At 66.9% G+C, this 53,680-nt stretch carries 60 protein-coding genes, 2 tRNA genes and 1 pseudogene (2 of these 63 cut by a window edge); 16 read left to right on the top strand and 47 right to left on the bottom strand.

Annotated elements, in window-relative coordinates:
- On the bottom strand, positions 1 to 841 hold the 5' portion of the coding sequence (gene amaB / locus EV667_RS11125) for an L-piperidine-6-carboxylate dehydrogenase (protein WP_131835413.1). Its footprint begins 701 nt before the window's first position; the window shows 841 of its 1,542 coding nt (coding positions 1-841); its start codon is at positions 839 to 841; its stop codon lies beyond the left edge, outside the window.
- Between the two features lie 390 nt (positions 842 to 1,231).
- Between amaB and EV667_RS11120 the strand changes: the two genes are divergently transcribed.
- The gene (locus EV667_RS11120; RefSeq protein WP_131835412.1) at positions 1,232 to 1,606 is read left to right on the top strand and encodes a septal ring lytic transglycosylase RlpA family protein; all 375 of its coding nucleotides are present in this window, start codon (positions 1,232 to 1,234) and stop codon (positions 1,604 to 1,606) included.
- Between the two features lie 803 nt (positions 1,607 to 2,409).
- On the opposite strand, the pseudogene EV667_RS22890 reads toward EV667_RS11120, so the two are convergent.
- The 6 genes and pseudogenes from EV667_RS22890 to EV667_RS11090 all read right to left on the bottom strand — a co-directional run.
- Positions 2,410 to 2,697 (bottom strand): annotated as a pseudogene (locus EV667_RS22890) (MerR family transcriptional regulator); the annotation flags it as partial.
- Positions 2,694 to 2,999 (bottom strand): integration host factor subunit alpha, encoded by a 306-nt coding sequence (locus tag EV667_RS11110; RefSeq protein WP_018390992.1) that lies wholly within the window; start codon positions 2,997 to 2,999, stop codon positions 2,694 to 2,696. The gene EV667_RS11110 and the pseudogene EV667_RS22890, both read right to left, overlap by 4 nt.
- A 98-nt stretch (positions 3,000 to 3,097) precedes the next feature.
- Positions 3,098 to 4,069, bottom strand: coding sequence for a beta-ketoacyl-ACP synthase III (locus tag EV667_RS11105; RefSeq protein ID WP_131835410.1), 972 nt, complete (start codon positions 4,067 to 4,069; stop codon positions 3,098 to 3,100).
- Complete coding sequence (plsX, locus tag EV667_RS11100) at positions 4,066 to 5,145, bottom strand: phosphate acyltransferase PlsX (protein ID WP_131835409.1); 1,080 nt, start codon at positions 5,143 to 5,145, stop codon at positions 4,066 to 4,068. Before plsX ends, EV667_RS11105 begins: the two co-directional genes overlap by 4 nt.
- Before the next feature lie 121 nt (positions 5,146 to 5,266).
- Positions 5,267 to 5,806 carry a YceD family protein gene (locus EV667_RS11095; RefSeq protein WP_131835408.1) on the bottom strand — a complete coding sequence of 180 codons (540 nt, stop codon included), beginning with the start codon at positions 5,804 to 5,806 and terminating at the stop codon, positions 5,267 to 5,269.
- Complete coding sequence (locus EV667_RS11090; protein WP_131835407.1) at positions 5,803 to 6,366, bottom strand: ubiquinol-cytochrome C chaperone family protein; 564 nt, start codon at positions 6,364 to 6,366, stop codon at positions 5,803 to 5,805. Before EV667_RS11090 ends, EV667_RS11095 begins: the two co-directional genes overlap by 4 nt.
- A 219-nt stretch (positions 6,367 to 6,585) precedes the next feature.
- Between EV667_RS11090 and EV667_RS11085 the strand changes: the two genes are divergently transcribed.
- Entirely contained in the window at positions 6,586 to 7,122 is a 537-nt protein-coding gene (locus EV667_RS11085; protein ID WP_131835406.1) for an outer membrane protein assembly factor BamE, read from the top strand.
- Between the two features lie 18 nt (positions 7,123 to 7,140).
- On the opposite strand, the gene EV667_RS11080 is transcribed toward EV667_RS11085, so the two are convergent.
- The 9 genes from EV667_RS11080 to glyA form a co-directional block, all read right to left on the bottom strand.
- A complete protein-coding gene (locus EV667_RS11080) occupies positions 7,141 to 8,382 on the bottom strand; it encodes an NAD(P)/FAD-dependent oxidoreductase (RefSeq protein ID WP_131835405.1) in 1,242 nt (413 codons plus the stop codon).
- 93 nt (positions 8,383 to 8,475) lie between these two features.
- The gene (locus tag EV667_RS11075; RefSeq protein WP_131835404.1) at positions 8,476 to 9,240 is read right to left on the bottom strand and encodes an ABC transporter substrate-binding protein; all 765 of its coding nucleotides are present in this window, start codon (positions 9,238 to 9,240) and stop codon (positions 8,476 to 8,478) included.
- Positions 9,241 to 9,349: 109 nt separating this feature from the next.
- Positions 9,350 to 10,360 (bottom strand): thiamine-phosphate kinase, encoded by a 1,011-nt coding sequence (gene thiL, locus EV667_RS11070; protein WP_131835403.1) that lies wholly within the window; start codon positions 10,358 to 10,360, stop codon positions 9,350 to 9,352.
- Positions 10,361 to 10,373: 13 nt separating this feature from the next.
- On the bottom strand, positions 10,374 to 10,868 hold the full coding sequence (gene nusB / locus EV667_RS11065) for a transcription antitermination factor NusB (protein WP_131835402.1): 495 nt from the start codon (positions 10,866 to 10,868) through the stop codon (positions 10,374 to 10,376).
- Positions 10,869 to 10,873: 5 nt separating this feature from the next.
- Positions 10,874 to 11,368, bottom strand: a complete 495-nt coding sequence (gene ribH / locus EV667_RS11060; RefSeq protein WP_131835401.1) for a 6,7-dimethyl-8-ribityllumazine synthase — start codon at positions 11,366 to 11,368, stop codon at positions 10,874 to 10,876.
- Between the two features lie 42 nt (positions 11,369 to 11,410).
- Positions 11,411 to 12,001, bottom strand: coding sequence for a riboflavin synthase (locus EV667_RS11055; protein WP_131835400.1), 591 nt, complete (start codon positions 11,999 to 12,001; stop codon positions 11,411 to 11,413).
- Between the two features lies 1 nt (position 12,002).
- On the bottom strand, positions 12,003 to 13,115 hold the full coding sequence (gene ribD / locus EV667_RS11050) for a bifunctional diaminohydroxyphosphoribosylaminopyrimidine deaminase/5-amino-6-(5-phosphoribosylamino)uracil reductase RibD (RefSeq protein ID WP_131835399.1): 1,113 nt from the start codon (positions 13,113 to 13,115) through the stop codon (positions 12,003 to 12,005).
- Positions 13,116 to 13,146: 31 nt separating this feature from the next.
- A complete protein-coding gene (gene nrdR / locus EV667_RS11045; RefSeq protein ID WP_131835398.1) occupies positions 13,147 to 13,665 on the bottom strand; it encodes a transcriptional regulator NrdR in 519 nt (172 codons plus the stop codon).
- Positions 13,666 to 13,674: 9 nt separating this feature from the next.
- Complete coding sequence (gene glyA / locus EV667_RS11040; RefSeq protein ID WP_131835397.1) at positions 13,675 to 14,982, bottom strand: serine hydroxymethyltransferase; 1,308 nt, start codon at positions 14,980 to 14,982, stop codon at positions 13,675 to 13,677.
- 243 nt (positions 14,983 to 15,225) lie between these two features.
- Between glyA and EV667_RS11035 the strand changes: the two genes are divergently transcribed.
- Positions 15,226 to 16,257 carry a histone deacetylase family protein gene (locus EV667_RS11035; RefSeq protein WP_131835396.1) on the top strand — a complete coding sequence of 344 codons (1,032 nt, stop codon included), beginning with the start codon at positions 15,226 to 15,228 and terminating at the stop codon, positions 16,255 to 16,257.
- Positions 16,258 to 16,271: 14 nt separating this feature from the next.
- On the opposite strand, the gene ldtR is transcribed toward EV667_RS11035, so the two are convergent.
- From ldtR to EV667_RS11020, 3 genes are all read right to left on the bottom strand, one after another.
- The gene (ldtR, locus tag EV667_RS11030) at positions 16,272 to 16,793 is read right to left on the bottom strand and encodes a transcriptional regulator LdtR (RefSeq protein WP_131835395.1); all 522 of its coding nucleotides are present in this window, start codon (positions 16,791 to 16,793) and stop codon (positions 16,272 to 16,274) included.
- A gap of 137 nt (positions 16,794 to 16,930) precedes the next feature.
- A complete protein-coding gene (locus EV667_RS11025) occupies positions 16,931 to 17,362 on the bottom strand; it encodes a DUF6163 family protein (RefSeq protein WP_131835394.1) in 432 nt (143 codons plus the stop codon).
- Between the two features lie 25 nt (positions 17,363 to 17,387).
- Entirely contained in the window at positions 17,388 to 18,458 is a 1,071-nt protein-coding gene (locus tag EV667_RS11020; protein ID WP_131835393.1) for an enoyl-CoA hydratase/isomerase family protein, read from the bottom strand.
- Between the two features lie 253 nt (positions 18,459 to 18,711).
- Between EV667_RS11020 and hemB the strand changes: the two genes are divergently transcribed.
- The 6 genes from hemB to EV667_RS10990 all read left to right on the top strand — a co-directional run bounded on the left by hemB (position 18,712) and on the right by EV667_RS10990 (position 25,975).
- Positions 18,712 to 19,773, top strand: coding sequence for a porphobilinogen synthase (gene hemB / locus EV667_RS11015; protein WP_131835392.1), 1,062 nt, complete (start codon positions 18,712 to 18,714; stop codon positions 19,771 to 19,773).
- An 8-nt stretch (positions 19,774 to 19,781) separates the two neighbouring features.
- Positions 19,782 to 21,125 (top strand): branched-chain amino acid ABC transporter permease, encoded by a 1,344-nt coding sequence (locus EV667_RS11010; RefSeq protein WP_131835391.1) that lies wholly within the window; start codon positions 19,782 to 19,784, stop codon positions 21,123 to 21,125.
- Positions 21,126 to 21,133: 8 nt separating this feature from the next.
- Positions 21,134 to 22,360, top strand: a complete 1,227-nt coding sequence (locus EV667_RS11005) for a threonine ammonia-lyase (RefSeq protein WP_131835390.1) — start codon at positions 21,134 to 21,136, stop codon at positions 22,358 to 22,360.
- A gap of 125 nt (positions 22,361 to 22,485) precedes the next feature.
- The gene (locus EV667_RS11000) at positions 22,486 to 23,001 is read left to right on the top strand and encodes an RDD family protein (RefSeq protein ID WP_131835389.1); all 516 of its coding nucleotides are present in this window, start codon (positions 22,486 to 22,488) and stop codon (positions 22,999 to 23,001) included.
- Between the two features lie 100 nt (positions 23,002 to 23,101).
- Positions 23,102 to 23,851: an arginyltransferase gene (locus EV667_RS10995; protein WP_131835388.1), complete on the top strand. Its 750-nt coding sequence runs from the start codon at positions 23,102 to 23,104 to the stop codon at positions 23,849 to 23,851.
- A gap of 105 nt (positions 23,852 to 23,956) precedes the next feature.
- Positions 23,957 to 25,975, top strand: coding sequence for a PhoX family protein (locus EV667_RS10990; RefSeq protein WP_131835387.1), 2,019 nt, complete (start codon positions 23,957 to 23,959; stop codon positions 25,973 to 25,975).
- A 99-nt stretch (positions 25,976 to 26,074) separates the two neighbouring features.
- Here the strand turns inward: EV667_RS10990 and parC are convergent, their stop codons facing one another.
- The 11 genes from parC to rpoZ form a co-directional block, all read right to left on the bottom strand.
- Complete coding sequence (gene parC, locus EV667_RS10985) at positions 26,075 to 28,309, bottom strand: DNA topoisomerase IV subunit A (RefSeq protein WP_131835386.1); 2,235 nt, start codon at positions 28,307 to 28,309, stop codon at positions 26,075 to 26,077.
- A gap of 57 nt (positions 28,310 to 28,366) precedes the next feature.
- Complete coding sequence (gene recO / locus EV667_RS10980) at positions 28,367 to 29,095, bottom strand: DNA repair protein RecO (protein WP_131835385.1); 729 nt, start codon at positions 29,093 to 29,095, stop codon at positions 28,367 to 28,369.
- Between the two features lie 9 nt (positions 29,096 to 29,104).
- A complete protein-coding gene (gene era, locus EV667_RS10975) occupies positions 29,105 to 30,064 on the bottom strand; it encodes a GTPase Era (protein WP_131835384.1) in 960 nt (319 codons plus the stop codon).
- Complete coding sequence (gene rnc / locus EV667_RS10970; RefSeq protein WP_131836314.1) at positions 30,061 to 30,780, bottom strand: ribonuclease III; 720 nt, start codon at positions 30,778 to 30,780, stop codon at positions 30,061 to 30,063. Before rnc ends, era begins: the two co-directional genes overlap by 4 nt.
- Positions 30,777 to 31,532 carry a signal peptidase I gene (gene lepB, locus EV667_RS10965; protein ID WP_131835383.1) on the bottom strand — a complete coding sequence of 252 codons (756 nt, stop codon included), beginning with the start codon at positions 31,530 to 31,532 and terminating at the stop codon, positions 30,777 to 30,779. Before lepB ends, rnc begins: the two co-directional genes overlap by 4 nt.
- A gap of 130 nt (positions 31,533 to 31,662) precedes the next feature.
- Positions 31,663 to 32,073 carry a holo-ACP synthase gene (acpS, locus tag EV667_RS10960; RefSeq protein WP_131835382.1) on the bottom strand — a complete coding sequence of 137 codons (411 nt, stop codon included), beginning with the start codon at positions 32,071 to 32,073 and terminating at the stop codon, positions 31,663 to 31,665.
- A 13-nt stretch (positions 32,074 to 32,086) separates the two neighbouring features.
- The gene (locus EV667_RS10955; protein ID WP_131835381.1) at positions 32,087 to 32,863 is read right to left on the bottom strand and encodes a pyridoxine 5'-phosphate synthase; all 777 of its coding nucleotides are present in this window, start codon (positions 32,861 to 32,863) and stop codon (positions 32,087 to 32,089) included.
- Entirely contained in the window at positions 32,860 to 33,453 is a 594-nt protein-coding gene (pyrE, locus tag EV667_RS10950) for an orotate phosphoribosyltransferase (RefSeq protein WP_091437163.1), read from the bottom strand. The genes EV667_RS10955 and pyrE overlap by 4 nt, the downstream gene beginning before the upstream one ends.
- Positions 33,454 to 33,547: 94 nt before the next feature.
- Complete coding sequence (locus tag EV667_RS10945) at positions 33,548 to 33,739, bottom strand: CsbD family protein (RefSeq protein WP_131835380.1); 192 nt, start codon at positions 33,737 to 33,739, stop codon at positions 33,548 to 33,550.
- A gap of 60 nt (positions 33,740 to 33,799) precedes the next feature.
- Positions 33,800 to 36,001, bottom strand: a complete 2,202-nt coding sequence (locus EV667_RS10940; protein WP_131835379.1) for a RelA/SpoT family protein — start codon at positions 35,999 to 36,001, stop codon at positions 33,800 to 33,802.
- A 171-nt stretch (positions 36,002 to 36,172) separates the two neighbouring features.
- Entirely contained in the window at positions 36,173 to 36,559 is a 387-nt protein-coding gene (rpoZ, locus tag EV667_RS10935) for a DNA-directed RNA polymerase subunit omega (protein ID WP_131835378.1), read from the bottom strand.
- Positions 36,560 to 36,803: 244 nt separating this feature from the next.
- On the opposite strand from rpoZ, the gene EV667_RS10930 reads away from it, so the two are divergent.
- Together EV667_RS10930 and EV667_RS10925 are read left to right on the top strand one after the other, a co-directional pair.
- Positions 36,804 to 37,421, top strand: a complete 618-nt coding sequence (locus EV667_RS10930; protein ID WP_131835377.1) for a LabA-like NYN domain-containing protein — start codon at positions 36,804 to 36,806, stop codon at positions 37,419 to 37,421.
- Between the two features lie 5 nt (positions 37,422 to 37,426).
- Complete coding sequence (locus EV667_RS10925) at positions 37,427 to 38,098, top strand: uracil-DNA glycosylase (RefSeq protein WP_131835376.1); 672 nt, start codon at positions 37,427 to 37,429, stop codon at positions 38,096 to 38,098.
- A gap of 6 nt (positions 38,099 to 38,104) precedes the next feature.
- Here the strand turns inward: EV667_RS10925 and epmA are convergent, their stop codons facing one another.
- Positions 38,105 to 39,148 carry an EF-P lysine aminoacylase EpmA gene (gene epmA, locus EV667_RS10920; RefSeq protein ID WP_131835375.1) on the bottom strand — a complete coding sequence of 348 codons (1,044 nt, stop codon included), beginning with the start codon at positions 39,146 to 39,148 and terminating at the stop codon, positions 38,105 to 38,107.
- Positions 39,149 to 39,282: 134 nt separating this feature from the next.
- On the opposite strand from epmA, the gene efp reads away from it, so the two are divergent.
- The gene (gene efp / locus EV667_RS10915; RefSeq protein WP_131835374.1) at positions 39,283 to 39,852 is read left to right on the top strand and encodes an elongation factor P; all 570 of its coding nucleotides are present in this window, start codon (positions 39,283 to 39,285) and stop codon (positions 39,850 to 39,852) included.
- A gap of 245 nt (positions 39,853 to 40,097) precedes the next feature.
- On the opposite strand, the gene smpB is transcribed toward efp, so the two are convergent.
- Complete coding sequence (smpB, locus tag EV667_RS10910) at positions 40,098 to 40,571, bottom strand: SsrA-binding protein SmpB (RefSeq protein WP_131835373.1); 474 nt, start codon at positions 40,569 to 40,571, stop codon at positions 40,098 to 40,100.
- A 38-nt stretch (positions 40,572 to 40,609) separates the two neighbouring features.
- Positions 40,610 to 41,500, bottom strand: coding sequence for a 4-hydroxy-tetrahydrodipicolinate synthase (gene dapA / locus EV667_RS10905; protein ID WP_131835372.1), 891 nt, complete (start codon positions 41,498 to 41,500; stop codon positions 40,610 to 40,612).
- A 362-nt stretch (positions 41,501 to 41,862) separates the two neighbouring features.
- Here dapA and EV667_RS10900 point away from each other — a divergent pair, with 362 nt between their 5' ends.
- Positions 41,863 to 44,103 (top strand): lytic transglycosylase domain-containing protein, encoded by a 2,241-nt coding sequence (locus tag EV667_RS10900; RefSeq protein WP_131835371.1) that lies wholly within the window; start codon positions 41,863 to 41,865, stop codon positions 44,101 to 44,103.
- Positions 44,104 to 44,249: 146 nt separating this feature from the next.
- On the opposite strand, the gene EV667_RS22575 is transcribed toward EV667_RS10900, so the two are convergent.
- From EV667_RS22575 to EV667_RS10870, 7 genes are all read right to left on the bottom strand, one after another.
- Entirely contained in the window at positions 44,250 to 44,387 is a 138-nt protein-coding gene (locus EV667_RS22575; RefSeq protein ID WP_165901597.1) for a hypothetical protein, read from the bottom strand.
- A gap of 3 nt (positions 44,388 to 44,390) precedes the next feature.
- The gene (locus EV667_RS10895) at positions 44,391 to 46,502 is read right to left on the bottom strand and encodes an OmpA family protein (protein ID WP_245516110.1); all 2,112 of its coding nucleotides are present in this window, start codon (positions 46,500 to 46,502) and stop codon (positions 44,391 to 44,393) included.
- A 133-nt stretch (positions 46,503 to 46,635) separates the two neighbouring features.
- Positions 46,636 to 47,895, bottom strand: a complete 1,260-nt coding sequence (locus EV667_RS10890) for an aminopeptidase (RefSeq protein WP_131835370.1) — start codon at positions 47,893 to 47,895, stop codon at positions 46,636 to 46,638.
- 135 nt (positions 47,896 to 48,030) lie between these two features.
- On the bottom strand, positions 48,031 to 48,315 hold the full coding sequence (locus EV667_RS10885) for a hypothetical protein (protein ID WP_131835369.1): 285 nt from the start codon (positions 48,313 to 48,315) through the stop codon (positions 48,031 to 48,033).
- 164 nt (positions 48,316 to 48,479) lie between these two features.
- Positions 48,480 to 49,064, bottom strand: a complete 585-nt coding sequence (locus EV667_RS10880; RefSeq protein ID WP_131835368.1) for a nucleoside 2-deoxyribosyltransferase — start codon at positions 49,062 to 49,064, stop codon at positions 48,480 to 48,482.
- 203 nt (positions 49,065 to 49,267) lie between these two features.
- Positions 49,268 to 49,344 (bottom strand) — tRNA-Arg (locus tag EV667_RS10875).
- A gap of 24 nt (positions 49,345 to 49,368) precedes the next feature.
- A complete protein-coding gene (locus tag EV667_RS10870; RefSeq protein ID WP_131835367.1) occupies positions 49,369 to 49,674 on the bottom strand; it encodes an ETC complex I subunit in 306 nt (101 codons plus the stop codon).
- Between the two features lie 416 nt (positions 49,675 to 50,090).
- Between EV667_RS10870 and rpsU the strand changes: the two genes are divergently transcribed.
- From rpsU to EV667_RS10855, 3 genes are all read left to right on the top strand, one after another.
- Entirely contained in the window at positions 50,091 to 50,372 is a 282-nt protein-coding gene (gene rpsU / locus EV667_RS10865) for a 30S ribosomal protein S21 (protein WP_131835366.1), read from the top strand.
- A 62-nt stretch (positions 50,373 to 50,434) separates the two neighbouring features.
- Entirely contained in the window at positions 50,435 to 50,677 is a 243-nt protein-coding gene (locus tag EV667_RS10860; RefSeq protein WP_131835365.1) for a hypothetical protein, read from the top strand.
- Positions 50,678 to 50,826: 149 nt separating this feature from the next.
- Positions 50,827 to 50,903 (top strand) — tRNA-Pro (locus tag EV667_RS10855).
- A 123-nt stretch (positions 50,904 to 51,026) separates the two neighbouring features.
- Here EV667_RS10855 and EV667_RS10850 read toward each other — a convergent pair.
- From EV667_RS10850 to EV667_RS10820, 7 genes are all read right to left on the bottom strand, one after another.
- Positions 51,027 to 51,272: a hypothetical protein gene (locus tag EV667_RS10850; RefSeq protein WP_131835364.1), complete on the bottom strand. Its 246-nt coding sequence runs from the start codon at positions 51,270 to 51,272 to the stop codon at positions 51,027 to 51,029.
- Between the two features lie 16 nt (positions 51,273 to 51,288).
- On the bottom strand, positions 51,289 to 51,507 hold the full coding sequence (locus EV667_RS10845; RefSeq protein WP_131835363.1) for a hypothetical protein: 219 nt from the start codon (positions 51,505 to 51,507) through the stop codon (positions 51,289 to 51,291).
- A gap of 71 nt (positions 51,508 to 51,578) precedes the next feature.
- Positions 51,579 to 51,860 (bottom strand): DUF982 domain-containing protein, encoded by a 282-nt coding sequence (locus EV667_RS10840; RefSeq protein ID WP_131835362.1) that lies wholly within the window; start codon positions 51,858 to 51,860, stop codon positions 51,579 to 51,581.
- Positions 51,861 to 52,040: 180 nt separating this feature from the next.
- Entirely contained in the window at positions 52,041 to 52,463 is a 423-nt protein-coding gene (locus EV667_RS10835) for a hypothetical protein (RefSeq protein ID WP_131835361.1), read from the bottom strand.
- Complete coding sequence (locus EV667_RS10830; protein WP_131835360.1) at positions 52,460 to 52,705, bottom strand: hypothetical protein; 246 nt, start codon at positions 52,703 to 52,705, stop codon at positions 52,460 to 52,462. Before EV667_RS10830 ends, EV667_RS10835 begins: the two co-directional genes overlap by 4 nt.
- Positions 52,705 to 53,124 carry a hypothetical protein gene (locus EV667_RS10825; RefSeq protein ID WP_131835359.1) on the bottom strand — a complete coding sequence of 140 codons (420 nt, stop codon included), beginning with the start codon at positions 53,122 to 53,124 and terminating at the stop codon, positions 52,705 to 52,707. Before EV667_RS10825 ends, EV667_RS10830 begins: the two co-directional genes overlap by 1 nt.
- 3 nt (positions 53,125 to 53,127) lie before the next feature.
- Positions 53,128 to 53,680, bottom strand: partial view of an N-acetylmuramidase domain-containing protein gene (locus tag EV667_RS10820; RefSeq protein WP_131835358.1) — the end only. 698 nt of this gene lie beyond the right edge of the window; the window shows 553 of its 1,251 coding nt (coding positions 699-1,251); its start codon lies off the right edge, out of view; its stop codon occupies positions 53,128 to 53,130.

The following is a 53,680-nucleotide window of genomic DNA, read 5'->3' as shown; positions in this document are numbered from 1 at the left end:
GATCGGCCGAGGGGCAGACGATAGCGGCATTATTGCCACCGAGTTCCAGGATCGAGCGACCGAAACGCCGTGCTACCCGCTCGCCGACGATCCGGCCCATGCGGGTCGAGCCGGTGGCCGAGACGATGGGTACCCTCGAATCGTCGGTCAACGCCGCGCCGACCTCCGCGCCGCCGATCAGCAACTGCGAGAGACCTTCCGGCGCACTGCCGAAGGCCTGGGCCGCGCGCTCGAACAGGGCCTGCACTGCCAGCGCGGTCAGCGGCGTCTTCTCGGACGGCTTCCACAGCACGCTGTTGCCGCAAACCAGCGCCAGGGCGGCGTTCCAGGACCACACGGCGACCGGGAAGTTGAAGGCGGTGATGATTCCCACCGGGCCTACCGGGTGCCACGTCTCCATCATGCGATGGCCGGGGCGCTCAGAGGCGATGGTGAGGCCATAGAGCTGCCGCGACAGGCCGACGGCGAAGTCGCAAATGTCGATCATCTCCTGAACCTCGCCGAGGCCCTCCGAAACGATCTTGCCGGCCTCCAGCGTCACCAGCCGGCCGAGCTCGGCCTTGTGGGCGCGCAGTTCCTCGCCAAGAAGGCGGATGAGTTCGCCGCGCCGGGGCGGAGGCACGGCGCGCCAGTCCTCGTAGGCCGCGACCGAGAGCTCGACCGCCTGGGCCACGTCGGAGGCGTCCGCCTCGGGTACATGGGCGATCACCTCGCCGCTGATCGGCGAGCGAACCGGCCTCGTGCCGTTGCGCCAGCTGGAGTCCGGCACGCCGAGGCCCTGCAGGAGGGTGAGGACCTCGTCCTCGACCGACGTGAGTGCCCGGGTTTCGTTCGTCGCCATCCTCAATGCTCCTCGACAAATGGCCGCAGCTGGTCGCGCTCAATAGCACCCGGACGCCGGACAAATCCATCGGGGCTTTCGACGGACGACGCGGTTGCCGCACCGTGCCAGATGAGCGGAGCGACTGCTGTGCAGCTCGGGAATGCGCCTGACTTCAATGCGTTGTGTGCGAGGCTACAGCTGGCCCGACCACCTACGTGTCTCGCTTTTCATCTGGGATAAGTTGAAGTCGAGCGTGACTATTCTGGTCATGTTTATTATGATGCAAACGACGACATGCTTCGCGTTTGCGCGTTATAGCCACAATGTCGTGATGTCCCTGCCACATTTCCTTCCCATGCATCGCGCCTCGCCAACAGGAGAAGGACGAAGGTATTGACGGCTTGGGGAATGGGACGGGTTGCCGGGGCGGCATTCGCAACGGGGATCATCTTTATCGCCGGCGGCAATGCTGCCCTTGCAAGTTCAAAGAAGACCAATGTGGCCGCGACGTCCGGCATGGCGTCCTATTACGGCTATGGCGGTCGCACCGCCAACGGGGAGCGGCATAGTGCGCAGGCCATGACGGCGGCGCATCGCAGCCTGCCCTTCAACACCCGGGTTCGCGTCACCAACAAGGCCAATGGCCGTTCGGTCGTGGTGCGGATCAACGATCGCGGGCCCTTTGTGCGGGGCCGTATCATCGACGTGTCGACGGCCGTTGCCGATCAACTGGGCTTCCGCAAACGCGGCGTGGCCAAGGTCGATATCGCCGTCGTCGACTGACGTCACGGCCGATCGCTGACCGGGACGTGCGTTCAGCCGTCCCGGTCCCGCGCGGTGTCGAGAAGCCGTTGGCAGTCCTGCAGTTCATACAGTGCCGCCTGCAGCCGCAGCACATCCTCGCGGCTTAGCGTCGTCGGGGCGGGGGTCTCGTCAGCTTGTACCCCGCCCGCGCGTAGCGCCGAAGCCGCCGGTAGGACGGGTCGCACTGCAGATACCGCCGCCTGATAAGGCGCTTCTGTCGGCATAGCCGCGCGTGCCCGCTCCGGCACGAAACTCACCTCGTCATCGGGCGCTTCCGACACCGGCCCTGGCCCGATCGGGCGGAACGGGAAGGATGCCCGCAGTTCCGGCGGGCGCGGTTCCTGCGCCGGTCGGGGCTCGGTCGAGGGCGTGGCGGGCTGCGGCTCCGGCGCCCCCCTGTCCAAGGGCGGCAGAGGCTCGAAGCGCATCAGCGAATCCGTGGCCAGCGGCGGCGGCTCGCTGCGAGAGGGCCGCACCGGCGGCTCCAGATCGGCGAGAAGCGGCAGGTCGAGATGATCCGGCTCGCTGTCCGGACGGCGGCGGGCACGGCGGGCCGGGTTCTCCTCGGCGGGCTCTCGCTGGCGACCGGGCAAAAGATTGAGAATGCCACCCAGGGGCCCACCTGCCGTGCCGCTGGCGGGCGGAGCGCGCGCGGGCACGTCATCGGGTGCCGGGGTGGATGCGACGTCAATCGGGGGCAGCGGTGCCGGCGCATATGTGCTGTGCCCGTCCCGATCGTCCCGCTCGGCGATGGCCTGATCGTCCGCTTCGATATCGCGCCAGATGGCCTGCACGTAGCGCGGGCCCTCTTCCTTCAGAATGCGCTGGACACCGCGGATCGTGTAGCCTTCCCCGTAGAGCAGGTGGCGGATGCCACGGAGCAGTTCCACATCGTCCGGCCGATAGTAGCGCCGGCCACCGCCGCGCTTGAGCGGGCGAATCTGCGGGAAGCGGGTCTCCCAGAAGCGCAGGACATGCTGGGGGAGGTCGAGGTCTTCGGCGACCTCGCTGATCGTGCGGAAGGCGTCAGGCCCCTTCTCTCCCCCCGGCTGTTCCTGTCGCGCGTTCACGACTCGGGCGAGGCCCCGTTGATCTGCTGCTTGAGGATGTTGGAGGGCTTGAACACCATGACCCGGCGCGGGGCGATGGGCACCTCTTCGCCGGTCTTCGGGTTGCGCCCCACGCGCTCGCCCTTCTGCCGCACGACGAAGGACCCGAAGGACGAGAGCTTCACCGTCTCGCCCCGTGCGACGCAGTCGGCGATCTCGGAGAGAACCGTCTCGACGAGTGCCGCCGATTCCGTGCGTGACAGCCCAACCCGCTGATAAACCGCTTCGCACAGATCGGCGCGCGTGATGGTGCGACCTGCCATTGCCGTGTTCCCTATCCCATCGGTACCGTTGTTTATAAACGCCAAACTAGGCGCCGTGGCCGTCGCCGGTCAACGGCACATCGCGTCCGGGGTGCGGATTACCAGCGTATGAGCGCCGAAGCCCAGGTAAAGCCGCCACCCATGGCTTCCAGCAGCACGAGATCGCCGCGCTTGATCCGCCCGTCCGCGTGCGCGGCAGCCAGAGCGAGCGGGATAGAGGCGGCCGAGGTGTTGCCGTGCTTGTCGACGGTGATGACCACTTTCTCGGGCGCGATGCCGAGCTTGACGGCGCTGGCGTCGATGATGCGCCGGTTCGCCTGGTGCGGCACGAACCAGTCGATGGTGTCGGCCGACTCGCCCGTCGCCTCGAAAGCGTCAACGATCACATCGGTGATCATGCCGACGGCGTGGCGAAACACCTCGCGGCCTTCCATGCGCAGAAAGCCGACGCTGCGGGTCGAGGAGACGCCGCCATCGACATAGAGCTTGTTCTTGTGCCGCCCGTCGGATCGCAGATGCGAGGTCAGAACCCCGCGCCCCTCTTCCTCGTCGCGCACCGCTTCCAGCACCAATGCGCCGGCGCCGTCGCCAAACAGCACGCAGGTGGTGCGGTCCGACCAGTCGAGAATGCGCGAGAAGGTCTCCGCCCCGATGACGAGGCAGCGGCGGTAGGTGCCCGATTTGAGGAAATTGTCGGCCGTGGCCAGGGCAAAGACAAAGCCCGAGCAGACGGCCTGAAGATCGAAGGCGGCGCCATGCGTAATGCCGAGGCCGGCCTGCACGCTGACCGCCGTGGCCGGAAACGTATTGTCTGGCGTCGAGGTGGCGACGACGATCAGGTCGATGTCGCCGGGCTCCAGCCCGGCATCTGTCAACGCCGCCCGCGCCGCATGGATGGCGAGATCGGACGTCACCTCGCCCTCGGCCGCGATGTGCCGCGTGCGGATGCCGGTGCGCTGGACGATCCATTCGTCGGAAGTGTCGACCATCTGCGCGAGGTCGGCATTGGTCAGACAGCGGGCCGGCAGATAGGAGCCGACGCCACGTACCACGGAACGGATTGCACTCACGATGGAACCTGTAACTCGTCAGAGACGGAGACATCCGCGACGGCAGCACGGCCGACCTGCGGACGGTCATTCATCCCTGCTTCAATGCGGGAGAGAAGCTGGTAGCGAACCATGTCGTAGCCGATATCGACCGCCGACGCGAAGCCTTCGGCATCGGTTCCGCCATGACTCTTGATGACGACGCCATTAAGGCCGAGGAACACGCCGCCATTCGACTTGCGCGGATCGAGCTTGTCGCGCAGCGCCCGGAAGGCGCCGCGCGCCAGCAGATAGCCGATCTTCGCCACGAAGCTGCGATTGATCGCGCCTCGCAGGAAGTCCGCCACCTGCTTGGCGGTGCCTTCGGCGGCCTTGAGCGCGATATTGCCGGAAAACCCTTCGGTAACGACGACGTCGACAACGCCTTGGCCGATGTCGTCGCCCTCGACGAATCCGTAATAGGCGAGGCCCGGATGGTCCGCCGAGCGCAGGGCGGCGGCGGCGTCCTTGACTTCTTCGACGCCCTTGATCTCTTCGACACCGATATTGAGCAGACCGACCGTCGGCCGTTCGATATCGAAGACGATGCGGGCCATGGCCGCGCCCATGACTGCCATGTCGACCAGATGCTGGGCCGTCGCACCGATGGAGGCGCCGACATCGAGCACCACGCTTTCGCCGCGCATCGTCGGCCACAGGCAGGCAATGGCGGGACGGTTGATGCCTGACATCATGCGCAGATTGACCTTGGCCATCGCCATCAGCGCACCGGTATTGCCGGCGGAGACGGCACAATCGGCCTCCTTCATCCGCACCGCGTCGATTGCGCGCCACATGGAGGAGACGCGCCGGCCCTTGCGCAGGGCCTGGCTCGGCTTGTCGTCCATCCGCACGACGACGTCGGTGTGGATCACGGTGCTCGCCGCCGCCAGACGCGGGCGATCCTTGAGCAGCGCGTTGATGCGGGCGGAGTCGCCATACAGCAGGAAGGCGATGTCCGGATGGCGGGTGAGCGCGATCTCGGCACCGGGAAGGACCACGTCGGGTCCATGGTCGCCGCCCATGACGTCGAGCGAAATTCTGACGGGCGAGGACATCTAGCGGCGAAGTCTCATTGGTCGGAGGGACGGCGATGCGACACCGGCGCCGCGCTGACGGCATGCCCGAGTTGAGCCGCCATGACAATAGCGCCGGCGCATTTCCCCGTCCTGAACCGGCCTAATCCGCATTGCCCCCGTCGTTCCCGCGCAGCTTCGCCAGCGCGCCGAAAGGCGACACTTCCTCCGGTCCCGGCTCGTCCGGCCCTTCAAAGTGCGCGTCAGGCTTGCGCGGATAGGGATCGAGGCCGAGGGCGAGGAATTCCGCCGCCACGGCGCCGGCATCAATGGTTCCGTCGATGATCGGGTCGGGCAGATCGAGTTCGGAAACGTCGATCTCTGCGCCCGGACGGATCTCCGGAATTTTCTCGGCGGGAGCGAATTTAAGGTCGATGTCCTCCGATACCCGCGTGTCGAAATTCTCCAGCGTCACCACGCAGGTCTGGGTGACGACGGCATCGACATGGCCGGTGACATGCACGGTATTGCCGCGCCCAGGCGTCAGGATGACCTGCGCCGTCAGGGACGGAATGCTAGGGATGCCCAAATCCTCCGCCAGGGCAGCGCGGGTGGCGGCATCGGGCGCGAGCGTCAGGGTCAGGCCGTGATCCGGCAGGCTGGCGGTGAGCACGGGCTTGGAAAGGGGCGAGGCGTCGGTCATGACGGGTGTGTCTCCGTGGAGCCGATGGCGGCCGGCGGGGCCAGCGGGAATTCGCCGGCGGCGAGGCTGGCGAAAGCAGCCGCCTGCAGCGCGGCCGCCGCTCCTATCATATACTGCGCGAAAGCGCGCGCCTCAGGCGCAAATGCCGGCTTCGAGCCGTGGACATTGCGCAGCACGGCCTCTGAGAGCGCGTCAAGGTCGCCAGCCTCAAGGGGGCCCTCATAGGCACCGATACGGCCGTAGAAGGCTTCGGCCACCTTCTTCATCTTCTTCGGCACCGTCAGGTCGCCGACGCCCATTTCCCTGAGATTGGCGTCCATGTCGGTGCAGAACGCGTCGAACACGTCCTGACTGAGCTCACGGCGTTCCTCGCTCTCGACCTTGAGGCGGTGAAAGAGCAGGAAGGCGTGGGCAAGGATCATCTCAAAGCGGCCCTCTATCGTGTCGGGCACAGCGTAATCGGTATAAAATACGGGCTGGCGCGAATGCGCCACGATCGCGCCATAGAGCCGCTGAATGGTCTCGCCTCCGTCATTCCGGCGGAAGAAACGCAGAATCATGGACGGCTCCTGCCTCGTTGCCGCTGCCGCCTCGGCGGGTGCGGCTGTGATGGCGGGTTAACGCGGGCGGCACTCGCTGGCAACCCCGCCGTCTGCCGCAGCGCCGTGATGGAACGGTCGGCAGGCGTTCGACAGTTGCATCAGGGGCCCGCCCTGTGCTTTCTGCCCCCTGCCGCAGCGCCCTCCGGCGGATGCGGCACGAGCTTCGGAGTTGAGTGGATGGCATCGACGCGCGCGACGCGGAACAAGGCTCCCGGCACCCGGATCGCCGCCCGGGCCTCGCTGGCGGTTGCCGGCGTGGCGATGGTCGGCCTCACCGGCTGCTCCGGCGACATGCCGATGGCGACAGCCAGCATGGGTCTTCCCCGCTCGCCCACCGGCTTCGTGCAGGAGCAGCAGCGCGGCTATGTCATCGCACCGGAGGCGCTGGACCAGATCCCGATCGGGTCGAGCCAGGAGCAGGTGTTGCTGGTGCTCGGCACGCCGTCGACCGTCGCCACTGTCGACGGCGAAGTGTTCTATTATATCTCGCAGAAGGCCAGGAAAGTGATGTTCCTGCGGCCGGAAATCACCAATCAGCGGGTGATCGCGGTCTATTTCGACCCCAAGGACAAGCGCGTTACCCGCGTCGCCGATTACGGCCTGAAGGACGGCAAGGTGTTCGATTTCATCAGCCGGACGACGCCGACCGGCGGCTCCGAAGTGTCGCTCATGGGGCAGATCTTCAACGCCACCACGTTCACCCCCGGTCTTTGATCCGGGGCGCGCGCCCTCTTACGCGAAACGCTCGGCCGAGAACGGCGCGGGGTCGGTGCACGGCGTCTCGCCGTCCATCATCTCCGCCAGAAGGCGGCCGGTGATTGGCCCGAGCGTGAAGCCCAGATGCTGGTGGCCGATGGCGAGCCACATGCCGCGCTGGCCGGGTGCCGGCCCGATCACCGGCAGCATGTCCGGAAAGGCCGGGCGGCTTCCCATCCACGGCTCGGCCTCCGCCCGCGCGCCGAGGGGAAACAGGCCGCGCGCCAGAGGCTCGGTCTTCTCCAGTTGCACCGGCGATTTGGGCGCGTCCCGGCGGGCGAATTCCACCCCCGTGGTCAGGCGGATGCCGCCGACCATCGGGGTGATGACATAGCCGCCCTCTTCATCCAGCACCGGACGCGACAGGGAGGCACCGCCCTCGGCATGGTAATGCATGTGGTAGCCGCGCTTGACCTGAAGCGGCAGGTTGACGCCGAACGGGCGTAGCAGGTCCATCGCCCACGGGCCGAGAGCGACCACGACTTCCGGCGCCTCGACGCTGCCCTCCTCGGTCATCACCGTCCAGCCGGCGCCTAGACGGGCGAGGCTGCCAGCATCGCCCTTGCGTACCTGTCCACCCAACTCGGCGAAATGGGCGGCATAGGCCTGGGTGACGCCGCCGGGGCTCGACACCGAATGCGGGTCCGACCAGATGACCGCGCCGTGGAACACCGGACGCAGCGAGGGCTCCATCGCCAGAGCCTCGTCGACGCTGATCTCGCGTGCGCTCAGCCCATAGCTATGGGCCAACGGGAACTCGCTGCGCTCGACGTCGAGGCCGGCCTCGGTCCGGTAGAGCTTCAGCCAGCCGCCCTCGCGGAAGAAATGGGTGGCACCGGCCGCCCGGGCGAGGCGGTCGTGCTCGTCAATGCTGAAGGCAAGGAGTTTCTCCATGTGGCGGGCATAGTCGAGCAGGCGGGCCGGCGCGGAGGCGCGCCAATAAGCAAACATCCACGGCACGAGCCGCACCAGTGCGTCCCAATGATAATTCGCCGCCGGATTGCGCCCGAGCGCCACGTCCACCAGTGCCGAGAGCTTGCGCGGAAAGGCGACGGGATAGAGTGAGGCTCGCTCGACCAACCCGGCATTGCCATAGGACGTCTCCTCACCCGGACCTCGACGGTCCACGAGCACGACCGCCCGGCCCCGCTGCGCGAGATGGTGGGCGACGCTGGTGCCGACAATGCCGGCGCCGAGCACGATGGTGTCGGTCTTCATGATGGAACCTGCGGGCGAAGGGCAACGATGTGAGCACGTCAAACGCGTGACGGTAGCGTCGGGCGGCGCAAGCGAACGCCGCCCGACGGGTGGTCAGTTGATCGGGAACGGGAAATACTTGGCGTTGATCTTGGCGAAGGTGCCGTCGGCCTCGATTTCCTTGATCGCCTTGTTCAGCGCCTCGCGCAGTTCATTGTCCTCCTGGCGGACGGCGATGCCGGTACCCTGCGGGTTCACGTCCTTGAGGTCCGGCCCGACGAACGAGCAGCACTTGCCGTCGGTGGACTTCTCCAGCCATTCATAAAGCACGAACTTGTCGGCGAGCACGGCGTCGAGGCGACCGGCGGCCAGGTCGGCATTGGCTTCGTCCTGGGTCGGGTAGAGCTTGATCTCGGAATCCTTATACTTGTCTTCGAGATAGGTCGCGCCGGTGGTCGAGGACTGCGCGCCGATGGTCTTGCCCTTCAGCGCCGCCGGGGCGATGTCGGTGATGGCGGTGTCCTTGGGCGCGATGAAGCTGCCGGGCGTCAGGTAGTAGGGAATGGTGAAGGACACCTTTTCCTTGCGCTCGTCGGTGATCGACATCGAGGCGAGGATGAGGTCGTATTTCTTGGCGAGCAGCGCGGGAATGATTCCGTCCCAATCCTGCGCGATGAAGGTGCATTCCACCTTCATCTTGGCGCACAGCGCCTCGCCGATCTCAATGTCGAAGCCGACGAGCTTGCCCGCCGAGTCGACCGAATTGAAGGGCGGATAGGCGCCCTCGGTGCCGATGCGAACCTTCTTGGTCTCGGCCTGCACGGCGCCCGCGCCAATGGCGAGAGCGGCGGCCGCGATCAGAATCCTGGCGATTTTCATGTAGCTGTTCCCGTAACCGGCGCCGGATGCTCCAGCGTCCCAGGCGCGAGGCTAGGTCGATGGCGGGCCGCAGGCAATCGTGGAAACACCCAACCTTTGGCGGGGTCTGTCAAAAATGACTAAAGCTGCCTCGGGCGAAGGACACGGGCGCCCCGTCGCCGTCGCGGACCATGAGGCCCTGCCCCTCTACCGTGTGCCCGATCACGGACACGCCGATGCCGGCCGTGGTGGCCACGGTGTGGAACCGGCTGAGCGCGTGATGCGGCACGACGGCGAGGATTTCGTAGTCGTCGCCGCCCGTGAGCGCCACTTCCAGCAGGGTCGGCTCGGTCTCCACCGCCCGCCGCGCGGCGGGGCTGAGCGGCACGCGAGCCGTGTCGATCTCCCCGCCTATGCCCGAGGCATCCAGCATCTTGGCGAGGTCGCCGATCAGCCCGTCGGAGACGTCCATCGCCGCGCTGGCGTGCTCCCGCAGCGCCCGGATGAGGGGCAGGCGCGGGCGCGGCAGCAAATAGCGGTCGAGAAGAAAGGCGCGCTCCTCCCCGTTCAACGCCGTGAATCCCGACCGCTCCGGGGCATGCCGCAGGGCGAGCCCGAGTGCCGCGTCGCCGATGGTGCCGCTGACCACGATGGCCTGGCCGGCCCGGGCGCCCGTGCGGCGGACCATCTCGCCCGTCGGCACGGCGCCGATGGCGGTGAGGGAAATCGTGAACGGACCGGGGGTCCGCACGGTGTCGCCGCCCAGAAGCGGCGCGTCATACAGCGCGGCGTCGGCGCCGATGCCGCGAGCGAAGGCCTCGAGCGCGACGACATCCATGTCGGGCGGAATGGCGAAGGCCAGCATCACGCCCAGCGGGCGCGCGCCCTTGGCGGCGAGATCGGAGAGGTTGACCCGCATCGCCTTGCGGGCGATCGCTTCCGGCGGGTCGTCGGCGAAGAAATGCACGCCGGCAACCAGCGCATCTTTGGTGAGCACCAGTTCATGCGCCGGCGGCACCGCCAGCAGGGCGGCGTCGTCCTTGAGGCCCAGCGCCCCGGGATGGGTGGCAATTGGAGCGAACAGCCGGGCGATCAGCGCATCCTCGCCGGACGGCTTTGCGCCACTGGAACCGTCCGCCATTGCCTGCTCCCGTCTAGCCGGTGAAATCGGCCGGCCGCTTCTCCCGCGCAATGCCGTCGAGCACCGCATTGACCATGCCGGTCTCCTCCCGATCGAGGAAGGCCGCCGCAACATTCACATATTCGGCGATGACGACACGGGCAGGAACGTCCGGGCGCTCGGAAAGTTCATAGGTCCCAGCCCGCAGCGTCGCGCGCAGCACCGCCTCGATGCGCTTGAGCGGCCAGCCATGGACCAGCGCGGCGTCCAGCAGCAGATCGACGCTCCGCTGCTCGCGCACCACGCCGCCGACAATATCGCGAAACAAGGTGAGGTCGGCGGCGGCAATCTCGTCACCCTCAATTTCCTGCCCGATCCAGTGGCTCTCGAACTGGGCAAGGATTTCCGACAGCGGCGTCGCCGCGAGGTCCATCTGGTAGAGGGCCTGCACGGCGTTGAGGCGGGCGGCGCTCTTGCGAACGGGCTTGTGGCCGGCAGATTTGGCGGTCGGCTTGTCGTCTGCGGTCATGGCGCTCACCCGACCCGGCGCTTGAGGCGAAGTAGCGCCAGCGCCGCCTCGGCCGCACCGCCGCCCTTGTTACCTTCCGAAACCCGCGCCCGGACCCAGGCCTGCTCGTCGGTCTCGACGGTGAGGATGCCATTGCCGAGCGGCACTTTGCGCGCCACCGCAAGGTCCATCAGCGCACGTGACGATTCCCCGGCAACGATTTCGAAATGGTAGGTCTCGCCACGCACCACGCAACCGAGCGCCACGACTGCGTCATAGGGCCTGCCGGCCGCGAGGGCCGCGTCGAGCGCGATGGCAGCGGCGACCGGAATTTCGAGCGCCCCCGGCATCGAGATGACGTCGGCGCTCGCACCTGCCGCCTCCACAGCGCCAAGCGCGCCGTCCAGAAGCTCGTCGGCAATATCGTCGTAAAAGCGCGCTTCGACGATGAGAACCCGCTCGCCGGCAAGCGGCATGGTTTGAGCGGCATCGGATGCGCGCGGCGGGCGAGGGCTCGCCATGGTGTTACCTCATGAACTGACAGAGCCGACGACGTACAGGCGTCAACGGAACTCCGCAAGCCGCGCGGCGTAACGGGCCATCATGTCGACTTCGATATTGACACGCCCTCCCTTCCTCACGGCATTCCAGGTGGTGTTGGCAAGGGTGTGCGGAATGAGCAGGCAGGAGAAGCGGGTGGCGTCGACCTCGTTGACCGTCAGCGAGGTGCCGTCGAGCGTGACCGACCCCTTGATGGCGATGAAGGGTGCCAGGGAGGCTGGCGCATCGAAGGTGAAGCGTGTCGTCTCGCCCAGATCTTCGCGCGCCAGCACCTGCGCCACACCGTCGACATGGCCCTGCACGATGTGGCCGCCGAGTTCGTCGCCGATCTTCAGCGCGCGCTCAAGGTTGAGCCGCTGGCCGGCGGCCCAGTTGCCTGCCGTGGTGACAGCCAGCGTCTCGGGCGCCGCCTCGACCTCGAAGGCGTCGGGCTGGAGCGCCACGACGGTCAGGCACACACCCGAGCAGGCGATAGAGGCGCCGAGCGCGATGCCCGCGGTTTCATAGCGCGTGGCGATGGTGAGCCGCCGCACCTCGTGGCGAGGTTCGACCGCACGCAGGGTGCCGATGTCGGTGACGATGCCGGTGAACATTCTAGCGACGCCTCATGATGCGCAGATGGTCCGCGCCGTGCCATTCCTCTTCCACCACCGACAGATAGGCGTTCAGCGCGGAAAGCGGCAGTCCCTCAAGTGCATCGAGTGCGTCGGCACCTAAGGTCGACGGCGCCTCGAACAGGTTCACCTCGTCGACCAGGCCCGTGGCGACGAAGGACGCGACGAGGCGCGGGCCGGCTTCCACCATGACCCGCGTGAGGCCGCGCAGGGCCAGCAGCTTCAGCGCGTCGTTGAGGTCGAGCCCGCCATCGGGGCGACGGCGCACCCGCATCACCTCGATGCCCATGGCGCCCAGCATCGCTTCGGGCGCCGCCGGTGCGTCCTCGGCGGCGACGATCCACAGCGAGCCGACATCGAGGCTGCGGGCAAGCGCGCTGGTCGGGGACAGCCGAAGATCGGCATCGAGCACGATTCGCAGCGGCGAACGGTCCCGCATGCCCGGCAGGCGGCAGGTGAGCAGGGGATCGTCCGCGAGCACCGTGCCGATGCCGGTGAGCACCGCGTCATGGGTGGCCCGCAGCATGTGGACGCGCGCGCGCGTCGCCGGCCCGGTGATTGCTGCCGGACGGCGTCCCGCCAGCCCGACCTTGCCGTCGGCGGAGACGGCCATCTTGAGCATGATGTAGGGACGCCCTTCGGTGACGCGCCGTATATGCCCGGCATGGTCGACCAGAGCCTGTGCCGCGCCGACCCCGACCTCGACCGCAATGCCGGCCTCGCGCAGGATGGCGAAGCCGCGTCCCGCGACGCGGAAGTCCGGGTCCTGCACGGCCGCGACCACCCGCGAGATGCCCGAGGCGCGCACCGCGTCCACGCAGGGCGGCGTGCCGCCATGGTGCGAGCACGGCTCCAGCGTGACGTAGAGCGTCGCGCCGCGAGCGCCTTCCCCGGCCTGGGCAAGTGCCTGCGGTTCGGCATGGGGGCGCCCCCCGAGCGAGGTCCAGCCCCGGCCGAGCACAAGCGGTCCGCGCGGGCCCTCGCGCACGACCAGCGCGCCAACGGCGGGGTTCGGCCAGGTATGGCCCCGCTCGCGCCGGCCGATGCTCAGCGCCGCCGCCATCAGGGACGCGTCAGAGGCGGTTCCGGTCATGGCGTGGGGAAGCGGACTCGCATGGAGAACATCAGTCGTCGAGTCCCGGCTCACGCGGGCGGCCGCCGGGCAGTTCGTCCGTCGCCTCGTCCTCGACGAGCCGGGGCCCCAGTTCGCCCAGCAGGGTCTCGAAATCCTTGGCTTCCCGGAAATTACGGTAGACAGAGGCGAAGCGGACATAGGCGACGTCGTCGAGCTGCTTGAGGCTCTCCATCACCCTCTCGCCGATGATCTCGGAGGTGATTTCGCTCTCGCCCATGCTCTCCAGCCGCCGCACAAGGCCCGAGACGAGGCGCTCCACCCGCTCGGGGTCGACGGGACGCTTCCTCAGCGCCACCTCGATGGAGCGGGCGAGCTTGTCGCGATCGAACGGCACGCGGCGGCCGGAGCGCTTCAGCACGGTCAGCTCGCGCAGTTGCACCCGCTCGAAGGTGGTGAAGCGGCCGCCGCAATCGGGACAGATGCGGCGGCGGCGGATAGCGGCGCTGTCCTCGGTGGGACGGGAATCCTTGACCTGGGTGTCGAGGCTTCCGCAATAAGGACAGCGCATCTTGTGACCTCAGCTGTACATCGGGTAGCGGGCGAGCAGATCGGCGACCTTACCCCGCACGGCACTCTCCACGAGGCTATCCTCGTCCGTGCCCTTCTGCGAGAGCACGTCGAGCACTTCCGCGATCATGTCGCCGACCTGCTGGAATTCGGCCACGCCGAAGCCGCGTGTGGTGCCGGCCGGGGTGCCGAGTCGCACGCCCGACGTCACCATCGGCTTCTCAGGGTCGAACGGGATGCCGTTCTTGTTGCAGGTGATGTGAGCGCGGCCCAGCGCCGTCTCCGACACCTTGCCCGTCAGCTTCTTGGGACGCAGGTCGACCAGGACCAGATGTGTGTCGGTGCCGCCGGAGACGATCTCGAAGCCGTGGCCCTTCAGGTTTTCCGACAGCGCCTTGGCGTTCTCGACCACGTTCTTCGCGTAGAGCTTGAACTCCGGCTGCAGCGCTTCGCCAAAGGCGACGGCCTTGGCGGCGATGACGTGCATCAGCGGGCCGCCCTGGGTGCCGGGGAAGATGGCGGAGTTGAACTTCTTCGCCAAAGTCTCGTCATTGGTCAGGATCATGCCGCCGCGCGGGCCACGCAGGGTCTTGTGGGTGGTCGTCGTGGTCACATGCGCGTGCGGCACCGGGTTGGGATGCACGCCGCCGGCCACGAGCCCCGCGAAATGGGCCATGTCGACCATGAGATAGGCGCCGACCGAATCGGCAATGGCGCGCATCTTCGCGAAGTCGATATGGCGCGGATAGGCCGAGCCGCCGGCGATGATCACCTTCGGCTTGTGCTCGTCGGCGAGCTGGGCGACCTCTTCATAGTCGATGCGCTGGTCGTCGCGGCGCACATTATAGGGCACCGGCTTGAACCACTTGCCCGACAGGCTGACCGAGGCGCCATGGGTCAGATGACCGCCGGCGGCGAGGTTCAGGCCGAGGAAGGTGTCGCCCGGCTGCATGAGGGCGAAGAACACGGCGGTGTTCGCCTGCGCGCCGGAATGGGGCTGCACGTTGGCGAAGTCGGCGCCGAAGAGCTTCTTGGCGCGGTCGATGGCGAGTTGCTCGGCCACGTCGACATATTGGCAGCCGCCATAATAGCGGCGGCCGGGATAGCCCTCGGCATATTTGTTGGTGAGCACCGAACCCTGCGCCTCAAGCACGGCGCGCGAGACGATGTTCTCCGACGCGATGAGCTCGATCTCGTCGCGTTGACGGCCGAGCTCGGCGGAGATGGCGCCAGCGAGCTCCGGATCGGTCTCGGCCAGCGGAGCCGAGAAGAAACGGTTGATGAAGTTTTGGCTAGAAGCATGAGCTTCGGACGACATAGACCGGCCTCCCTGGGCGGTGGCGATGCCTCCCGGCCGGCGGCGTGCCGACCGCGAAATCGAGGCGGGTCGCTTAGCACAGCACCCCGGGCTTTCAAAGCATGCCACCCGCAAGGGTGCCTTGCATGCAGGCGGCAGCCGCAACGGAAGGGCGCGACACCGGCGCCGGAGACGGGGTGATGACAGGGCGTGGCTGCGGCGCGTATCGTCGCGCCCTCACCAGTCGCGAATCCGGGCCACGCCATGAAGATCATTCACTCGCCGCGCCATCTCGGCCATTCCGGCCATGTCGAACTGATGAACGGTCAGGTCGTCCCGGCCTTCGAGAAACCGGAACGAGTCGCGATGATCCTCAATGCGATCGGCGAGCGCCCCTTCGGCACATTGATCGAGCCGGCCGCCCACGGCCTCGATCCGCTGCTCAAGGTCCACGACGCCACCTATGTCCGCTTTCTCGCCAATGCATGGGCGATGTGGACGGCCGACGGGCGGGAGTTCCCGGCCCTGCCGAGCTTCTGGCGGGCGCCGGGCATGCGGACCGACATCGAGCCCGAGACCATCGACGGCAAGCTCGGCCATTTCTCCTTCGACGCTGGCTGCTGCATGGTGGCGGGCACTTGGGACGCGGTGCAGGCTGCCGCTGATATCGCGCTGACCGGGGCCGATCTTGTCGCCGGCGGCGAGAAAACCGCCTTCGCCCTGTGCCGCCCTCCGGGCCACCACGCCCATGCCGCGACGATGGGCGGCTACTGCTTCATCAACAATGCCGCCGTGGCGGCGCAAAGCCTGCGGGACCAAGGTGCCGCCCGTGTCGCCATCCTCGATGTCGACTACCATCACGGCAACGGCACGCAGGCGATTTTCTATGACCGCCCGGACGTGCTGGTCTGCAACATCCACGCCGATCCGCTGCAGGAGTTCCCCTATTTCCTAGGTTATGCCGACGAGATCGGCAGCGGCGCCGGCGAGGGCTTCAACGCGAACTACCCGCTGCGCTGGGGCACGGATTATGCCGGCTGGGGTGCCGCATTGGACGCGGCCTGCGCGCGGATCGAGGCCTTCGGGCCAGACGTCTTGGTCGTCTCCCTGGGTGTCGACACCTACAAGGACGACCCGATCTCGCAGTTCCAGTTGGACAGTCCGGATTATCTGAAGATCGGTGCCCGCATCGCGGCCCTTTCCCGCCCGACCCTGTTCGTGATGGAGGGCGGGTATGCCGTCGAGGCGATCGGGGTCAACATTGCCAATACGTTGGAAGGGTTTCTTCAGCGATAGAAGGCGTGGGCCGATCAGAGCCGATAGAGGATCTGGTCGGTCCAGAACCGCTCCAGACGGCTCAATGCCTTGTTGAGCTGCTGGAAATCCTGCGGGCCGATACCGCCGATCTGCTCGATGGTGGCGAGGTGCTTGGCGTGGAGGCCTTCAACAAGGTCGCGTACCTCCTCGCCTTTCCCCGTCAGCCGGATCCGTACCGAGCGACGGTCCACCCGCGAGCGGCGGTGGTCGAGAAAGCCGGTCTCCACGAGTTTCTTGAGATTGTACGAGACATTGGCGCCGAGATAATAGCCGCGCGTGCGCAGCTCGGCAGCGGTCAACTCGGCATCGCCAATGTTGAACAGCAGCAGCGCCTGCACGGCGTTGATGTCCTCGCGCTCCCGCCGGTCGAGTTCGTCCTTCACGACGTCGAGCAGCCGCCGGTGCAGCCGTTCCACCAGTGTCACGGCTTCCCGGTAAAGCGGGCGAATCGATTCCCGCCGTTCATCCTCGGCCTCGTTGATGCTGACGACATTGGCCGCCTGACCTGCGCGCATGTTCGTACCCCGATCTCAGAAATGGGGATTGGCTCCCTCTCATGAGGCGGCGAGCTTCACGCCGGCGGGGCTAAGATCGGTTTAAGCGACAGGCTGAATCCTTCGTCACCGCAGCAGGTTAACGAAAGGTGAAGGGCTTAGCGCTCGCTCTCGCGCGCAGCCTTGTAGGTGAGGAAGGCGTAGGCCGCGACAAGCACGGTCTCGATGGCGGCAACGATCATCAGCCGACCGACGCCCTCTGGCGCCGAGGCGTTGATGAGAATCTGCACCATCGCGGTCACCAGCCAGAGCACGACACCCCAGGACGCGCCGAGCCAGAGGCCAACAGCGGCCACGGGATTCATGATGGCTGCCCAGATGACCGCCGACTGGGCCGCCAAGGAGAGCATTTCGAAGCGACTGGTGTCCCCGTCCCAGACGCCGCAGACGAGGGTCCAGCTATAGACCGTCTTCACCATGAGGAAGCCGGCGAGGCAGCGCAGATAGAGAAGAACGCGCGATTGCCAGAGCGGCATGCGGGCGCCGGCCGGGCCGAGGGTGGCATCGATAGGGTCGTAGGGCGAACTCATCCCGCTTCCATACTCCAAATCGCCGCTAGGCAAGCAGCAATTCGTCGTCGAGCGGTTCGTCAAACAGCGCGGCGATGGAGGCGGGATCGACATCGTCCAATCGAGCCGGCTGCCAGACTGGCTTCTGGTCCTTGTCCACCAGCACCGCGCGCACGCCCTCGAAGAAGTCATGCTGGTTGAGCAGGCGCGAAACCAGGCGGAACTCCAGCGCGAGGCAGCCGGCGAGATCGAGGCCGAGCCCGCGCTGCATCTGCTGGAAGGCAATGTGGACGCTGGTGGGCGAGGCCCGCCGGAGAGTCTCCAGCTGGAGCCGTGCGAAGGCGGCCACCTCGCCCTCCCCCTCGCCCACCTTTTCCAGCGCGATGGCGATGGCGACCGCCGACCCGCCGGCGAAGATGCGGTCGATATGCGGGTAGAGGCTCGCAAGGTCGGGGGCCGGTGGACGGGCGGCCATGCGCCCGAGGAGCGTCTCCATCGCCTCGCCCGCCGCCAGCGCGTCGACAAGCTCGGGCCAGCGGTCGGTCGGGATGTGATGGGTGTAGAGACCGAGCGCGAGCGCATCCGCCATGCCGATGCGCGCCCCGGTCATGGCGAGCCATGTGCCGCTCCAGCCGGGAAGGCGCGGCAGCACGAACGTGCCGCCGACATCCGGGAACAGGCCGATGGCAACTTCCGGCATCGCGAAGCCGAGGTTCTCGCCGGCCACGCGGTAGCGGCCATGGCCGGTAAGGCCGAAGCCGCCGCCGAAGCACAGGCCATCGACCAGGGAGACGAAGGGCTTGGGGTAGCGGGCGATGAGATAGTCCAGCGCGTATTCGTCGCGCCAGTACTGCCGCGCCTCGTCCTTGCGGCCGCTGCGCCCGAGCTCCGCCATGGCGCGCACGTCTCCGCCGACGCAGAAGGCGCGTGGATGGGCCGAGCGCAGCACGACCTGGGCGATGCGGGGATCGGCGATCCAGGCCCGCAATCGCGCATCCATGGCCTGCACCATCGGATGGTCAACGGCGTTGAGCGCCCGTGGCCGGTCGAGCGTCACGATGCCGACCGCGCCGCGCTCCTCGAAGCCGATGCCGATATCTGCTGTCCTGTCGCTCATGCCGCGTCCCTGTTCCCGCTCCGCCACTTAAGCCTTTCCCCCTCGACCGCAATGCCACATCCAGCGAAGCAGGGCTGCCGCAAGGGTTGCCGCGTCAACATGCCCCGCGACCCAAGGCCGGGCGTATACGCAATCAACCGGGTGAAGAGGTCGCGCGCAGCGTCGTATGGAGCTATAACCATTCGAAAGTGCCGCGCCGGAGGCGACGCGGCGGGATCCCGCCCTCTCGGCGAGTGTCTTTGCGAGCGTGTCCATGACCATTCCCTTCGCCCGTCCGCGCCCCGTCCATCCCGAGCCCTCCGGCCGGCCGGATGCGTCGTCGCGGCTCGATCTGGTGCAGCGCCCCCGGCGCAACCGCAAGTCCGAATGGGCGCGCCAGCTGCTGCGCGAAAACACGCTCACGGTCGCCGACCTGATCTGGCCGATCTTCGTCAAGGACGGCCATGGCGAGCGCACCGAGATCGGCTCAATGCCGGGCGTCGAGCGTCTTTCCGTCGATGAGGCGGTGCGCGAGGCGGAGCGGGCCGCGCGGCTCGGCATTCCGGCACTGGCGCTGTTTCCCTACACCGATCCGGCGCTGCGCTCGGCCGATGGACGCGAGGCGCTGAATTCGGCCAATCTCGTCTGCCGCACCCTGCGGGCCATCAAGGACGCCGTACCGGGCATCGGGCTGATTACCGATGTCGCACTCGATCCCTATACAAGCCATGGCCATGATGGGCTGCTCGACGGCGAGGGTCGCATCCTCAATGACGAGACGGTGGCCGTGCTGGTCGAGCAGGCGCTTGTGCAAGCGGAAGCCGGTGCCGATGTCATCGCCCCGTCCGACATGATGGACGGGCGTGTGGGGGCGATCCGCCGGGCGCTCGATGGTGAGGGCTACCACGACGCCCAGATCCTCGCCTACAGCGCCAAATATGCCTCCGCCTTCTACGGGCCGTTCCGCGATGCGGTGGGCTCAACCGGCTGCCTCCAGGGCGACAAGCGCACCTACCAGATGGACCCCGCCAATGGCATGGAGGCGCTGCGCGAGGCGGCGCTAGACATCGAGGAAGGCGCGGACATGCTGATGGTGAAGCCCGGCCTGCCCTATCTCGACATCGTCTACCGGCTCAAGGAAACCTTTGGCCTGCCGACCTTCGCCTATCAGGTGTCGGGCGAATACGCGATGATCGAGGCCGCCGCCCGCAATGGCTGGATCGACGGCGAGAAGGCGATGATGGAAAGCCTGATGGCGTTCAAGCGCGCCGGTGCCGACGGCATCCTCACCTATTTCGCCCCGCGCGTGGCGGAAAAGCTCGCCCGCGACAGCTAGCGCCGCGCATGCCAGGCTGCAGGAACGGCTGCCATCGCCTGCTGCAACTTGCCCTGATGTGCCTCGGCCTGCTGCTGTCTGGCTGCAGCTCGGTGATCGACGCCGATCAGGCGCGTCTTTGCCGGGCGACGGCGCCTGCCCTTCACGACGAGGGCACCGAAATCGTCGAAACGCAGATTGCGCCGGTACTCAACGACCCCGCCGCGCTGCGCTACCGCTACCGCGCGCGGGGGCCCCTCGGCAGCGCACCCCATGAGATCGTTTGCCGGTTCGCGGCCCAAGCTGGCGCCGGCCGATTCCAACTCGCCGGGCTCGTACAGGACGGCACGCCGCTGGGCGTGGTGAAGCTCTACATCCTCAAGCGCTGGTGGCTGGAGGAAAGCCGAGGCGAAGCGCGCGGCGCGCCGCTCTTTCGCCTCGGCATGCGCGGTGCGTACTGGCTCCAGCAGGCACTGGGTGGGCTTGTACTGATGGGTGTCTATGGCCTCATCGCCACCGGCTTTGCACTGGTCCATGGACTTTATGGACGGATCAACCTCGCCTTCGGGGAGGTGGCCGTGGCCGGAGGCGTCTACATGCTGGTGGCGGTCAGCATTGCCGGCGCGGTGGGGCGGCTCGGGCCGGCCGGGCTGATGGCGGCTCTCCTGGCGGGTATCGGCGGCGCGGCGCTGCTGAGCTGGGTGATCGGGCGCACGGTGATCGCGCCCATCGTCGTCCGTGCCCGCTCGGCGCAGCCGGTGCTCATCGCCACGCTGGCCGTCGCCATCGTGCTTGCGGAACTCTTCCGTCTCACTTCCCCCTTGCGTGAAAACTGGCTGCCCGCGCTCATGAGCCGGCCGATCTTCATCGCCGGGCAGGACGGTTTCATTGCCACCGCGACACCGGCGCAGTTCCTTGCCGCCGGCCTCACGCTGACCGGCATTTCGCTGCTGCTCGGCCTTGTCCGCTTCACCGGATATGGCCGCAGCTGGCGCGCCCATGCCGATGATCCGCTGATGGCAGCGCTCATCGGGGTGCGGGTCCCGCGGCTGGTGGGCGTCACTTTCGCGCTGGCGGGAAGCTGCGCCGGGCTTGCGGGGGTGGCCATGGTGGTGGCCTATGGAACGATTACGCCCGGCGACGGGCTGTCGATGACGCTCAAAGCCTTGATTTCGGCTATTATTGGCGGCATTGGCTCCGTGCCGGGCGCCCTTCTTGGCGCCGCCCTCGTCGCCAGCGTCGAAATCGTGTGGTCCTCGGCCTTCGATATCGCGTATCGCGACGTGGTGATCTATTCCCTTCTGGCGGCCGTTCTCATTCTGCGGCCGGAAGGCCTTCTTCAGCGTGCGGCTGCTTCGCCGCGAGAATTCTGAGTGGTTCGATGACCCTGCCCGTAACCCCCGCCGATGTCGCCGCCGCCCGCAAGGTGCTGGACGGCGCGGTGCTGCGCACGCCTACCCTGCCGGCGCCGCGCCTCTCGGCGATTACGGGCGCTCATGTCTATGTGAAATACGAGAACCTGCAGGTCACGGCGAGCTTCAAGGAGCGCGGTGCGCTGACCAAGCTTGCCAGCCTTTCCGCCCAGGAGCGCGCCGCCGGTGTCGTTGCCATGTCGGCCGGCAATCATGCGCAGGCGGTGGCCTATCACGCGGCGCGGCTTGGCATCCGCGCGACCATCGTGATGCCCAAGCATACGCCGATCGTGAAGGTGGCCGCCACCGAGGCGCATGGCGCCCGCGTGGTGCTGCACGGCGAATCGGTCGGCGACGCGTCGGAAGAGGCGGACCGCATCGCCCAGTCGGAACATCTGGTCTGGGTCCATCCCTATGACGACCGCCACGTCATTGCCGGCCAGGGCTCCATCGCCTCCGAGATGCTGGAGGACGCGCCCGACCTCGACGCCCTTCTGGTGCCCGTCGGCGGCGGCGGCATGATTTCCGGCATGGCGGTGGCGGCGCGCGACATGCGGCCGAACATCGAGATCGTCGGCGTCGAGACCCGGCTCTACCCCTCGATGTGGAACGCGCTCCACCAGCAGTCCCTGCCCTGCGAAGGCGCGACGCTGGCGGAAGGCATCGCGGTGAAGCAGGCGGGCACACTGACGCGTGAACTCGTCTCGGCGCTGGTGTCCGACGTGGTGCTGGTGGGCGAGCCGACCATTGAGCGGGCCGTGAACCTGTTCCTGACCCAGCAGAAGACTCTGGCCGAGGGCGCCGGCGCGGCCGGGCTCGCCGCCCTGCTCGCCGATCCCGACCGCTATCGCGGCCGCAAGGTCGGGTTGGTGGTATCAGGCGGAAATATCGACCCGCGCATCGTCGCCTCGATCATGATGCGCGAACTGGAGCGCGAGGAGCGCATCGTCTCCTTCCGCTTCTCCATGCTGGACCGGCCGGGCGAACTCGGCATCATCGCGAGCCTGTTGGGCGGCCTTGGCGCCAACATTCTTGAAGTGGAGCACAAGCGCCATTTCCTTGACGTGCACGCCAAGGGTGCCCGGCTCGACGTGACGGTGGAGACCCGTGACCGCGCCCATGCCGACACGGTCTACCATGCGCTGATCGAGAACGGCATGGAAGTGGTGCGGGTGGACTGGCAGTCGGCCGGCTGACGCGCGTCGGAGCGCCAGGCGCGGCGCTCCGTGAAAAACGTCCCCACGGTTCGACAAGTGGCGGGGCGGCAGGCCCTTGCCCACGCCGTGGGGCACCCCACCTGACGGGGCAGGAGGAGACCGGCATGTTCGATACACGCAATGGCGAGGAAGAGAGGCCCTATGCCTTCGATCCGCTCGTCGAGCCGGAATATTTTCGCGGCGTGCTCTCCCGCCGGTTCATGGCGTTCCTCATCGACACCGTGATCATCTGCGCGCCTGTCGGCGTGGCGGCGCTGCTGATCTTCGTCTTCGGCTTTCTCACTTTAGGGCTCGGCTGGTTTTTGTTCAGCCTGCTGGGGCCGGGCTATGTGGTCTGGGCGCTGGTCTATGTCGGACTCACCCTGGGCGGGCCGCGCTCGGCCACGCTCGGCATGCGCGCCATGGGAATCGAGATGCGGGTGTGGCACGGCGCGCCGATGTCGCCCATGCTGGCCGTGGTTAGCCTCGTGCTGTTCTGGGTGTCGGTGAGCGTCTTCACCCCCTTCGTCACCGTCATCGGCCTGCTCAACCGGCGCAAGCGGCTGGCGCATGATTTCATCATCGGCACGGTCGTGACTAACAACGACGAGCGGGCCGGCGAACTGCGCGGCTACCGCTGAACCTGCGGTCCTTTGCGGATTGGTGCGGCCCGCCTCAACGCAGGCTTTGACGTCGCGGCCGGGGCGCGCGATCCTCCGCCATTCGCAACGTGAACATGCCGTGACCGAACACTCGCGCGACACACCGCAATTCTACCTGACCGCCCCTTCGCCCTGCCCCTATCTGGCGGGGCGCTCGGAGCGGAAGGTGTTCACGCATCTGGTCGGCGAGCGGGCCACCCAGCTCAATGACGTGCTGACCCATGGCGGGTTCCGGCGCAGCCAGTCCATTGCCTATCGCCCCGCCTGCGAGCAGTGTCGCGCCTGCGTCTCGGTGCGGGTGTGCGTCGACGATTTCCGTGAGACGCGCAGCTTCCGCCGCGTCCGCGAGGGCAATGCCGACCTCATCGGCGACATCCGCGCCGCGATCCCCACCGCCGAGCAATATTCGCTGTTCCGGCTTTATCTCGACAGCCGGCACTCCGATGGCGGCATGGCCGACATGACGGTGCTGGACTACGCGATGATGGTGGAGGACAGCCATGTCCGCACCCGGCTGATCGAATACCGGCGTCACGGGCCCGGCACGGCGGTGAGCGGGCGCGGACAGGGCGCGCTCTACGGCGTGGCGCTGACCGACGTGCTCGCCGACGGCCTGTCCATGGTCTATTCGTTCTATGACCCGGAGCGGGCCGGCCGCTCGCTCGGCACCTATATGATCCTCGACCACATCGCCAAGGCGAAGGCCATGGGCCTTCCTTATGTCTATCTCGGCTACTGGGTCGAGGGCTCCGACAAGATGAACTACAAGCGCCGCTTCCTGCCGCAGGAACGCCTCGCGCCGGCAGGCTGGCTGCGGGTGGAGGAATAGGCGGGTTCTCCTCGGCCGTACCTCGCGTCATCGCGTTGTGACGTCCCGCGTCTAGCACACTGGAACGCTTCCAACCCGGAGCGGGACAGATTGCCGGAGCCCCCCATGACCGACGACCTTTCTGCACACCAGGAATCGCCCTTCCGCACCAGCCTGCTGGAAGAGGCCGACGGCGCAGGCAGCAACCCGACGCTCAACCCGACCATGGGCGAGCTGATCTCGATCCGCTTTTCCCGCCGTGGCCTTCTCCGGGGTGCCCTCGCCGTCTCCGCCATCGCCGCCACCGTCGGGCCCGTCGCTCTGATGTCGGCCGGGAAGGCACAGGCTGCCAGCGACGGCGCCGGGTCCGCCAGTGACTCGGCCTTCAGCTTCGTCGAGGTCGAGGCCGGCGTCGACGAGACCCACCATGTCGCCGAGGGCTATGACGCCGAGGTGCTGCTGCGCTGGGGCGACCCGCTGTTCGCCGATTCGCCGGAATTCGACCCGACGAACCAGACCGCCGAGGCCCAGCGCCGGCAGTTCGGCTACAATAACGACTATGTCGGCTTCATCCCGCTCGACGGCTCGTCCGAGCACGGGCTGCTGGTGGTGAACCACGAATATACCAACGAGCACCTGATGTTCCCCGGCATCGTCAGCGTCGCCGAGGGCAAGCTGAAGGTGGCGCCGGCGGACAAGGCGCGCGTCGACATCGAGATGGCCGCGCATGGCGGCACCGTCGTCGAAATCCGCAAGGTCGCGGGCACCTGGCAGGTGGTGCGCGAGGGCAAACTGAACCGTCGGATCACCGCGACGACGCCGATGCAGATCACCGGCCCGGCCGCCGGCAGCGAACGCCTGAAGACGGCGGAAGACGCGACCGGCACACGCGTGATCGGCACGCTGAACAACTGCGCCGGTGGCGTTACGCCCTGGGGCACCTATGTCATGGCCGAGGAGAATTTCCACGGCTATTTCCTCGGCACGCTGCCCGAAGGCAACAAGGAGGCCGCCAACTACAAGCGCTACGGCGTGCCGGAAGCCTCCTATGAATGGGGCAACGTCTATGACCGCTTCGACCTCGCCAAGGAGCCGAACGAGCCGAACCGTTTCGGCTGGATCGTCGAAGTCGATGTGAACGACCCCAACTCCGTGCCGAAGAAGCGCACCGCGCTCGGCCGCTTCAAGCATGAGGGCGCGGAGTCGATCGTCGCCAAGGACGGGCGCGTCGTGTTCTATCTCGGCGACGACGAGCGCTTCGACTATGTCTACAAATTCGTCACCTCGGGCACGTTCAACCCGAATGACCGCGCCGCCAACATGGACCTGCTCGATTCTGGCACGCTCTACGTCGCGAAATTCGATGCCGACGGCGCGCTGGAATGGCTCCCGCTGGTGTTCGGCCAGGGTTCGCTGACCGCCGCGAACGGCTTTGACAGCCAGGCCGATGTGCTGATCGAAACCCGCCGCGCCGCCGATCTGCTCGGTGCGACGAAGATGGATCGTCCCGAGGATGTCCAGCCGAACGGCGTCAACGGCAAGGTCTATGTCATGCTGACCAACAATACGCGCCGCAAGGACGACCAGGTCGACGCCGCCAATCCCCGCGCCAAGAACGCCTTCGGCCATATCATCGAGATCGCCGAGGCGGATGGCGACTTCGCCGCCACCAATGGCCGATGGGAAGTCCTGCTGAAATGCGGCGATCCTTCCGTCGCGGCGGTGGGCGCCACTTTCTCCACCGACACCACCCGCAATGGCTGGTTCGGCATGCCCGACAACTGCGCCGTCGATTCCGCCGGCCGGCTTTGGGTATCGACCGACGGCAACAACCCCAAGGACACCGGCCGCACCGACGGACTCTGGGCGGTGGACACCGAGGGTGGCGCGCGGGCGACCTCGAAGCTGTTCTTCCGCGTGCCGGTGGGCGCGGAGATGTGTGGCCCGCTTTTCACGCCGGACGACCGCACCGCTTTTGTCGCCGTGCAGCATCCGGGCGATGGTGGCACGGATTGGGCACCCTTCGGCCGGCCTTCCTATTACGAGGATCTCTCCACCCGCTGGCCCGACTTCAAGGACGACATGCCGGTACGCCCGGCCGTGGTCGTCATCACCAAAAAGGATGGCGGCACGATCGGTTCGTGACGAGATCGCTGCCCCTCATCCCCGGGCTTTACCTGGGGATGAGGGGAATTTCGGGAGGCGGAGAAACCGATAGTGCCGGGCCGGCCCTCGGGGCCCGTCTCAGCCGAATTTGTTGTTGCGCGGAAAGCCCTTGGGCGGCAGGCGGCCGGCGCCGGCGCGTTCGCCGCGCCAGTCGGTGAGGTCAGTCACGGTCCAGGTGCGGCCCGACGTATCGGTCCAGGTGAGGCCGTCGGTGGCAGCGAACACCTTCACGTCGCTCATCGCGCCGTCCTTGTAGCGTTGCAGCCGCACGCCGCGCCCGCGCGCCATCTCGGGGATCTGCGACAGCGGGAAGACCAACAGCTTGCGGTTCTCGCCGATCACCGCGACGCTGTCGCCTGCGGCCGGCGTGACCTTCACCGCGTCCTGCCCGTCGACACCGAGGATCTGCTTGCCCTTGCGGGTGTTGGCGAGGCAATCATCCTCGGAAACGAGGAATCCGCGCCCTTCCTTCGCCGCCACCAGCAGCCGGCGCCCGCCGACATAGGGCAACACGTCGAGGATATCGGCCTCCTGCTCCAGTTCGATCGACAGGCGCAGCGGCTCGCCATGGCCGCGCCCGCCGGGTAGCTTGGAGGCATCGAGCGTGTAGAAGCGCCCATTGGTGGCAAACACCAGCAGCTTGGCCGTGGTCTCGGTGAAGAAGGTGATCCTGAGCCGGTCGTCGCCCTTGAAAGCGAGCGCCGTCAGATCGGCGACATGGCCCTTGAGCGCCCGAATCCAGCCCTTCTCCGAGACGACGATGGTGATCGGCTCGCGCTCGACCAACGCTTCGATCACCGCATCCGCCTTGTGCACCGAGGCCTCGCCGAAGGTGGTGCGGCGGCGGCCGAGCGCCGTCTCGGGCGCGAACATCTTGCGGGTTTCGGCCAGTTGCGCGGCAACGGTCTTCCACTGGCGCGCCTCGGAGGCGAGCAGCTTCTCGATGCCGTCCTTCTCCTTGGAGAGCGCGTCGTGCTCCTTGCGGATCTCGAATTCCTCAAGCTTGCGCAATGAGCGCAGGCGCATGTTGAGGATGGCTTCCGCCTGCACGTCGGTGAGCTCGAAGCGGGCGATCAGGGCGGGCTTAGGCTCGTCCTCCTCGCGGATGATGCGGATCACCTCGTCGAGGTTGAGATAGGCGATCAGGTAGCCGCCCAGCACTTCCAGCCGGTGCTCGATCTCTCCGTGCCGGTGGCGCGAGCGGCGCAGCAGCACCTCGCGGCGATGGTCGACCCATTCGCGCAGCGCTTCCAGCAGGCTGACGACCTTGGGCACAAGCCCGCCGACCAGCACGTTCATGTTGAGGGGAAAGCGTGTTTCCAGCTCGGTGAGCCGGAACAGGCTCTCCATCAGCAGTTCGGCATCGACATTTCTCGCGCGCGGCTCCAGCACGAGGCGCACATCCTCGGCGCTCTCGTCGCGCACATCGGCCAGAAGCGGCAGCTTCTTCTCGTTCAGCAGGTCGGCGATCTTCTCCACGAGGCGCGATTTGGGCACGCCATAGGGAATCTCGGTGACAACGATGACATAGGTGCCGCGCCCGGTTTCTTCCTTTTCCCAGCGCGCGCGCAACCGGAAGCCGCCACGCCCGGTGGCATAGGCGTCGGCGATCGAGGACGGGGATTCGATGATGACGCCGCCGGTCGGGAAATCCGGACCCTTCACGAAGGCCAGCAGGTCGTCGGTGGTGGCCTGCGGGTTGTCGATGAGATGCAGGCTGGCGTCGATCAGCTCGGCCGCGTTGTGCGGCGGGATCGAGGTTGCCATGCCGACAGCAATGCCGGTGGAGCCGTTGGCCAGCAGATTTGGGAAAGCGCCCGGCATGACGACGGGCTCTTCCGTCGTGCCGTCATAGTTGGGCCGGAAATCGACCGCGTCCTCGTCGATGCCGTCGAGGATGAGACGCGCGACCTCGGTCAGCCGGGCCTCGGTGTAGCGCTCGGCGGCGGCGTTGTCGCCGTCGATATTGCCGAAATTGCCCTGCCCGTCGACCAGCGGATAGCGCTGCGAGAAATCCTGCGCGAGGCGCACCATGGCGTCATAGATCGCCATGTTGCCGTGGGGATGGAACGAGCCCATCACGTCGCCGACGATCTTGGCGCTCTTGCGGAAGCCCCCGCCGGGATCAAGCCGCAGCAGGCGCATGCCGTAGAGGATGCGGCGGTGCACGGGCTTCAGCCCATCGCGCGCGTCCGGCAGCGCCCGGTGCATGATGGTCGACAGCGCGTAGGCAAGGTAGCGCTCCTCAAGCGCCGCCTTGAGCCCGATCGGTTCGATCGTGCCGTCATCGGTCGGAATCGGTGGCTCACCCATGTCTTGTGCTACCGCGAAGCGCGAGCGAGAACAAGACGCGAACGCGCCTGTGCAAAGCTATCCACCGGGCCGCTTGAGAGCGGCGAGGAGCGAGGCGCGCGCATCCGGCAGCGGCAGGCCGCGCGGGTCGAAGACGCGGCGGGCGAGAAAGTGGCCGGTCAGGGCGAAGGCGGCGTCGATGTCCTCGGGGTCCGGCGGCTCGGGAACCTCGCTGATGAGGAAAAAGGGCAACGTGAAAAGCTGCGCCTGCCACGGCGCGCCAGCGTCGCGACTGACCGCGCGGCCGGATTTCGGCGAGACATAAAGCAGGTCGTTACGCCCGCCAGTGGCCGCGCAGCTTTCCAGATCAAGGCCGAAGCCCATTTCGGACAGGATGGTCAGCTCGAAACGCGCCATCATCATGCCGGCGAGGCGCTCATGGTGGAGATGTTCGACCATGGTGGCGAGCATGGCGTGCAGTGCGGGGTGCGGGTCGCGCTCGGGCAGCAGCCGCAGGAGGCTGCCGATATGGCTGAGTGCAAAGGCGGAATGCGCCTGCGCCATCAGCCGGCCGGCATGCGCGGCCGTGACTTCGAGCGTGTAGGCGCCGAGCTGCTCGTCGAGACGGGCGCGCCAGGTCACCTGCACGCCGTTGCCCGCCTGTAGCGCGGCCGCCTGCCGGCGCGAGCCGCCGCCGCGCACCAGACCGAGATGGCGGCCATGGCCGGCGGTCATCACTTCGACGATGGCATTGGCCTCACCGTGGCGGCGCACGCCGAGAATGATGCCCTCGTCGGACCACTCCATCGGGCGGTCTCACTCCTGCGGGAAATCGAGCCCCATTTCGCGGTAGCGCGCCGGGTCGTCGGCCCAGTTCTCGCGCACCTTGACGAACAGGAACAAATGGACCGGCGCCTCGACGATCTCGGTCAGCTCCTTGCGGGCCGACATCGAGATGGCCTTGATGGTCTCGCCGGACTTGCCGAGCACAATCTTCCGCTGGCTCTCGCGCTCGACGAAGATGGTCTGCTCGATGCGGACCGAGCCGTCCTTGCGCTCCTGCCACGAGTCGGTTTCCACCGTCGAACGGTAGGGCAGTTCCTCGTGCAGGCGGTGGAACAGCTTTTCGCGCGTGATCTCGGCGGCCAGCGAGCGCATGGGTGCGTCTGAAATCTGGTCCTCGGGATAGAGCCAGGGGCTGAAGGGAAGGATCTGCGCCAGCCAGGCACGTAGCTCCTTCAGCCCGTGTCCGGCCAGCGCCGACACCATGAACAGCCGGTCGAAGCTGGTGAGTTCGGCCACTTTGGCGGCGAGTTCCAGCAGGCTCTCGCGCTTCACCAGGTCGATCTTGTTGAGCAGGATCGCGCGCGGGCGGCGCACATCGGCGAGGCCGCGGATGATGGATTCGACTTCCTCGTTGAGGCCGGCGCGGGCGTCGATGAGCAGCACCACGGCGTCGGCGTCGCCCGCGCCGTTCCAGGCGGAGCGCACCATGGCCTTCTCCAGCCGCCGCTTGGGCGCGAAGATGCCGGGCGTGTCGACGAGCACGATCTGCGTCGCGCCTTCTATCGCGATACCGCGCACCAGCGAGCGGGTGGTCTGCACCTTGTGCGAGACGATAGATACCTTGGTGCCGACAAGCGTGTTGGTGAGCGTCGACTTGCCCGCATTGGGCGTGCCGATCAGCGCGACGAAGCCACAGCGGGTGTTTTCGGGCGCCGCCTGGGGGGGCGCGTCAGGACCCTCTTCGGGTGTCTCGTCGATGGTGTCGTTCATTGCGTGACCCGTTGGAGAAACGCCGCAGCGGCGATCTTCTGAGCGTTCTGCTTGGAGGAGCCGGTCGCCTCGACCGGCTCGAAACCCGGCACGTCGACGGCGATCCGGAATTCGGGATTATGATCGGGACCGGAGCGCTCGACCAGCCGGTAATGCGGCGGCGGCAAGCCTCGCCCCTGCGCCCATTCCTGCAACGCCGTCTTCGGGTCGCGGGCCGAGCTGCCGGGGACAGCGAGGCGGGTACGCCAGAAGCGGTCAACCATCGCCTCGGCGGCGGGGTAGCCGCCATCGAGATAGACCGCCGCCAGCACCGATTCGACAACATCGGCAAGGATCGCCGGGCGCTCGCGCCCGCCGGAACGGTCCTCGCCGGCGCCGAGGCGCAGATGCGGGCCGAGCCCCATGGCGAGCGCCACCTCGGCACAGGCATCCTCGCAGACGAGATCGGCAAGGCGCCGCGAGAGTTCCCCCTCCTCGGCGTGCGGGTAGGCGCGGTAGAGCATGTCCGAGACCACAAGGCCGAGCACATGGTCGCCGAGAAATTCCAGCCGCTGGTAGGAACGCACCCGCGCCTTCGAGCCCTGCACCCCCGTTACCGAGGAGATATGCGTCAGCGCGAGGCGCAGATAGGCACGATCTGCAAAAACATGACCGAGCGCGCTTTCCAGTGCGTCGAGGCCGGCGTCGTCCGGGACGCGGTTCTTGCCGCGCGTCATCGCACGAAGGAGAAGAGGCGGTTCCAGCGCACCGTCCAGGGCCACTTCCAGAACTGCCAGGCGGCGTCGCCTTCCTTCACCGAGAAGAAGATGATCTGCGCCCGGCCGATCAGGTTGTCATACGGGACATAGCCGACCTGGCTGAGCACGCGACTGTCGGTGGAGTTGTCGCGGTTGTCGCCCATCATGAAATAGTGGCCGGGCGGCACCTTGTAGACGTCGGTATTGTCGTAGAAGCCGTTCTCGACAAGATCGAGCGTGTGATAGCTGACGCCGTTGGGCAGGGTTTCGGTCCAGCGCTTCACGCGCTCCACCCGCCCGTTGCCCTCGTCGTCCATCCAGTAGCCGGCATCCACACGCTGCACCGGCACGCCGTTGATGTGCAGCAGGCCGCCGATCATCTGGATCTCGTCGCCGGGAAGGCCGATTACCCGCTTGATATAATCGGTGCTTTCGTCGCGCGGCAGCTTGAACACCACGACGTCGCCGCGATCGGGCGTCGAGCCGAGGATGCGGCCGTCGAACAGCGGCGGCGAGAGCGGCAGCGAGAAGCGGCTGTAGCCATAGCTGAACTTCGACACGAAGAGGTAGTCGCCGACCAGCAGCGTCTCCTTCATCGAGCCGGAAGGTATGTTGAACGGCTGGAACAGGAAGGTGCGGATCAGCAGCGCGATCAGGAACGCCTGAAGGATGACCTTGACGGTCTCGCCGAGGCCGCCTTCCTGCTTCTTCGGTTCGGTGGTGGACGTCATGTTGCCTTCCGGTGCGCTCAGCGGCACGGCGTGCGCCGCGCGGAGGCGGCCGTGCGGCTCCTATAGCCGCTCAGTGCGGCGGCGGCAACGCGCCCCGCTCACGATCGCAAGAGGTGACGCCGCGGCAGCCCTAGCCGCCCGGCGCGGTGGGGACGGCGCTGATGATGACGAAGGCCTGGGCCAACGGACCGTCATCGGTAATGGTGAGGTCGATCTGCGCCTCGTAGCCGGCGGGGGTGATGGCGTCGAGCCGTGCCCGGGCGCCCCCGGTGAGCTTCAGCGTGGGGCGGCCGGAGGGCAGGTTGACCACGCCCATGTCGCGCCAGAACACGCCCTGCGCCAGCCCGGTGCCGAGCGCCTTGGCGCAGGCCTCCTTGGCGGCGAAGCGCTTGGCATAGCTCTCCGCCCGGCGGGCGCGGCGATCGGATTTGGCGCGCTCCACCGGGGTGAACACCCGGTCGAGAAAGCGTTCGCCGTGGCGCTCCAGAACCTCGGCAACGCGCCTTACGTCGGTAATGTCGGAGCCGATGCCGAGGATCACGCTTTGCCCTCCCTCACGCTGCCTGCGGGGCGCCGAGACGGGCGCGCCCGCGCGCCATCGCGGTACGCATGTGGCGGATGGTTCCTTCCAGCCCGGCGAAGATGGATTCGCCGATGAGGAAATGGCCGATATTGAGTTCGCGCACCGGCTCGACCGCCGCCATGATTTCCGCTGTCGCATAATCAAGGCCGTGGCCGGCGTGGATTTCGAGCCCGAGCGCGCTCCCCTGCCCGGCCGCATCCAGCAGCCGCGCCAGTTCAGCGGCGGCCTTGGCGGTCTCCCCGGCCGCGACGAATTCGCACCATGCGCCGGTATGCAGCTCGATCACCGCCGCCCCGATATCGGCGGCGCGGGCGATCTGGGCGGCATCGGAGGCGACGAAGAGCGAAACCCTTATGCCGGCATGGGCAAGCTTCTGCACCTTGTGGGCGAGGTCGATACCGCCGCCCAGCACATCAAGCCCGCCTTCCGTGGTGCGCTCCTCGCGGCGTTCTGGCACCAGGCAGGCGGCATGCGGGCGGTGTTCAAGGGCGATGGCGACCATTTCGTCGGTCGCCGCCATCTCAAAATTAAGCGGCACGGTCAGCTGCTCGCGCAGGCGCCGCATGTCGCTGTCGCGGATATGGCGGCGGTCCTCGCGCAGATGGGCCGTGATGCCGTCCGCCCCCGCCGCGCAGGCAAGCTGTGCCGCCCGCACGGGATCGGGCAGGTCGCCGCCGCGCGCGTTGCGGATGGTGGCGACGTGGTCGACATTCACGCCGAGACGGATGGGGGGAATGAGGGAGGTCACGCCTTCACCCCCTGGATGCTGCGCGAGCCGGGCTTGACCGGCGGCAGGGCAGCCAGTTCCGGCGGCAACGCGTCGGCGGGATAGGCGGGGATGTCAAGCCGGGCGAGCGCGACCAGCGGGACGCCCAGATCGGCCTTGCCGTTCGAGCGGTCGATCAGGCAGGCGGCGCCGACGACGTTCGAGGTGTGTTCGGCGATGGAGGCGAGGCATTCGCGCGACGACAGGCCCGTCGTGACGATGTCCTCCACCATCAGCACCTTCGCCTCGGGCGGAATGGTGAAACCACGACGAAGCTGGAAGGTGCCGCCCTCCCGCTCGACGAACACCGCCATTGCGCCAAGCTGCCGCGCGGTCTCGTAGCCGGGGACGATGCCACCGACGGCCGGCGAAACGACATAGTCGATCTTGCCGAAAGCGGCCTCCGCCTTTTCCGCCAGCGCCTTGCACAGGCGCGCGGTGCGCACCGGGTCCTGGAAGATGAACATCTTCTGCAGGAAAATGGGGCTGCGCAGGCCGGAGGAGAGGATGAAATGCCCCTCCAGCAGCGCACCCGCCGCACGGAACTCGGCCACGACCTCGTCTTGTGTCATCTGGAACGCCCGCAGCAGGTTTCTGGATGGGTGGCGTGATAACCCATCCACGCGGCGGCGTCACGCACTCGTCACTGGCCCGAAATGGCGAGTGTCAGGCCCGGGCAGCGGGAACCGCACGATCGCCACCACGGCTGCGGGCGCGCGCGCAGGCGAGCGCAGCCTCGCCGGCCAGTTGCTCGACACGGGCGCTCGCGACCAAATGACCGTTCCCGGCGACGCGACCCCAGACCGCCTTGGCGGCACCGGAAAGGATGCGGAAATTGGCGTGGATCTGCTCGGTCATGTCTTCCTCCTGAACGCGTCTTGCGACGAGCAAACGCCGATCAGGGTTAACGGTTCCTTATCAGCCGTTCACCCGCTCGACGTTCGACACCACCGGACGGGCGCGCAGATCGGCGAGGATGCCGGTGAGGTGGCGCAAATCATAGACCCCGATATCGATCACCATGCGGGTGAAATCGGCCGAGCGCGACGACATGCGCAGATTCTCGATATTGCCGTCGCGCTCGCCGATCACCTGGGCGATCTGGGCCAGCGAGCCGGGCTCATTAGTGGCGACGACGACGATCTGCACCGGGAAGCGTTGCGGGTCGTCTTCCTCGACATCCCAGCGCACATCGAGCCAGCGCTCCGGCTCCTCTTCGAAATCCTGCAACGCCGGCGACTGGATGGGGTAAATGGTGATCCCCTCCCCCGGCGAGAGGATTCCGACGATGCGGTCGCCCGGCACGGCGCCGCCATTGGGGGCGAAGCGCACCGGCAGCTCGCGGTTAATGCCGCGAATCGGGATGGCGGTTAGCGGATCGGGGTCGCTCTCGATTCCGGGGATCTTGAATTTCAGGCTCTGGCCCTGCTCCAGCTCGAACCAGCCCTCGCCCTTGAGCGCGGCGCGCTCCTCGGGGCGCGGGCCGGTCCATTCGGGATGGACCGCCTTCACCACGTCATCCGAGCGCATTTCCCCGCGCCCGACGGCGGCATAGACATCTTCCAGCGACGCGCGGGCCAGGCGGCCGACGGAGGCCGCCAGCTTTTCCTCGGAAAACACTTTTCCGGCGCGCACGATGGCGCGCTCGACGATCTTCTTGCCGAGCCCGGCATATTGCGCGCGCACGGCGGCACGGGTGGCGCGGCGGATGGCGGCGCGGGCCTTTCCGGTGACGACGATGGATTCCCACGCGGCCGGCGGCGTCTGCCCCGAAGCGGTGATGATCTCCACCTCGTCGCCATTCTGCAGTTCGGAGACGAGGGGAGAAATTTTGCCGTTGATCTTCGCCCCCACCGCCCGGTCGCCGACGCCGGTGTGCACGGCATAGGCGAAATCAATGGGGGTGGCGCGGCGCGGCAGGGTGATCAGCCGGCCCTTGGGGGTGAAGCAGAACACCTGGTCGTGGAACAGTTCAAGCTTGGTATGCTCAAGGAACTCTTCCGGGCTTGAGCCCTCCGCCAGCAGTTCGATGGTGCGGCGCAGCCAGGCATAGGCGTTGGAATCGCGGGTGAGCGGGTCGGTGCCGCCCGTGTCCTTGTAGAGCGCATGGGCGGCGATGCCGTATTCGGCGATCTCGTGCATCTGCCGGGTGCGAATCTGCAGTTCGACGCGCTGCCGGCCGGGGCCCACCACGGTGGTGTGGATCGAGCGGTAATCGTTCTGCTTGGGCGTCGACACGTAGTCCTTGAACCGGCCCGGAACGAGCGGCCATTTGGTGTGCACGACGCCGAGCACCGCGTAGCAGGCCTCCACGCTGTCGACCAGAATCCGGAAGCCGTAAATGTCGGAGAGCTGCTCGAAAGCCACCGATTTGCGCTCCATCTTCCGCCAGATGGAGTGCGGGCGCTTCTGCCGTCCGGTGACGACGGCCTCGATGCCCTTCTGGGCGATGGCATCGGACAATTCGCGCTCGATGGCGGCGACCAGTTCGCCATTGTTCTCCTTCAGCGCCTGCAGGCGGCCGAGGATGGAATCATAGGCTTCCGCCGAAAGCTGGCGGAACGACAGGTCCTCCAACTCCTCGCGCATGTCGTGCATGCCCATGCGGCCGGCGAGCGGGGCATAGATGTCCAGCGTCTCCTGGGCGACGCGGGAGCGCTTTTCTTCCGGCACCCATTTGAGGGTCCGCATGTTGTGCAGGCGGTCGGCGAGCTTGACCAGCAGCACCCGCACATCGTCAGCGATGGCGAGCAGCAGCTTGCGCAGGTTCTCGGCCTGCTTGGCCTGCTTTGACACCAGATCGAGCTTCTTGATCTTGGTCAGGCCCTCGACCAGTGCGCCGATCTGTGGACCGAAGATGCGGTCGATCTCGTCGCGGGTGGCGTCGGTGTCCTCGATCGTATCGTGCAGCAGTGCCGCCACGATGGTGGCGTCGTCGAGCTTGAGGTCGGTCAGGATGGCGGCGACTTCGAGCGGGTGCGAAAAGTAGGGATCGCCCGAGGCGCGCTTCTGCGTGCCGTGGGCCCGCATTGCATAGACGTAAGCGCGATCGAGCAGCGCTTCGTCGGTATTGGGATTGTACCGGCGCACGCGCTCGACGAGCTCGTACTGCCGCATCATGACAGGGACTCGCGAGAAGGATCGACCGAGGCGGCCGCTGAGCTAGATATCGTCCGCAAGTCCGGCCAGCGCAAGCCGCATGTCGCGGAAAAGGCACGCAAAACGGAAACGGCCCGGCACAGGGCCGGGCCGTTCGCGCAATCGGGTTCGGGCAATCCGCCCGAAAGCCGGTCAGCCTTCGTCGTCGTCGCTCGGCTCTGGGGGCACCAGCCCCTGCAGGCCGGCCAGCAGCTCTTCTTCGGTCATGCGGTCGAGCATGACGTCGGAATCGTCGCCGGACGAATGGGACGAGGCAATCATGGGAACGGTCTCGGGCTCCGGCTCGTCCACCTCGGTGAACTTCTGGAGCGAGTGGATCAATTCCTCACGCAGATCTTCCGGCGAGACAGTCTCGTCGGCGATCTCGCGCAGGGCCACGACCGGGTTCTTGTCGTTGTCACGGTCAATCGTGATCGGCGCGCCGGACGCGATGGCGCGTGCACGGTGGCCGGCAAGAAGGACCAGCTCGAAGCGATTGTCGACCTTGTCGATGCAGTCCTCGACGGTGACGCGAGCCATGCTTCGGCACTCCTGACGGGATAGGGAAGCGGGGTGCTTAAACCAATCCGGCCTGAGGGGCAAGCTTTCCCCGGCCGGCGGCAGCGTCTCGTCCTCACGATCAAGCGATTAAAAGCGGCGGACAACCGGGCCGTTCGTCTCGCGGCCGCCATAAATCCGATATGTGTATAGGCGCGAGGATAGCCCCGGCGTCGGTGGGGCGTCTGTGGCCGTCCAGATTTATCAGTCCGGGTATTTTATCACTATGGTCAACGGCATGGAAAAGATCGCCCTCTTTATTGATGGGGCAAATCTGTACTCCGCCACTAAATCCCTCGGTTTCGACATCGATTACAAGCGTCTGCTAAAGGACTTCCAGGGACGCGGCTACGTTTTGCGGGCCTTCTATTACACCACACTGGTCGAAGACACCGAATATTCGTCGATCCGCCCTTTGCTCGACTGGCTGGACTACAATGGTTATTCGGTGGTGACGAAGCCGGCGCGGGAGTTCACCGATAGCCAGGGCCGCCGCCGCGTGCGTGGCAACATGGATATCGAGCTGGCGGTGAACGCCATGGAGCTTGCCGGCCATGTCGACCACATCGTCATCTTTTCCGGGGACGGCGATTTCCGTTCGCTGGTGGAGGCGGTGCAGCGCAAGGGCGTGCGGGTGACGGTGGTCTCCAGCATCCACACCCAGCCGCCGATGATCTCCGACGAACTGCGCCGGCAGGCGGACGTGTTCCTCGATCTGGTGGACCTGCAGGCGCGGGTCGGCCGCGACCCGGCGGACCGTTCCGGCCGCATGCAGGAGACGCCGCGATTCCTTGAGCGGCGCACGCCGACGCCCTCGTCCGATGATGACGGGCCGGACGCCTGAACCCGATGGCGGCTCTCCTCGACGCCTCCCCGGGGGTGGCGGCGCCCGAGCCGCCGCGTGACTGCCCGCTGTGCCCGCGCCTCGTCGCCTTCCGCGAGCACTGGCGCGGGCAGGAGCCCGGCTGGCACAACGCGCCGGTGCCTTCCTTCGGGCCGGCCGACGGGCGGCTGCTGATCGTCGGCCTCGCGCCGGGGCTGCGCGGGGCCAACCGCACCGGCCGCCCCTTCACCGGCGACTATGCGGGCGAGTTGCTCTATTCGACGCTGATCAAGTTCGGCTTTGCCACCGGCACGTTCGAGGCCCGGCCGGACGATTCGCTGCGGCTGCGCGACGCGCGATTGACCAATGCCGTGCGCTGCGTGCCGCCGGAAAACAAGCCGACCACGGACGAGATACGGACCTGCCGGCCGTTCTTCTCCGCCACGCTCGGCCTGCTGCCGAGCCTGAGTGCCATCGTCGCGCTGGGCAAGATCGCCCATGACCAGGTGCTGGCGGCGCATGGCAAGCGGCTGTCGCATCACAAATTCGCCCATGGCGCGGTGCACCTTCTGGGCGATCTGGTGCTTTTCGACAGCTACCATTGCTCGCGCTACAACACGAACACCGGGGTGCTGACGACGCCAATGTTCCACGCTGTCTTCGCCAAGGTGCGCGACCATATCGACGCGCTGAGCTGAACCCGGTCAGGGTGCCACAGGCGCCCACAGCACATCCTCGATCCGCCGCGCGCCGGCCGCCAGCATCACCAGCCGATCGAAGCCGAGTGCGATTCCGGAGGCTTCCGGCATGTGCGCGAGGGCGGCGAGGAAATCCTCGTCGATCGGGTAGCGCTCGCCATAGAGGCGCTCCTTCTCGTCCATCCACTGGATGAAGCGGCGGCGCTGCTCGGCAGGATCGGTGAGTTCGCCGAAGCCATTGGCGAGTTCGACGGCGCAGACATAAAGCTCGAATCGCTCGGCAAGGCGCGGATCGGACGGCTTTGGGCGGGCCAGCGCCGCCTCCGACGCCGGGTAGTCGCACAGGACGGTCGGCCGGCCGATGCCGAGATGCGGCTCGACCTTCTCGACCATGACGCGGGTGAACACATCCGCCCATGTGTCGTCCGGCGCCACCCGGATGCCCGCGCGGTGCGCGGCGTGCCAGAGGCGTTCGCGGTTGTTCTCGACCTCGCCGACGCTCTCCATCAGGTCGATGCCGGCGAAGCTCGTGAAGGCGTCGGCCACGGTGAGGCGTTCGGGGGCCTGCGTGACGTCGCAGACCTGCCCGCCGAAATGGAAATGCGACGCCCCCACTGTCTGCGCAGCCACGGCCAGCAGCCTCGCGCAATCCTCCATCAGCGCCTCATAGCCCTCGCCGGCGCGATACCATTCCAGCATGGTAAACTCGGGATGGTGTAGCGCGGTCCGCTCTCCATTGCGGAAGACGCGGGCGAAGGTGACGATCCGCTTTTCGCCGGCCGCCAGCAGCTTCTTGGCGGTGAATTCCGGCGAGGTGTGGAGATAGCGCGGCGTGCGGGACCCGTCCGGCCGCTCAAGCTCGGTGGCGAAAGCCTTGAGGTGCGTCTCGTTGCCCGGCGAGACCTGCAGGATCGGCGTCTCCACCTCAATGAAATCCTGCTCGGCGAACGTGGCGCGCAGCGCCGCCTGGATATTCCGCCGCGCCAGAAGGAAGGGTCGGCGGTCGGCATGGCTCTCGGGCGACCACCAGGGCGAGGTGGAAACGGACATGGCGGTGCTCCGGCGTTCGCAGTGCGGGATGCGGGCGGGGTTGGCGGAAAGCGGCCGCGCTTGTATAGGAGGCCGCAACGGAATCCCAGCGGTGCCCCGCGCGATGCGGCGCACCCAACAGCCAGAGGACCGCAATGGTCAAGGTCATCGCCAGCACGCTGCGCAAGGGCAACGTGGTCGACATGGACGGCAAGCTCTACGTGGTGCTGACCGCCGAGAACATCCATCCCGGCAAGGGCACCCCGGTGACCCAGCTCGACATGCGCCGCATTTCCGACGGCACCAAGGTTTCCGAGCGCTACCGCACCACCGAGCAGGTGGAGCGCGCCCTCGTCGAGGACCGTCCCCACACCTTCCTCTATTCGGACGGTGAAGGCTTCCACTTCATGAACCCTGAGAATTACGACCAGCTCGCCGTGTCGCCCGACGTGATCGGCGAGCAGGCGGCCTATCTCAGCGACGGCATGCAGGTGCATCTCTCGGTGCATGACGGCATCGCCATCGCCATCGAGCTGCCCCAGCGCATGGTACTCGAAGTGGTGGAGACCGAGCCGGCGATGAAGGGGCAGACCGCCTCCTCCTCCTACAAGCCCGCCATCCTTTCCAACGGCGTGCGCTCGGCCGTGCCGCCGCACATTGCGGTCGGCACCCGCATCGTGGTGATGACCGCCGACGGCTCCTATGTCGAGCGCGCCAAGGACTGAGTGTCCCTGACACATCGAATCATAAAGCCCGGCCAAGTGCCGGGCTTTTCTTTTGTTTCTCTCTTCGGGCGGCTTGTCGGATCGTCATCTCCGGGCTTGACCCGGGGGCACACGCCTTTGCACTTCAGGCGGGGTCAGACGTGGATGGCCGGGCCAAGCCCGGCTATGATGGAGGAAAGCTGACGAGCGATCCTGGATCGGCCTGCGGCCATCCGGGACGACGAATAAGGTGGGGCCGACGATCTCTATCCCCGGTCGCGCATGAGGCGCTGCTTGTCGCGCGCCCAGTCCTTGGCCTTGAGCGCCTCGCGCTTGTCATGCGCCTTGCGGCCGCGGGCGATGGCGATTTCCACCTTGGCTCGGCCCTGCTCGTTGAAATAGATGCGCAGCGGCACCACCGTCATGCCCTCGCGCTCCACCGCCTGCCAGATCTTGGCGATCTGGCGCTTGTGCAGCAGCAGCTTGCGGGGGCGGCGGGGCTCGTGGTTGAAGCGGTTGGCCTGGAGATATTCCGGGATGAAGGTGTTGTAGATGATCGCCTCGCCCGTTTTGGCGGAGACATAGCTCTCCGCCACCGTCGCGCGGCCACTGCGCAGGCTTTTCACCTCGGTGCCGGAGAGCGCGATGCCGGCCTCGAACACTTCCCCGATTTCGAAATCGAAGCGCGCCCGCCGGTTGTCGGCAACGACCTTGCGGTCCTGTGTCTTCTTCTCGGCCATCGCTTTGCTCCGAACCGGAGCAAATGCCCCGGCCTGCGTCAGTTGAGGATCCCGGCGTGGCGCATGGCCTCGCGGACGGTTTCCTTGGTCTTTTCGGTGACAGGCACCATGGGAAGGCGCGCCTCGTCGGCGATCTTGCCGAGCAGGCTCAGTGCATATTTGGTGGGGCTCGGGTTGGTTTCAACGAACAGCGCCTGGAACAGCGGGAACAGCCGGTCCTGAAGCTCCAGCGCCTTCACGTAGTCGCCGGCGATGCAGGCGTCGATGAGCTGCGCGCAAAGCTTGGGCGCCACGTTCGAGGCGACCGAGATGCAGCCGTCGCCGCCATGGGCCATGAAGGCCAGCGCGGTGGCGTCTTCGCCGGAAAGCTGGTTGAAGCCCGCGCCCATCGCCTGGCGCTGCTGGCTGACCCGCACGAGATTGGCGGTCGCGTCCTTCACGCCGGCGATGTTGGGCAGCTCATACAGCCGCGCCATCGTCTCCACCGACATGTCGATCACCGACCGGCCGGGGATGTTGTAGATGTAGATCGGGATGCCGATGGCGTCGTTGATGGCCTTGTAATGCTGGTACAGGCCCTCGGCGCCGGGCTTGTTGTAATAGGGCGTGACCACGAGCACGGCGTCCGCCCCTGCCTTTTCGGCGTGGCGGGCAAGGTCGATAGCCTCGATGGTGTTGTTGGAACCGGCGCCGGCAATCACCGGTACCCGACCCGCCACCTGGGCGACGGTCCATTCCACCACGCGCTTGTGCTCGTCATGGGAAACGGTCGGGCTCTCGCCGGTCGTGCCAACGGGCACGAGGCCGTGGATGCCTTCCGCAACCTGCCAGTCGACAAGATCCCGGAACGCTTTCTCGTCCAGCGCGCCATCGCGGAACGGCGTGACAAGCGCCGTAAAGGATCCACGGAAGGGCAGCGGGTGGGACATGGCGCGCTCCTGAAGCTTTCTCGTCCTTGTCGCGCAACACGGCCAAGCGTGTCGCGGCGAAGGGGGCATCAGATATCGCGTCGGCGCCGCCGAAGGAAGTGCCTTGTTGGTGTACACCGTTGGTGTTCCCAACTTGGCGCTTCCGCGGCAAAGGCTGGCAAAGCGCCCGCGGCTGCGGCATGCTGCCCCCGTTTCGCCGGGTTGCGCGGCTACATTCCAGGTGCGCCGGTTGAACGCAGGGGCGGCGCACGGGTTGTGGTTAGCACTTCGTCAATAAGATCGCGCGACAACTGAAGCTGCCCGTGTCGGCCGCCAGGTGGGTGGTGACGGGCACTATGCGTTTGTCAGGAGAGCGAGCCGCCATGAGCGAGTGCGTCAACGAACATCCGCTGCGGCGGCGTTCCGAAAACGACTCCCGTCGCCGCGCCGGCGCGGTGTTGCCGCTCGCGGCCGCGCTGCTGCTCGGTTCTGCCGGAATCATTCCCGCGCTTTCCATTGCGACGGCACAAGCACAGACGCCGACGCCCGCGCCCAAGCCGGCCGCCAAAACCTCCGCCAAGCCCGCCAAGGCAAAGCCGGCGACCACGGCGTCGAAGAAGACCGCGCCGACCCCCGCCGCCAAGCCGACGCTCAGCGCCACCTCCAAGGTGACGGCCGCCTCGGCCGCCGGGGGCATGGCGCTTGCGGCGTCGCCGGCATTGGCCGGGGCGAGCGGCGACCTCAAGACCGCCACCGACCTCATCGACAAGGGCCAGAGCGCCCAGGCGCTCGCCATCGCCGACCGGATGCGCGATCCCGGTGCGCAGGCGCTGGTGCGCTGGCTGGCGCTGCGCGTCACTGCGCGCGACGTCGGCTATGACCGGGCCGTCACGATTCTTCAGGCCCACCCGACCTTGCCGACGCCGATCGTGCTGCGCCGTCGGCTCGAATATCTGCTCTATGTCGAAAACAAGGACCCGCAGACCATCCTCGGCTTCTTCGCCGAGCAGGCGCCCTATTCCGGCGAAGGCAAGATCGCCCTGGCCCGCGCGCTGTTCGCCGCCGGCGACCAGAAGGCGGGCGCCGCCTGGCTGCGCAATGCCTGGCAGGAGGATGCGCTGGGCTCCGACACCGAATCGACCGTGATGGTCGAATTCGGCGGCCTGCTGACCCGCACCGACCACAAATACCGCGCCGACAAGCTGCTTTATGCCGAAGACAGCGAACGTGGGCTGCGCGCTGCCCAACGCGCCGGCAATGACGTGGTCGCGTTGGCGCGGGCCCGCATCGCTTTGTCCACCGGCAAAGGCGATACCGCCAAGCTGCTGGCAGCGGTGCCGGCCTCGCTGCGCTCCGACCCCGCCTACATCTACACCCTGGCCAAGATGCAGCGCCGGCAGGGCGACCATGCCGCCGCCGCGCGCACGCTTTCCAGCGCGCCCAGGGATGGCGCCCTGCTTGTCGACCCGGACGAATGGTGGGTGGAGCGCCGGCTGGTGGCGCGCGGCCTGCTCGACAAGGGCGATGCCCGCACCGCCTACAAGGTGGCGCGCGAGGCGGCCGAGCCGGAAGACGAGCACATGCGGGCCGACCATCATTTCATGTCCGGCTGGCTGGCGCTGCGCTACCTCAACGAACCCAAGGCGGCGCTGGCGCATTTCGCCAAGGTGCCGGAGCGGCAGAGCCATCCCGCCACCGTGTCGCGCGGTTATTACTGGCAGGGCCGCGCCTATGAGGCGCTTGGCTCCACCGCCAATGCCCGCTCGCAGTATGCCACGGCAGCCCAGTACGGCACCGCCTATTACGGCCAGCTCTCCGCCGCGCGGCTCGGCAATTCGCGGGTGAAAATCCAGGCCGCGCCGGCTGCCAACGCCGCCCAGCGCAACGCGTTCAACCGCGACGAAGGGGTAATGATCTTCAAGCTTTTGGAGAAGCTCGACAAATCGAACCTCTCCATCGCGCTTGGTTACGACCTCGCCGAGCGGTTGCCCGACGCGGCGCAGCTCGGCCTGCTCGCCGAGCTCGCCAAGCAGCAGGGCGATGCGCGCGCTATGACGATGATTGGCAAGGTGGCGCTCAATCGAGGCATTCCGCTGGAGGCCGAGGCCTATCCCACCATCGGCATTCCCGCCTACCGGCCGATCACCGAGGATGTCGACCGCTCGCTGGTCTATGCGATTGCCCGGCAGGAAAGCATGTTCAACCCAAGCGCGCGGTCGAGCGCCGGGGCGACGGGCCTCATGCAGGTGATGCCGGCCACCGGCCGCACCATCGCCCGGCGGACGGGAACGACTCTCGATCCACAGCGCCTCGGCCATCCGACCGTGAACGTGCAGTTCGGCGCCGCCGAGTTGCGCAGTCTGCTCGACAACTACCAGAACAATTATGTGCTGACCTTCGCGGCCTACAATGCCGGGCGCGGCAATGTGGCCAAGTGGATCGCCGCCTATGGCGACCCGCGCGACCCCTCGGTCGATCCCATCGACTGGGTGGAGCGCATCCCGTTCTCCGAGACGCGCAACTATGTGCAGCGGGTGATGGAGAATGCGCAGGTCTACAAATCGCGCTTCGGCTCGCGCGATTCGCTGCAAATCGAGGCGGATCTGCGCGGCTCGCGGATGTGAACGCAGCGAGGCGGCGTCTCAGCCGCCCCCTCGCCGGCGTCAGCCCTGCCGGCGGCCGCTCATCATGCGGCGGAGCCAGCAGCCGCCTATGCAGCCCACGACATAGGTCCCCACCAGAAGCAGCGTCACGTCGATGGCGAAAGAGGTCATGACGCGCCCTTCTTCGTGTCGGCGGCTGGTGTTCTCAGCCGTGCGGGTGCGCAGCCGCTCCACCAGCCGGTGGCAAGTCCGATGGCGAGGGCGGCGACCAGATAGGGCCAGAGTTCAAGGGCCAGGAACAACATGCCTCACCTCACGATCAACTGCACGCCGGCGGCGGTGGGGGCGCCCGTAGCGGCCGGGGTCTGTGCCGCGAGCGAAGGCTGCTCGCCGGTGATCAGCCGGTCCGGCGCGATGCCGGCGGCGGCGAGATACTGCACCAGCGACTGGGCACGCGCGGCTGCCACGGAAGCTTCCGTGTCCGGCTGACGGATGGAAATCTCGATCAGTGAGTCCGGGCAACTCGCGGCGGCGGCGGCGATTCGGTCGAGCAGGCCGAAGCTGGAGGTCTCGATGGTCGCGTCCGTCGCGGCGAAAGCGATGCTGCCCCTCTCCAGCAGATGATTGATGACGCTTTGGCACGCCGTGGCATCCACCTGTGCCGGCGGCGGCGCGACATCGAGAGCCACGTCGAGCGTGAAGCCGGAGGGCAGGCCGGCGGCCAGATTGGCACGCACCGAGGCGACAGCCTCGGGATAGAGCGCCGTGCCCGTGACCTTCAACTGGGCGTCGTCGAAACGCACCTCGCCGCTTTCCAGCCGCGAGAGCTGGCGCATCGCCGTCATGACGGCGGCGGTGAAGCCCTGCGGCGCACCTTGTGCGATCGCCGACACGTCGTTCAGGCGGGCGCCGAAGAACTGGGTCTTGGCGGCCTCGACCAGGCGTTCATGCTCGGAGGGCGAGGGGAAGAAGCCTGACAGCGTCAGGCCGTCGCCATCCTTGCGCAGGCTGAAGACATAGGGCGAGACAACCGGCGGGCGTACATCGCTGCGCAGGGTGAAGCCGCGCGGCGGCGACTGTTCCAGCGCGGCGCGAACGGCCGTGAAGGCGGCCGCATCGAGCGCCTCGCCGGAGATGGAGAGCGTCGTGCCTGTGCCGCGCACCGCGCCCTGCCGCAGTCGCGAGAGCTGGTCGACGCCGAAGCTGGTGGCCGCGACCCACGCCTCGCCGGCCGGGCCACCCATTGCGATCCGCATTTCGTCGCTTGCCGGCACGCCGGGAAAATCACCGCGCACCGCGTCGAGAACCAACCGTTTGGCTTCCTCTGAGGGGGCATAGCCGGTCAGCCGCAGCCCGTTCGCCGTGCGCTGCACGCCCCACACAAAGGGATCGACGCGCGGCGGCTCGACGGCGAACCGCGTCAGTGTATAGCCCTCCGGCACGTTTCGCCGCGCTCCCGCCAGTGCGTCATAAGCGGCGAAATCGGGCGCCGTGCCGTCGATGGCGATGGTGGTGCCGGAGAGCGTCACCGTGCCGTTCGGCAGCCGGCCGAGCTGGCCGAGGGCGAAGGCGACCGCCTTGAGCCAGCCCTCGGTCGGCGGGGCGCCATCGGCCAGCCGGAGCCGGTCGGAGATCGCCGCCCCCGGCACCGCGCCGCGTACCATGTCGAGCAAAGCGCGCCGGGCGTCGCCGAGCGGGATGTAGCCCGAAAGCGTCACGTCGCCGTCCTTCTCGCGCGCCGCCGACCAGATGAAGGGCGACACGATGGGCGGCAGCACGGCAAAGCGCGCCAGGTCGAAATCGCCGGGCAATTCGCTGCGGACGGTGACTTCCAGCGCGTCATAGCTGGCGAAATCAGGCGCCCGGCCCTCGATCGAAAAGGCATCGTCGGAAATGGTGATGCGGCCCGCCGGCATCTTGGCGAGTTGCTGGATGCCAAAGATGACGACGCCGATGAAATCGCCGGCCGGCACGCCGCGCGCCCGTACCAGCTCCGCCTCTCCCGTCACCACGATGCCCGGCGCCATGGCGGCCGCAGCCTCGGCGATGCGCCGACGCGCATAGGAAGAAGGCACATAGCCTTCCAGGTGCAGCTTGCTGCCGTCGCGGATGGCGGCGAAGGTGAAGGGTCGGCGCTCCGGCAACAAGGTCGTCAGGTCTTCGACCACCCGCACGCCCGACAGCCGCGCCAGTTCGTAGCGCACCTTGATTCGCGCTTCCTCGGACAGGGCCTCGCCTTCCAGCAGGGCGTTGCGGCCCTCGAAGCGGGCATGGGCCCAGGATTCGCCGATGACCGAGAGCAGCGTCGCCGCCCGCTCGGTCATGTCCCGCTCCACCGGCGCCCGCCCGAAGATGACGGCCAGCGCCACCAGCACGGCAAGGGCGGGTAGCCCTTTCCACCAGGCGCGCCAACGACACATCACAACGTCCCCCGTCCGGCGACCGGATTCGGCCGATCGCAAAGCCAGCGGACTTGACCATAGATCGCCGACATCAGGAAGCCGCCCCGCTCCAAAGCACCATGCTCACGCCCATGCGCGGAAATCCGTCCGCTCAAACCCATTCGCCCTTGCGCATCACCGGCTCGGCGGCGCCGGATGCGCCGATGCCGTCGACATCGACCTCGCCGGAACCGATCATCCAGTCGATATGTATGAGACTCGCATTGGCGCCGCGCGCTGCCAGTTCGTCCGGGGTGAGCGAGGCGCCGTTGACGAAGCACTTGGAATAGGACTGGCCGAGCGCGATGTGGCTGGCGGCGTTCTCGTCATAGAGCGTGTTGTAGAACAGAAGGCCGCTCTTCGAGATCGGCGAGGAATGCGGCACCAGCGCCACCTCGCCAAGCCGGCGAGCGCCCTCGTCAGTGTCCAGCACCTTGTTCAGCACGTCCGCCCCGGTGCGCGCCTGCGCCTCGACGATGCGTCCGCCCTCGAAGCGCACCGCGATATCCTGGATCAGCGTGCCCTGATAGGACAGCGGCTTGGTACTGGCGACATAGCCGTCGACCCGGGCTCGGTGCGGAGTGGTGAAAACTTCCTCGGTGGGGATGTTGGCGTTGCACACGATGCCGTTCTTGGCCTCCGATGCGCCGCCTGCCCATTCGTGTTCGTCGGCCAGCCCGACGGTGAGGTCGGTGCCCGGCCCCCGGAAGCGCAGGGCGGCGTAGCGCTGCGCGTTGAGCCGCCCGGTGCGCGCCTGCAATTCGGCATTATGCGCCGCCCACGCCGCGACTGGATCGGCCGCGTCGACCCGCGATGCCGCGAAGATGGCGTGCCAAAGCTTGGCGACCGCGATGTCCTCGGGGTCATCAGGAAACATCGCCTTCGCCCAGGCCGGCGATGCATAGGAGACGATGGTCCAGTTGATGTCGAAATTGGCGATATGCGACAGCGCCGGCATATAGGCCCTGGAGCGCGCCCGGTTGGCGCGGGACACCTTGTCCGGGTCCTCATTGGCCAGAAGCGACGGGTTTTCGCCGGCTATGGCGAGCCGGGCCGCGCCGGATTCGAACGCCTTGGCGATGCCCTCATAGAGCCAGCCGCTCGCCGTGTCGAAACTGTCGTCGGGTGCGTTGCGGAATCGCATCAGCGACGCTTCCTCGTCGCTGAACAAGGTCGTCACGAGGCTTGCGCCGGCCTTGTAGGCATGCTCGGTGATTCGGCGCACCAGCGGCAGGGCGTCGAGCGAGGCGGTCATCACCAGTTCCTGCCCCGGCCGCAGGCCCAGCCCGACATGGACGGCAACGGCGCCAAGCCGGTCCAGCCTTTCCTCATGCGAGAGCAGATCGGGAAGTGTACCGGCGTGCTTGGTCATGCTGATCTCCGAACGAAGGCGGCGCGTCGCTGCCATTCAAGAAACGCGCGGTGCCGCCCGTCAAGCCGGAGCCTATACAAACGAAAACGGGCGAGCCCAAGGCCCGCCCGTTCCATCAGGAATTCCGTTGCGAAATCAGCGCTCGCTGCGCTTGTTCGCACGCTCCTGGTTGATGATCGCCTGATCGCCGCGCATGTACCACGGGTCGGCATAGGACGGCTCATAGCCGTAAGACGGGCCAAGCGGCGCGGTGCGGTACTGCGGCGCATAGACCGGCTCGCCATAATAACGCTCGCCCATATAGGCGTTGCGCCCCTCATAAACCTGGCCGCGATAGCCGGTCTGGTCGGCGAAAGCGGCGCCAAGGCCGCCGGCGGTAAGGATGCCCAGAGTAGCAGAGGCAAGAACGAACTTACGCATGTTGTCATCTCCGTCTTCTGAAAGCTTTTGCTTCTGGGTCAGAACGTGAATTCCGGCCCGTTCGATCAGATAACGGCGCAATGCAGGAAATGGTTCCGTTCACATCTTTGCGCAGGCGCGTGGTTCAAGACATCGGCCGACGAATGCCCGGCCTCCGGCTTCCGTTACCATCCAACCAGCCAGTCGGCGAGGGTGCCGGCCAGCAGCGCGGCAACCAAGCTCACCGCAATGGCGATTGCCACGGATCGACGGGTGCGCCGCTGCAGATCGCGGTTGCGCACCGCGAAATCGAGGGCGGCCATCGCCTCAGTGATGGCGTCTTCCGGAGTGGCGCCGACACCACGCCCATCGGGCACGATCATCAGGTTTTCCGGCTTGCCCCAGTCCTCCACCAGATGCCCCTCGCCGTCCCGGCCTTCGGCCACTGGAGGGTGGCGCTCGGTGAGAGGGCGACGATCGGCCGACCACAGAAACACCGGCTTGCCGCGCGCTTCGGCATAGCCGATCTCGAAGGCGGTGCCGGGGTCCATGTGGGTGCCGCGAAACGGTGTGATGTTGGCGACTACCGCATCGGCCGCGTCGATCATCTCCAGGCAGGCCCGGCGGATGTCCGCCTCTTCGGCGTGAAGCGGAAACAGGCCTTCGGCGCCCGCCGCGGCACAGAGCGCCTGCAGCCGCGCACCCTCCTGGGCGGCGTCCGGCCGGAACACTTCCGGCCCGGCGAGATAGAGGCGAAGGATGGGGTGCATGGGGACTCGCGAAACAGGCGACGGCTGGCTTAGAGCATTTTCCGCGAAAGTTGACAGACTTTCGCGACGAGAAAATGCTCCAGCTTATTGATTAATGGGGGCTTTCTCCTCGTTCAGGTTATGCCACCTGATCGGAGCGGGCTCTAGCCTCCCCTGCCCTTTCCGCGACCGATGCGGTTATGGCGCCTGCGTCCGGCAAGGGATGGCGACCGCGGCTGGGCTCGAACCAGCGACCTGCCGCTTAGAAGGCGGCTGCTCTATCCAGCTGAGCTACGCGGTCCGCTTCTTCCCGCCGGCAGGGCGGTCAATGGGTCCACTGGCCGATGCGACGGAAGCTGAAATTGTCGGAATAGGCCATGCGGCGCCGGGAAGCTTCCTGCGGCTCCTGCAATTGATAGGCGATGCCGTGCCGCTCGGCATAGGCAACGGCCTCTTCCTTCGTGTCGAAGCGCAGACGCAGTTGGCTGTTCATGTCGCCGGAGCTGGTATAACCCATCAGCGGCTCGACCAGGCGAGGCTGCTCGGGCTCGTAGTCGAGCACCCAGAGCTTGGTGCGTGCGTTGCCGGACTGCATGGCGGTCCGGGTCGGCTTGTAGATGCGTGCGACCATTTCCCCTCGCTCCCTTGCCTCGCCACCTCCGCCGCGCCGCGCGCCAGCGTCGAAGCGGCCAAGCGCCTCGCTCGCCCTGATTAAGGCGGTCACTACGTTCTGGCAATGGCCCACGCCCGCTTCCCCATCCGCCCCCCCTCGATAGTCGTGCCTTCTCTCACCGACATTGTCCGAGGCATCGCCGCGCCGTGGGGCCCTCGGTCAGCATTCGCGGGTGCGGGGAGGCAATTCGGCCCCGCTGCGGAAGGATCCAATGTCCCCAATCGGCCCGTTCGGCGGCTCTGTGGCGCCTCCCGCGCGCGTGCCGACGCGTAAACACCCCTGACTTTTTCTGTCGCTCGTCCTATATAGGAGAAACGTCGTCGTTCGCGATGGCGGTTTTTACCATTCGATTTGACCACAGGATTGGACAGGATTTGCAGGTTCTCGTACGCGATAACAATGTCGACCAGGCGTTGAAGGTTCTGAAGAGGAAGATGCAGCGCGAAGGCATCTTCCGCGAGATGCGGGCGCGCCGCGCCTATGAGAAGCCCTCCGAGCGTCGTAACCGCGAAGCTGGCGAAGCCGTTAGGCGCGCTCGCAAGGTGGCGCGCAAGCAGGCGGTTCGCGAGGGGCTCATTGCCGCCCCGAAGAAGAAGCCCTCCACCCGCCCGGCCTTCGCCCGCCCGGCGGCCCCGCAGGCGCCTTCGACCGAATAATTCAGCGCTGCGACCTCACGCGCCTTGAGACCGTGCCTGACGACATCGAAAGGAATCGACCCATGAGCCATACCTTGCCCGCCTCCGCCGTTCCCCTCTCCAAGCCGGCGCTTACCCGGCTGGAAACGAAGGCCGAGGCGATCTCGCGCGCCGCCATGGAGACGATCCATCAGGAAGTTGCCCGGCGGGAGGCCAAGACAGCCCAGCTGCGGGCGGCGCGGTTGGCGAAAGAGGCATCCGAGCGCGCGGCGGCAGCGGCCAAGCCGGCCCCGGCCGCCAAGCGCAAGGTCGCCTCCGCCCGATAGGCACGGTTCGGCGGATGGCCGGCGCCCGACGCGGCGCGGGCCTTCCGCGAGCCCCATCTTGCCGACCGGGACCCTTCTGTGCCATCTGACAGCGGCCCGGCCCCAGCGGGCGAGAAGACGGTGCCCGCTGCGGCGGGCATTCAAGGTGTCGGGGCATAGCGCAGCCCGGTAGCGCGGAAGTTTTGGGTACTTCAGGTCGCAGGTTCGAATCCTGCTGCCCCGACCATGCAATCCATTGATTTGTATAGTTGATTTGCAACCCGTTCTGACAGCGTTCTGACAAAGCGTTCTGACGGTCGTTCCCCGGCCGTTCTGGGGAGGCGCGAGCAACGCGCTAGCTGGCGGGATATCAGATAGTTCCTCCCCATGTCGGGACCCACGCCGCCAGCATCGTGAGCGCGATTCGCTTGCTGCCACACTCGGCGCAGCGAAGCTTGGGCACGAGGTCGTTGTGCAACGCGCCGTGATCCGGCCCGAGCCTTGCGGCGAGCGCCGGTATGTCGAGTTCGCGATGATGCCAGCACGCCAGGCAGGTCGCCCGGATACCCTGCCGATGCGCAATGCAGTCGCCGAGGGTGCCGTTCAGCGACGCCATACCAGCACGCTGAACCTCACTTTCCCTGCACCGCGTCGAGCCGGGCAAACGGCAGCCGGCGGACATAGCCGGCCGAGACCTGCTTCTGGATTGTGGCCTGCAGATAGACTTGGCCGACGATGAGAGCGCGGACTGTCGCACGCAGATCACCCTCGCAAGCCGCGACTGCTTGATCTACCTGGGCTTCGCTTACGTCATACACGTCGGCGGGCACGGTCTTGGCGGCGATCTCCATGGCATCCTCCATCAGTCGATGGCGGCATAGATTCCATGAGAACGAAGAGAGAACAAGTGGGGCAGGCCGCGCTATCGACGACGACGCACCGACTTCGCAGCCATCGGTGCGGCATCCTCCACAAGGATACCGGCTTCGCCGGCCGCGACCGTCAAGGCGCGCCTAAACTCCTCCGGCGAGCGATGTCCGCCGAGCACATCCAGCGCCGCCACCTGCGCCGCCCGGTGCGCCGGCGTGTCCATCATGCCGCTCGGCCATTTGATCAGCAGAAAGTTGGCGGCTCCCTCGACATCGGTCAGCGTTCGCCTAACCGATGCCCCCTCCCACACATGGACCGACGATATCGGGATCATGAGCGGCGCCCTTCGATGCTGTACCTGGAGCCCATCCAACGCACATATTCACCGTCCGTTTCAGGCCCAGAAACGACAAAAGCCCCGCCCTCCCGAAGGAGGGCGGGGCAGGTGGTGACGACAGCCGCCGCAGTCAGCGGCGCCTATGAAAACACGGAGAATCTGCCAGTGTTCCGCCCATCACGGGGCGATGACAAAGCCGATCTCCCGCGACGGTGCATAGATCGGCCAGAGCGCGTTGATGGGGCTGCACGTGAACCGGGATGTCGTTCGGTAGATGGCCGGGCCCGGCGCCGCCTCCGCAGGCACGTTGACGACCGAGACATATTGCTCCTGGCCGATCGGCCCCGCCCCGGTCGCAAAGATCAGCGGATCGAGGATGAAGCGGGTCTGCCGGCTGTCGACGACCATGCGATCGACGATGGTGTCGCACTGGCGAAGGCGGTTGAGTGTGTAGGAGATGCGCAGCGGGCCGCCGGCAGTGGCAGGCCCCTCGGGTTTGGCGGAATAGACCACGACCGGCGGCGACCTATCGGAAACCTGCCAACCGGCCCAGCCGGCGAGCAGGGCGAGCGACATGAGTGTCGTGACACGCCAGATCATTTCGGGCCTCCTGTCGAAGTTACCCAGCCCCAAATCTTCTGAATGGCCTCCCCCAAGGCCGCAGTGGTGATGAAGATTGCGACGGTCGTGTAGAGGCATATCCGCAGGAACTTCGACACGGTCTTCGACGCATCGTAGAAGCGCACGGCCTCGTTGAGCTTGGAGACCTTCTCCTTGTCGAGGCTCAAAAGGAACTCTTTGACCTCGTCATCGAGATCCTCGAAGTGCACTGGCGGCGGCATCAGCGGCCCCTTCCTGACATGATGCGGTCCACCACCTTTTCGGTTGTGCGGCCGATGAAGAAGGCGCCGATCACGGTCAGCATGATGTCGGAGAGCTGCGTCGAGAGCGGATCGGTTGCGCCGAGCGACAGCACCTTGTCCCAGACGACCAGCTTCCAGATGTAGATGACGAACGGCAGTGCGAAGAGCGGCCGAATGATCGCCGTGTACCAGCGGCCCTGCTCGGCAATGAGGATTTCGCGCCCCGCCTTCTGCGCTTCCACCTCGGCGCGGATCGCCTCTTTCGTCACCTCGGTGTGCATCCGCTCCTTTTCGGTCTGCGCATCGGTCCTCTTGTCGAAGGTGTCGAGCACCCGGCCGACTGCCCCGCTGGAGGCGAAGGACAGCGCCCAGGTGGCTAACTTCCAAAGCCAGCCCATGGCTCATGCCCCCGTGTCGCGGCCGAGGCGCACCGCCCGCACCGTCTGGTCGACGGCGTTGCGCGAGCGCAGCCAGAGCACGAGCGAGATGGCGATCACCGCGCCAAAGAACAGCCAAGGCCCGGCGGCGAACAGATCCTCTTTGAAGGGAGAGAGCGCCGACAGGGTATCGCCGGATTGTTCCCACGCGCCATAGATCATCATGGCGACGGTCGCGAACGCCGCCTGCACCTTGGCCCAGAAGCCACCCTTCAGCGCCGCCTGCGCCGCCGGCGGAAGCCGTCCGGCCCCGGCGAGGCTCGCCGCAGTCGCCGTCTCGCGCTCCGGTGCCAGGTGCCGCGTCGGCACGCCATGGGTGAGGATGAACGCCCGGGTCTCCGGGTTCATCTCGCCCGTCGCCGGCAGGCCATTGTCGGTCTGGACGGCGAACAGTTCCGCCCTCGTGCGGGTGCCCATCTTTCCGTCGACGAATCCCGGGTCGTAAAGCGCATCCTTCAGCTGCTGCTGCAGCGCGCGCACCTCGTATTCCGTCATGGCCGGCGCGGCGATCTGCGCC

The sequence above is a fragment of the Ancylobacter aquaticus genome, assembly GCF_004339465.1.
GTDB lineage: Bacteria > Pseudomonadota > Alphaproteobacteria > Rhizobiales > Xanthobacteraceae > Ancylobacter > Ancylobacter aquaticus.
The sequence above is the reverse complement of the archived record's forward strand: the minus strand, read 5'-3'. Positions and strand labels throughout refer to the sequence as shown.

What these genes read in the sequence shown, in the direction of transcription:
- EV667_RS11120 (WP_131835412.1), top strand. Translation starts at nt 1,232, where the DNA reads ATGGGACGGGTTGCCGGGGCGGCATTCGCAACGGGGATCATCTTTATC.
- EV667_RS11110 (WP_018390992.1), bottom strand. Translation starts at nt 2,999, where the DNA reads ATGGCAGGTCGCACCATCACGCGCGCCGATCTGTGCGAAGCGGTTTAT.
- plsX (WP_131835409.1), bottom strand. Translation starts at nt 5,145, where the DNA reads ATGTCCTCGCCCGTCAGAATTTCGCTCGACGTCATGGGCGGCGACCAT.
- EV667_RS11095 (WP_131835408.1), bottom strand. Translation starts at nt 5,806, where the DNA reads ATGACCGACGCCTCGCCCCTTTCCAAGCCCGTGCTCACCGCCAGCCTG.
- EV667_RS11090 (WP_131835407.1), bottom strand. Translation starts at nt 6,366, where the DNA reads ATGATTCTGCGTTTCTTCCGCCGGAATGACGGAGGCGAGACCATTCAG.
- EV667_RS11085 (WP_131835406.1), top strand. Translation starts at nt 6,586, where the DNA reads ATGGCATCGACGCGCGCGACGCGGAACAAGGCTCCCGGCACCCGGATC.
- EV667_RS11080 (WP_131835405.1), bottom strand. Translation starts at nt 8,382, where the DNA reads ATGAAGACCGACACCATCGTGCTCGGCGCCGGCATTGTCGGCACCAGC.
- EV667_RS11075 (WP_131835404.1), bottom strand. Translation starts at nt 9,240, where the DNA reads ATGAAAATCGCCAGGATTCTGATCGCGGCCGCCGCTCTCGCCATTGGC.
- thiL (WP_131835403.1), bottom strand. Translation starts at nt 10,360, where the DNA reads ATGGCGGACGGTTCCAGTGGCGCAAAGCCGTCCGGCGAGGATGCGCTG.
- nusB (WP_131835402.1), bottom strand. Translation starts at nt 10,868, where the DNA reads ATGACCGCAGACGACAAGCCGACCGCCAAATCTGCCGGCCACAAGCCC.
- ribH (WP_131835401.1), bottom strand. Translation starts at nt 11,368, where the DNA reads ATGGCGAGCCCTCGCCCGCCGCGCGCATCCGATGCCGCTCAAACCATG.
- EV667_RS11055 (WP_131835400.1), bottom strand. Translation starts at nt 12,001, where the DNA reads ATGTTCACCGGCATCGTCACCGACATCGGCACCCTGCGTGCGGTCGAA.
- ribD (WP_131835399.1), bottom strand. Translation starts at nt 13,115, where the DNA reads ATGACCGGAACCGCCTCTGACGCGTCCCTGATGGCGGCGGCGCTGAGC.
- nrdR (WP_131835398.1), bottom strand. Translation starts at nt 13,665, where the DNA reads ATGCGCTGTCCTTATTGCGGAAGCCTCGACACCCAGGTCAAGGATTCC.
- glyA (WP_131835397.1), bottom strand. Translation starts at nt 14,982, where the DNA reads ATGTCGTCCGAAGCTCATGCTTCTAGCCAAAACTTCATCAACCGTTTC.
- EV667_RS11035 (WP_131835396.1), top strand. Translation starts at nt 15,226, where the DNA reads ATGAAGATCATTCACTCGCCGCGCCATCTCGGCCATTCCGGCCATGTC.
- ldtR (WP_131835395.1), bottom strand. Translation starts at nt 16,793, where the DNA reads ATGCGCGCAGGTCAGGCGGCCAATGTCGTCAGCATCAACGAGGCCGAG.
- EV667_RS11025 (WP_131835394.1), bottom strand. Translation starts at nt 17,362, where the DNA reads ATGAGTTCGCCCTACGACCCTATCGATGCCACCCTCGGCCCGGCCGGC.
- EV667_RS11020 (WP_131835393.1), bottom strand. Translation starts at nt 18,458, where the DNA reads ATGAGCGACAGGACAGCAGATATCGGCATCGGCTTCGAGGAGCGCGGC.
- hemB (WP_131835392.1), top strand. Translation starts at nt 18,712, where the DNA reads ATGACCATTCCCTTCGCCCGTCCGCGCCCCGTCCATCCCGAGCCCTCC.
- EV667_RS11010 (WP_131835391.1), top strand. Translation starts at nt 19,782, where the DNA reads ATGCCAGGCTGCAGGAACGGCTGCCATCGCCTGCTGCAACTTGCCCTG.
- EV667_RS11005 (WP_131835390.1), top strand. Translation starts at nt 21,134, where the DNA reads ATGACCCTGCCCGTAACCCCCGCCGATGTCGCCGCCGCCCGCAAGGTG.
- EV667_RS11000 (WP_131835389.1), top strand. Translation starts at nt 22,486, where the DNA reads ATGTTCGATACACGCAATGGCGAGGAAGAGAGGCCCTATGCCTTCGAT.
- EV667_RS10990 (WP_131835387.1), top strand. Translation starts at nt 23,957, where the DNA reads ATGACCGACGACCTTTCTGCACACCAGGAATCGCCCTTCCGCACCAGC.
- parC (WP_131835386.1), bottom strand. Translation starts at nt 28,309, where the DNA reads ATGGGTGAGCCACCGATTCCGACCGATGACGGCACGATCGAACCGATC.
- recO (WP_131835385.1), bottom strand. Translation starts at nt 29,095, where the DNA reads ATGGAGTGGTCCGACGAGGGCATCATTCTCGGCGTGCGCCGCCACGGT.
- era (WP_131835384.1), bottom strand. Translation starts at nt 30,064, where the DNA reads ATGAACGACACCATCGACGAGACACCCGAAGAGGGTCCTGACGCGCCC.
- rnc (WP_131836314.1), bottom strand. Translation starts at nt 30,780, where the DNA reads ATGACGCGCGGCAAGAACCGCGTCCCGGACGACGCCGGCCTCGACGCA.
- lepB (WP_131835383.1), bottom strand. Translation starts at nt 31,532, where the DNA reads ATGACGTCCACCACCGAACCGAAGAAGCAGGAAGGCGGCCTCGGCGAG.
- pyrE (WP_091437163.1), bottom strand. Translation starts at nt 33,453, where the DNA reads ATGACACAAGACGAGGTCGTGGCCGAGTTCCGTGCGGCGGGTGCGCTG.
- EV667_RS10945 (WP_131835380.1), bottom strand. Translation starts at nt 33,739, where the DNA reads ATGACCGAGCAGATCCACGCCAATTTCCGCATCCTTTCCGGTGCCGCC.
- EV667_RS10940 (WP_131835379.1), bottom strand. Translation starts at nt 36,001, where the DNA reads ATGATGCGGCAGTACGAGCTCGTCGAGCGCGTGCGCCGGTACAATCCC.
- rpoZ (WP_131835378.1), bottom strand. Translation starts at nt 36,559, where the DNA reads ATGGCTCGCGTCACCGTCGAGGACTGCATCGACAAGGTCGACAATCGC.
- EV667_RS10930 (WP_131835377.1), top strand. Translation starts at nt 36,804, where the DNA reads ATGGTCAACGGCATGGAAAAGATCGCCCTCTTTATTGATGGGGCAAAT.
- EV667_RS10925 (WP_131835376.1), top strand. Translation starts at nt 37,427, where the DNA reads ATGGCGGCTCTCCTCGACGCCTCCCCGGGGGTGGCGGCGCCCGAGCCG.
- epmA (WP_131835375.1), bottom strand. Translation starts at nt 39,148, where the DNA reads ATGTCCGTTTCCACCTCGCCCTGGTGGTCGCCCGAGAGCCATGCCGAC.
- efp (WP_131835374.1), top strand. Translation starts at nt 39,283, where the DNA reads ATGGTCAAGGTCATCGCCAGCACGCTGCGCAAGGGCAACGTGGTCGAC.
- smpB (WP_131835373.1), bottom strand. Translation starts at nt 40,571, where the DNA reads ATGGCCGAGAAGAAGACACAGGACCGCAAGGTCGTTGCCGACAACCGG.
- dapA (WP_131835372.1), bottom strand. Translation starts at nt 41,500, where the DNA reads ATGTCCCACCCGCTGCCCTTCCGTGGATCCTTTACGGCGCTTGTCACG.
- EV667_RS10900 (WP_131835371.1), top strand. Translation starts at nt 41,863, where the DNA reads ATGAGCGAGTGCGTCAACGAACATCCGCTGCGGCGGCGTTCCGAAAAC.
- EV667_RS22575 (WP_165901597.1), bottom strand. Translation starts at nt 44,387, where the DNA reads ATGTTGTTCCTGGCCCTTGAACTCTGGCCCTATCTGGTCGCCGCCCTC.
- EV667_RS10895 (WP_245516110.1), bottom strand. Translation starts at nt 46,502, where the DNA reads ATGTGTCGTTGGCGCGCCTGGTGGAAAGGGCTACCCGCCCTTGCCGTG.
- EV667_RS10890 (WP_131835370.1), bottom strand. Translation starts at nt 47,895, where the DNA reads ATGACCAAGCACGCCGGTACACTTCCCGATCTGCTCTCGCATGAGGAA.
- EV667_RS10885 (WP_131835369.1), bottom strand. Translation starts at nt 48,315, where the DNA reads ATGCGTAAGTTCGTTCTTGCCTCTGCTACTCTGGGCATCCTTACCGCC.
- EV667_RS10880 (WP_131835368.1), bottom strand. Translation starts at nt 49,064, where the DNA reads ATGCACCCCATCCTTCGCCTCTATCTCGCCGGGCCGGAAGTGTTCCGG.
- EV667_RS10870 (WP_131835367.1), bottom strand. Translation starts at nt 49,674, where the DNA reads ATGGTCGCACGCATCTACAAGCCGACCCGGACCGCCATGCAGTCCGGC.
- EV667_RS10860 (WP_131835365.1), top strand. Translation starts at nt 50,435, where the DNA reads ATGAGCCATACCTTGCCCGCCTCCGCCGTTCCCCTCTCCAAGCCGGCG.
- EV667_RS10850 (WP_131835364.1), bottom strand. Translation starts at nt 51,272, where the DNA reads ATGGCGTCGCTGAACGGCACCCTCGGCGACTGCATTGCGCATCGGCAG.
- EV667_RS10845 (WP_131835363.1), bottom strand. Translation starts at nt 51,507, where the DNA reads ATGGAGATCGCCGCCAAGACCGTGCCCGCCGACGTGTATGACGTAAGC.
- EV667_RS10840 (WP_131835362.1), bottom strand. Translation starts at nt 51,860, where the DNA reads ATGATCCCGATATCGTCGGTCCATGTGTGGGAGGGGGCATCGGTTAGG.
- EV667_RS10835 (WP_131835361.1), bottom strand. Translation starts at nt 52,463, where the DNA reads ATGATCTGGCGTGTCACGACACTCATGTCGCTCGCCCTGCTCGCCGGC.
- EV667_RS10830 (WP_131835360.1), bottom strand. Translation starts at nt 52,705, where the DNA reads ATGCCGCCGCCAGTGCACTTCGAGGATCTCGATGACGAGGTCAAAGAG.
- EV667_RS10825 (WP_131835359.1), bottom strand. Translation starts at nt 53,124, where the DNA reads ATGGGCTGGCTTTGGAAGTTAGCCACCTGGGCGCTGTCCTTCGCCTCC.